53 protein-coding genes and 1 tRNA gene are annotated in these 57,671 nt (G+C 45.2%); 28 read left to right on the plus strand and 26 right to left on the minus strand.

The window, feature by feature from the left end; genetic code table 11:
* Positions 1-93 precede the first annotated feature (93 nt).
* The gene (locus tag L3V37_RS02860; RefSeq protein WP_237305797.1) at positions 94-1,338 is read left to right on the plus strand and encodes an NADH:ubiquinone reductase (Na(+)-transporting) subunit B; all 1,245 of its coding nucleotides are present in this window, start codon (positions 94-96) and stop codon (positions 1,336-1,338) included.
* A gap of 298 nt (positions 1,339-1,636) precedes the next feature.
* Entirely contained in the window at positions 1,637-3,037 is a 1,401-nt protein-coding gene (locus tag L3V37_RS02865) for a tryptophanase (protein ID WP_237305798.1), read from the plus strand.
* 78 nt (positions 3,038-3,115) lie between these two features.
* On the opposite strand, the gene L3V37_RS02870 is transcribed toward L3V37_RS02865, so the two are convergent.
* A complete protein-coding gene (locus L3V37_RS02870) occupies positions 3,116-3,727 on the minus strand; it encodes a DUF2913 family protein (RefSeq protein WP_237305799.1) in 612 nt (203 codons plus the stop codon).
* Positions 3,728-3,759: 32 nt separating this feature from the next.
* Positions 3,760-3,843 (minus strand) — tRNA-Leu (locus L3V37_RS02875).
* 559 nt (positions 3,844-4,402) lie between these two features.
* On the opposite strand from L3V37_RS02875, the gene L3V37_RS02880 reads away from it, so the two are divergent.
* Positions 4,403-5,611, plus strand: a complete 1,209-nt coding sequence (locus tag L3V37_RS02880; protein WP_017635515.1) for a NupC/NupG family nucleoside CNT transporter — start codon at positions 4,403-4,405, stop codon at positions 5,609-5,611.
* Positions 5,612-5,665: 54 nt separating this feature from the next.
* Here the strand turns inward: L3V37_RS02880 and L3V37_RS02885 are convergent, their stop codons facing one another.
* Together L3V37_RS02885 and L3V37_RS02890 are read right to left on the minus strand one after the other, a co-directional pair.
* Entirely contained in the window at positions 5,666-6,754 is a 1,089-nt protein-coding gene (locus tag L3V37_RS02885) for a DUF3541 domain-containing protein (protein ID WP_064369491.1), read from the minus strand.
* 69 nt (positions 6,755-6,823) lie between these two features.
* Positions 6,824-7,429: an alpha-ketoglutarate-dependent dioxygenase AlkB gene (locus L3V37_RS02890; protein WP_053349380.1), complete on the minus strand. Its 606-nt coding sequence runs from the start codon at positions 7,427-7,429 to the stop codon at positions 6,824-6,826.
* Positions 7,430-7,561: 132 nt separating this feature from the next.
* Here L3V37_RS02890 and L3V37_RS02895 point away from each other — a divergent pair, with 132 nt between their 5' ends.
* Positions 7,562-8,917 (plus strand): diguanylate cyclase, encoded by a 1,356-nt coding sequence (locus L3V37_RS02895; protein ID WP_237305800.1) that lies wholly within the window; start codon positions 7,562-7,564, stop codon positions 8,915-8,917.
* Between the two features lie 387 nt (positions 8,918-9,304).
* Here the strand turns inward: L3V37_RS02895 and L3V37_RS02900 are convergent, their stop codons facing one another.
* A complete protein-coding gene (locus L3V37_RS02900) occupies positions 9,305-10,861 on the minus strand; it encodes a DUF3612 domain-containing protein (protein WP_213889628.1) in 1,557 nt (518 codons plus the stop codon).
* A gap of 174 nt (positions 10,862-11,035) precedes the next feature.
* Here L3V37_RS02900 and L3V37_RS02905 point away from each other — a divergent pair, with 174 nt between their 5' ends.
* Positions 11,036-11,614 (plus strand): malate synthase, encoded by a 579-nt coding sequence (locus L3V37_RS02905; protein ID WP_005374156.1) that lies wholly within the window; start codon positions 11,036-11,038, stop codon positions 11,612-11,614.
* Between the two features lie 90 nt (positions 11,615-11,704).
* On the opposite strand, the gene L3V37_RS02910 is transcribed toward L3V37_RS02905, so the two are convergent.
* The gene (locus L3V37_RS02910; protein WP_047102820.1) at positions 11,705-12,718 is read right to left on the minus strand and encodes a GGDEF domain-containing protein; all 1,014 of its coding nucleotides are present in this window, start codon (positions 12,716-12,718) and stop codon (positions 11,705-11,707) included.
* Between the two features lie 349 nt (positions 12,719-13,067).
* Here L3V37_RS02910 and L3V37_RS02915 point away from each other — a divergent pair, with 349 nt between their 5' ends.
* Genes L3V37_RS02915 through L3V37_RS02925 form a run of 3 tightly spaced genes read left to right on the plus strand, consistent with a single transcriptional unit; the run spans position 13,068 to position 16,671 of the window.
* Positions 13,068-14,420 carry a DASH family cryptochrome gene (locus L3V37_RS02915; RefSeq protein ID WP_237305801.1) on the plus strand — a complete coding sequence of 451 codons (1,353 nt, stop codon included), beginning with the start codon at positions 13,068-13,070 and terminating at the stop codon, positions 14,418-14,420.
* Positions 14,420-15,964 carry a cryptochrome/photolyase family protein gene (locus L3V37_RS02920; RefSeq protein WP_237305802.1) on the plus strand — a complete coding sequence of 515 codons (1,545 nt, stop codon included), beginning with the start codon at positions 14,420-14,422 and terminating at the stop codon, positions 15,962-15,964. The genes L3V37_RS02915 and L3V37_RS02920 overlap by 1 nt, the downstream gene beginning before the upstream one ends.
* Positions 15,964-16,671: an SDR family oxidoreductase gene (locus L3V37_RS02925; RefSeq protein ID WP_237305803.1), complete on the plus strand. Its 708-nt coding sequence runs from the start codon at positions 15,964-15,966 to the stop codon at positions 16,669-16,671. The genes L3V37_RS02920 and L3V37_RS02925 overlap by 1 nt, the downstream gene beginning before the upstream one ends.
* Before the next feature lie 61 nt (positions 16,672-16,732).
* Here the strand turns inward: L3V37_RS02925 and L3V37_RS02930 are convergent, their stop codons facing one another.
* Together L3V37_RS02930 and msrB are read right to left on the minus strand one after the other, a co-directional pair.
* Positions 16,733-16,879, minus strand: a complete 147-nt coding sequence (locus tag L3V37_RS02930) for a DUF2256 domain-containing protein (protein WP_005374142.1) — start codon at positions 16,877-16,879, stop codon at positions 16,733-16,735.
* A 33-nt stretch (positions 16,880-16,912) separates the two neighbouring features.
* Positions 16,913-18,055 (minus strand): peptide-methionine (R)-S-oxide reductase MsrB, encoded by a 1,143-nt coding sequence (gene msrB, locus L3V37_RS02935; protein WP_005374134.1) that lies wholly within the window; start codon positions 18,053-18,055, stop codon positions 16,913-16,915.
* Between the two features lie 202 nt (positions 18,056-18,257).
* Between msrB and L3V37_RS02940 the strand changes: the two genes are divergently transcribed.
* Positions 18,258-18,656, plus strand: a complete 399-nt coding sequence (locus L3V37_RS02940) for an OsmC family protein (protein ID WP_005374132.1) — start codon at positions 18,258-18,260, stop codon at positions 18,654-18,656.
* Positions 18,657-18,785: 129 nt separating this feature from the next.
* Entirely contained in the window at positions 18,786-19,340 is a 555-nt protein-coding gene (locus L3V37_RS02945; protein ID WP_031780875.1) for a sugar O-acetyltransferase, read from the plus strand.
* Positions 19,341-19,427: 87 nt separating this feature from the next.
* Here L3V37_RS02945 and L3V37_RS02950 read toward each other — a convergent pair whose 3' ends face one another.
* The 6 genes from L3V37_RS02950 to L3V37_RS02975 form a co-directional block, all read right to left on the minus strand.
* On the minus strand, positions 19,428-19,808 hold the full coding sequence (locus tag L3V37_RS02950) for a hypothetical protein (RefSeq protein WP_237305804.1): 381 nt from the start codon (positions 19,806-19,808) through the stop codon (positions 19,428-19,430).
* Complete coding sequence (locus tag L3V37_RS02955) at positions 19,796-20,113, minus strand: hypothetical protein (protein ID WP_230237957.1); 318 nt, start codon at positions 20,111-20,113, stop codon at positions 19,796-19,798. Before L3V37_RS02955 ends, L3V37_RS02950 begins: the two co-directional genes overlap by 13 nt.
* 1,064 nt (positions 20,114-21,177) lie before the next feature.
* Entirely contained in the window at positions 21,178-21,360 is a 183-nt protein-coding gene (locus tag L3V37_RS02960; RefSeq protein ID WP_021035913.1) for a hypothetical protein, read from the minus strand.
* Between the two features lie 164 nt (positions 21,361-21,524).
* The gene (locus tag L3V37_RS02965; protein WP_005497912.1) at positions 21,525-22,211 is read right to left on the minus strand and encodes a YafY family protein; all 687 of its coding nucleotides are present in this window, start codon (positions 22,209-22,211) and stop codon (positions 21,525-21,527) included.
* Between the two features lie 47 nt (positions 22,212-22,258).
* Positions 22,259-22,573: a hypothetical protein gene (locus tag L3V37_RS02970; RefSeq protein ID WP_237305805.1), complete on the minus strand. Its 315-nt coding sequence runs from the start codon at positions 22,571-22,573 to the stop codon at positions 22,259-22,261.
* A gap of 115 nt (positions 22,574-22,688) precedes the next feature.
* Positions 22,689-23,612 carry a LysR family transcriptional regulator gene (locus tag L3V37_RS02975; protein WP_005384329.1) on the minus strand — a complete coding sequence of 308 codons (924 nt, stop codon included), beginning with the start codon at positions 23,610-23,612 and terminating at the stop codon, positions 22,689-22,691.
* 138 nt (positions 23,613-23,750) lie between these two features.
* On the opposite strand from L3V37_RS02975, the gene yjjG reads away from it, so the two are divergent.
* A complete protein-coding gene (yjjG, locus tag L3V37_RS02980) occupies positions 23,751-24,425 on the plus strand; it encodes a pyrimidine 5'-nucleotidase (RefSeq protein WP_237305806.1) in 675 nt (224 codons plus the stop codon).
* 51 nt (positions 24,426-24,476) lie between these two features.
* Positions 24,477-25,016: an NUDIX hydrolase gene (locus tag L3V37_RS02985; RefSeq protein WP_005374107.1), complete on the plus strand. Its 540-nt coding sequence runs from the start codon at positions 24,477-24,479 to the stop codon at positions 25,014-25,016.
* A 79-nt stretch (positions 25,017-25,095) separates the two neighbouring features.
* Here the strand turns inward: L3V37_RS02985 and L3V37_RS02990 are convergent, their stop codons facing one another.
* From L3V37_RS02990 to L3V37_RS03005, 4 genes are all read right to left on the minus strand, one after another.
* The gene (locus L3V37_RS02990) at positions 25,096-25,530 is read right to left on the minus strand and encodes a hypothetical protein (RefSeq protein ID WP_005480927.1); all 435 of its coding nucleotides are present in this window, start codon (positions 25,528-25,530) and stop codon (positions 25,096-25,098) included.
* Positions 25,531-25,550: 20 nt separating this feature from the next.
* Positions 25,551-26,102 (minus strand): YtfJ family protein, encoded by a 552-nt coding sequence (locus tag L3V37_RS02995; RefSeq protein ID WP_237305807.1) that lies wholly within the window; start codon positions 26,100-26,102, stop codon positions 25,551-25,553.
* Between the two features lie 79 nt (positions 26,103-26,181).
* Positions 26,182-26,901 carry a carbonic anhydrase gene (locus tag L3V37_RS03000; protein ID WP_237305808.1) on the minus strand — a complete coding sequence of 240 codons (720 nt, stop codon included), beginning with the start codon at positions 26,899-26,901 and terminating at the stop codon, positions 26,182-26,184.
* A 78-nt stretch (positions 26,902-26,979) separates the two neighbouring features.
* Complete coding sequence (locus L3V37_RS03005; RefSeq protein WP_237305809.1) at positions 26,980-28,323, minus strand: OmpP1/FadL family transporter; 1,344 nt, start codon at positions 28,321-28,323, stop codon at positions 26,980-26,982.
* 770 nt (positions 28,324-29,093) lie between these two features.
* On the opposite strand from L3V37_RS03005, the gene L3V37_RS03010 reads away from it, so the two are divergent.
* Genes L3V37_RS03010 through L3V37_RS03020 form a run of 3 tightly spaced genes read left to right on the plus strand, consistent with a single transcriptional unit; the run spans position 29,094 to position 33,626 of the window.
* Positions 29,094-30,269, plus strand: coding sequence for an efflux RND transporter periplasmic adaptor subunit (locus tag L3V37_RS03010; RefSeq protein ID WP_237305810.1), 1,176 nt, complete (start codon positions 29,094-29,096; stop codon positions 30,267-30,269).
* Position 30,270: 1 nt separating this feature from the next.
* Entirely contained in the window at positions 30,271-32,235 is a 1,965-nt protein-coding gene (locus L3V37_RS03015) for a MacB family efflux pump subunit (protein WP_237305811.1), read from the plus strand.
* A 14-nt stretch (positions 32,236-32,249) separates the two neighbouring features.
* Complete coding sequence (locus L3V37_RS03020) at positions 32,250-33,626, plus strand: efflux transporter outer membrane subunit (RefSeq protein WP_165401717.1); 1,377 nt, start codon at positions 32,250-32,252, stop codon at positions 33,624-33,626.
* 96 nt (positions 33,627-33,722) lie between these two features.
* On the opposite strand, the gene L3V37_RS03025 is transcribed toward L3V37_RS03020, so the two are convergent.
* Positions 33,723-34,265: a carboxymuconolactone decarboxylase family protein gene (locus L3V37_RS03025; RefSeq protein WP_005374097.1), complete on the minus strand. Its 543-nt coding sequence runs from the start codon at positions 34,263-34,265 to the stop codon at positions 33,723-33,725.
* A gap of 111 nt (positions 34,266-34,376) precedes the next feature.
* Here L3V37_RS03025 and L3V37_RS03030 point away from each other — a divergent pair, with 111 nt between their 5' ends.
* Positions 34,377-34,979, plus strand: a complete 603-nt coding sequence (locus L3V37_RS03030) for a TetR/AcrR family transcriptional regulator (protein ID WP_237305812.1) — start codon at positions 34,377-34,379, stop codon at positions 34,977-34,979.
* Positions 34,980-35,130: 151 nt separating this feature from the next.
* Here L3V37_RS03030 and L3V37_RS03035 read toward each other — a convergent pair whose 3' ends face one another.
* A complete protein-coding gene (locus L3V37_RS03035; RefSeq protein ID WP_017819748.1) occupies positions 35,131-36,387 on the minus strand; it encodes a type 2 secretion system lipase in 1,257 nt (418 codons plus the stop codon).
* Between the two features lie 466 nt (positions 36,388-36,853).
* Here L3V37_RS03035 and L3V37_RS03040 point away from each other — a divergent pair, with 466 nt between their 5' ends.
* Positions 36,854-38,884: a S8 family serine peptidase gene (locus tag L3V37_RS03040; RefSeq protein WP_237305813.1), complete on the plus strand. Its 2,031-nt coding sequence runs from the start codon at positions 36,854-36,856 to the stop codon at positions 38,882-38,884.
* A gap of 9 nt (positions 38,885-38,893) precedes the next feature.
* Positions 38,894-39,256: an ATPase gene (locus L3V37_RS03045; RefSeq protein WP_130546472.1), complete on the plus strand. Its 363-nt coding sequence runs from the start codon at positions 38,894-38,896 to the stop codon at positions 39,254-39,256.
* Between the two features lie 85 nt (positions 39,257-39,341).
* Here the strand turns inward: L3V37_RS03045 and phnX are convergent, their stop codons facing one another.
* The 3 genes from phnX to phnW form a co-directional block, all read right to left on the minus strand.
* Positions 39,342-40,157, minus strand: coding sequence for a phosphonoacetaldehyde hydrolase (phnX, locus tag L3V37_RS03050; RefSeq protein WP_029798315.1), 816 nt, complete (start codon positions 40,155-40,157; stop codon positions 39,342-39,344).
* Between the two features lie 79 nt (positions 40,158-40,236).
* Positions 40,237-41,616, minus strand: a complete 1,380-nt coding sequence (locus L3V37_RS03055; protein ID WP_237305814.1) for an aspartate aminotransferase family protein — start codon at positions 41,614-41,616, stop codon at positions 40,237-40,239.
* A 26-nt stretch (positions 41,617-41,642) separates the two neighbouring features.
* Positions 41,643-42,746 carry a 2-aminoethylphosphonate--pyruvate transaminase gene (phnW, locus tag L3V37_RS03060; protein WP_237305815.1) on the minus strand — a complete coding sequence of 368 codons (1,104 nt, stop codon included), beginning with the start codon at positions 42,744-42,746 and terminating at the stop codon, positions 41,643-41,645.
* 250 nt (positions 42,747-42,996) lie between these two features.
* Between phnW and L3V37_RS03065 the strand changes: the two genes are divergently transcribed.
* The 5 genes from L3V37_RS03065 (at position 42,997) to L3V37_RS03085 (ending at position 48,802) form a co-directional block, all read left to right on the plus strand.
* Positions 42,997-44,007 carry a putative 2-aminoethylphosphonate ABC transporter substrate-binding protein gene (locus tag L3V37_RS03065; RefSeq protein ID WP_005384363.1) on the plus strand — a complete coding sequence of 337 codons (1,011 nt, stop codon included), beginning with the start codon at positions 42,997-42,999 and terminating at the stop codon, positions 44,005-44,007.
* A 269-nt stretch (positions 44,008-44,276) separates the two neighbouring features.
* On the plus strand, positions 44,277-45,383 hold the full coding sequence (locus tag L3V37_RS03070; protein ID WP_237305816.1) for a putative 2-aminoethylphosphonate ABC transporter ATP-binding protein: 1,107 nt from the start codon (positions 44,277-44,279) through the stop codon (positions 45,381-45,383).
* Between the two features lie 8 nt (positions 45,384-45,391).
* On the plus strand, positions 45,392-47,116 hold the full coding sequence (locus L3V37_RS03075; protein ID WP_237305817.1) for a putative 2-aminoethylphosphonate ABC transporter permease subunit: 1,725 nt from the start codon (positions 45,392-45,394) through the stop codon (positions 47,114-47,116).
* A 9-nt stretch (positions 47,117-47,125) separates the two neighbouring features.
* Complete coding sequence (phnR, locus tag L3V37_RS03080) at positions 47,126-47,830, plus strand: phosphonate utilization transcriptional regulator PhnR (RefSeq protein WP_237305818.1); 705 nt, start codon at positions 47,126-47,128, stop codon at positions 47,828-47,830.
* Positions 47,831-47,896: 66 nt separating this feature from the next.
* Entirely contained in the window at positions 47,897-48,802 is a 906-nt protein-coding gene (locus L3V37_RS03085; protein ID WP_237305819.1) for an EamA family transporter, read from the plus strand.
* A gap of 68 nt (positions 48,803-48,870) precedes the next feature.
* On the opposite strand, the gene L3V37_RS03090 is transcribed toward L3V37_RS03085, so the two are convergent.
* Positions 48,871-49,422 (minus strand): outer membrane beta-barrel protein, encoded by a 552-nt coding sequence (locus L3V37_RS03090; RefSeq protein WP_182015801.1) that lies wholly within the window; start codon positions 49,420-49,422, stop codon positions 48,871-48,873.
* Between the two features lie 12 nt (positions 49,423-49,434).
* Positions 49,435-50,361 (minus strand): VirK/YbjX family protein, encoded by a 927-nt coding sequence (locus L3V37_RS03095; RefSeq protein ID WP_005374042.1) that lies wholly within the window; start codon positions 50,359-50,361, stop codon positions 49,435-49,437.
* Positions 50,362-50,773: 412 nt separating this feature from the next.
* Between L3V37_RS03095 and L3V37_RS03100 the strand changes: the two genes are divergently transcribed.
* The 5 genes from L3V37_RS03100 (at position 50,774) to L3V37_RS03120 (ending at position 56,496) form a co-directional block, all read left to right on the plus strand.
* Positions 50,774-51,133, plus strand: coding sequence for a DUF3316 domain-containing protein (locus L3V37_RS03100; protein WP_017819758.1), 360 nt, complete (start codon positions 50,774-50,776; stop codon positions 51,131-51,133).
* A gap of 219 nt (positions 51,134-51,352) precedes the next feature.
* The gene (locus tag L3V37_RS03105) at positions 51,353-52,753 is read left to right on the plus strand and encodes an FAD-dependent oxidoreductase (protein ID WP_042523350.1); all 1,401 of its coding nucleotides are present in this window, start codon (positions 51,353-51,355) and stop codon (positions 52,751-52,753) included.
* 113 nt (positions 52,754-52,866) lie between these two features.
* Positions 52,867-53,991 carry a M14-type cytosolic carboxypeptidase gene (locus tag L3V37_RS03110; RefSeq protein ID WP_237305820.1) on the plus strand — a complete coding sequence of 375 codons (1,125 nt, stop codon included), beginning with the start codon at positions 52,867-52,869 and terminating at the stop codon, positions 53,989-53,991.
* A gap of 454 nt (positions 53,992-54,445) precedes the next feature.
* Complete coding sequence (locus L3V37_RS03115) at positions 54,446-55,426, plus strand: OmpA family protein (protein WP_005374035.1); 981 nt, start codon at positions 54,446-54,448, stop codon at positions 55,424-55,426.
* Positions 55,427-55,626: 200 nt separating this feature from the next.
* Positions 55,627-56,496, plus strand: coding sequence for a LysR substrate-binding domain-containing protein (locus L3V37_RS03120; protein WP_237305821.1), 870 nt, complete (start codon positions 55,627-55,629; stop codon positions 56,494-56,496).
* A gap of 68 nt (positions 56,497-56,564) precedes the next feature.
* Here L3V37_RS03120 and L3V37_RS03125 read toward each other — a convergent pair whose 3' ends face one another.
* Positions 56,565-57,440, minus strand: coding sequence for a LysR family transcriptional regulator (locus L3V37_RS03125; protein ID WP_237305822.1), 876 nt, complete (start codon positions 57,438-57,440; stop codon positions 56,565-56,567).
* Between the last annotated feature and the right edge of the window lie 231 nt (positions 57,441-57,671).

Consider the following 57,671-nt stretch of genomic DNA (forward strand, 5'->3'; position numbering starts at 1 on the left):
CAAGGTGAAATACGAAGAAGGAAGACGAAGAGATTAAAAAACGATCGCTTTTTACACATGTGCGTACCATCTTTTAGATAAAGGAGGAGTGTTATGAGCCTTAAAGATTACTTTGAGAAAGCGACACCTAAGTTTGGTCCAGGTGGGAAGTATCACAAGTTCTACCCACTTTTCGAAGCTGTCGAAACCATTTTTTACACGCCTGGTAAGGTAAACCAGGGCATGACTCACGTTCGAGATAGCATCGATTTAAAACGTATTATGATCATGGTGTGGTTGGCGGTCTTCCCTGCCATGTTCTGGGGTATGTACAACATAGGCCAGCAAGCGAGTGATGCCTTGTTGTATGGAATGGATCAAGCCTCAGCTCAGCAAGCGCTTGTTTCTTCATGGCAACTGAGTTGGGTATGGGGCTCGTTAGATGCGGTTTCACAAGCGGGGTGGGGAAGTAAAATGTGGCTTGGTGCTACTTACTTTCTCCCGGTTTATGCGACGGTGTTTATCGTTGGTGGTTTCTGGGAAGTTCTGTTTGCTATTGTGCGAAAGCATGAGGTAAATGAAGGCTTTTTTGTCAGCTCTATACTCTTTGCGCAGATCCTTCCTCCGACAATTCCACTATGGCAAGCGGCTTTAGGTATCACTTTCGGTATTGTTGTGGCGAAGGAGATTTTCGGTGGTACTGGACGAAACTTCCTAAATCCAGCTTTAGCAGGGCGAGCGTTCTTATACTTTGCCTATCCTGCCAACATGTCCGGTGGTGCTGTGTGGGTCGCGGCTGATGGTTACTCTGGCGCTACTCCACTTAGTCAATGGTATGAAGGCGGGCAAAGTGCTTTGATAAATAATATGACAGGACAAACAATTTCATGGGGAGATGCTTTTGTTGGTAATTTACCAGGCTCGATGGGTGAAGTCTCCACGTTGTTGATCGCACTAACAGGCTTGGTTCTCATCTTTATGAAGATTGCATCGTGGAGAATTGTTGCGGGCGTGTTGGTCGGTTTAATCGGAGCTTCACTACTATTGAATGCGATCGGTTCAGACTCTAACCCCATGTTCTCCATGCCGTTCTACTGGCACTTCGTGATTGGTGGGGTTGCGTTTGGTACCTTCTTTATGGCGACAGACCCTGTCTCGGCAGCTTTTACCAATAACGGGAAATGGGCATACGGACTATTAATCGGTGTGATGACGATTTTTATCCGAGTGCTGAACCCGGCTTATCCAGAAGGCATCATGTTAGCGATTCTATTTGCTAACTTATTCGCGCCACTTTTCGATTACTTAGTCAAAGAAAGTAATATCAAACGCAGAATGAAAAGGGCGAGACCTTCTTAAAATGAGGGTGACCTCACTGAAAATTGATTGAAAACTACACTATATTGAAAAGGTCAGAGACATGGGGTTTCTGACCTTTTATTTTTATCAGGAGGACGAAGACGATGAGAATAAAGGATATTCTCGATAGCCGTTTGGTGCTGTCGTTCTGGTATAACCTAGACTACTGCTTGTCTCTTCTTAGTAAAATCTCTTCTCGTTGATTTCCTCAATGCAATCGCATTGAAAAGCATTCTATCTATTTGTTTTTTAGTCTTACGTGAAACTGCGTAGGGCAATGCGTATAAGGAAATTAACAATGAAACGTATTCCAGAACCTTTCCGTATCAAAATGGTTGAGCCAATCAAAATGACGACTTTGGCAGACCGTGAAGTCGCGTTAAAAGAAGCGGGCTATAATCCATTTCTTCTTCGTAGTGATGATGTTTATATCGATTTGCTGACTGACTCAGGCACTGGTGCCATGAGTGATAATCAGTGGGCTGGCATCATGATGGGGGATGAATCCTATGCGGGGAGTCGAAATTACTACAACCTGTGTGATGCAGTGGAGCACTTTTTCGGTTATAAGCTCACCGTGCCTGCACACCAAGGGCGTGGTGCCGAGCAAATTTTGTTCCCCGCTTTGATTGAGCGTATGCGTCAGGTGCGTGGTGGCGAAACGCCAGTATTTATCTCGAACTACCATTTTGATACCACAGCGGGTCACATTGAACTCAATGGCGGTAAAGCGATTAACGTGGTAACGGAAGAAGCATTCGACACCACTACGCCTTATGATTGGAAGGGCAATTTTGATATCGATAAGCTGGTGGCAACAATTGAAGCGCACGGTTCGCATAACATCTGTGCAATTATCACCACGATTACTTGTAATAGCTCCGGTGGTCAGCCTGTGTCGATGGAAAACATGCGCAGTGTGTACGAGATTGCAACCAAGTACGATATTCCAGTGGTGATTGACTCGGCTCGTTACTGTGAGAACGCCTACTTTATCAAGCAGCGTGAAGCGGGTTACGAGAATAAATCGATTCTGGAAATCATCCGTGAGATGTACCAGTACGGTGATATGCTCACCATGTCAGCTAAGAAAGACCCGATGGTAAACATTGGTGGCATGTGTTGTATTCGTGATCATAAGGAGTTGTTCCAGGCGGTGCAGACACGCTGCGTACCCATGGAAGGATTTGTAACATACGGCGGCATGGCTGGGCGTGATATGGAAGCGCTCGCTCGCGGTTTGCATGAAGCCGCGGACGAGGATTTTCTTCATTATAGAATTAGCCAAGTTCAATACTTAGGTGAGCGCTTACGTGAAGGCGGTATTCCGATTCAATACCCAACGGGTGGTCATGCGGTGTTTGTGGATGCCGCTAAGATTTTGCCACATATTCCAGCGGATCAGTTTCCTGCGCAGGTATTGTGTAATGCTTTGTACTTGGAAGCGGGTATTCGAGCAGTAGAGATAGGATCGTTGCTGCTTGGTCGAGATCCGGAAACGGGTAAACAAAAAGCGTCAGAGCTTGAGTTGATGCGTTTGACCATTCCACGTCGTGTCTACACAAACGATCATATGGATTACATTGCGGATGCGATTATCGAACTGAAAAATCGTGCACATGAGTTAAAAGGGCTCACTTTCGAGTACGAGCCACCAGTGCTGCGCCACTTTACTGCTCGATTTAAAGAGATCGATTAACTCAAGTTTAAATCTAGATAAGCAAAAGGCCGCGAGTTTCGCGGCCTTTTTCGATTCGTTTATTTCTTAGCGTTACAGTTAGGCTAACTCTAACGTGATGCGAACGAACTGGTCGTCTTGATACTGCACTTCATAATTGAAGGTACCACTGGCGTAAATGCTGCCAAGGAAAAGTGAGCGTTGACTCATTGGTCCGCGGAACAGCATCGAAATAGGAGCGATTAGGGCGTTATTGCCATCAAAGTGCTGATTTAAGTTCTCAGAAAGCACACACAGCAAACAGCCGTGTTGGTCGTGAGATAAGTCGACGTCTTCCGGTCGAGATAATAACACGGTAGTCCCCAGTTTCTTCTCAATCTCGTTGATCAGCAGCAAGTAGCTATCTAGATCGGGTTGAGGGTTGCTGGGTTTGTCTGCACCGACGCAGCGCTCGAGTAATACTTCCAGATTTCCGTTCTCACCTTTTGCCTGCTGAGTCAAAGACTTTAACGGCTTTTTAATCAGCTTATAGCGATTACTCTTCAGTTTTGGTTTCAGCCATTTCTGAAGTAAGTCATTACGTTCTTTAAGGGAGAGGCCATGCGAGGACGCGTGAATTTTAAAGTGCAGGTGTAATAAAGCGTGAACCGCAAGCTCACTCAGAAGTTGATTAGCATCTGTAGACTGTCTTGCCTGCTTAGAACTTTGCATTACACTCGAACAAAATTAGGGAAGAAGGATAATGGTGCCGAGAGAGGGACTCGAACCCTCACACCAAAGGCACTAGCACCTCATGCTAGCGTGTCTACCAATTTCACCATCTCGGCATCATGATGCTCTGAATACTCAGAGGCCTCGAAAGAAGCAACGCGAATTATAACCAAAATCCACCTGTTGGCGAGAGCAAAATGACGAATTTTGGCTCTTTCGAGTTTGATTGCATATTTATTGGTCACTTTTATGTTTTTTACCATCAACGCCTATCCTTATTTCCTTACTTTTATTAATGGTATGACGATAAAAGAGTGCTTTTGCCTAAATTTTGAACGCTTGAACGTTTGCGTAAATAAATGTGATGAATATCTCTTTTTGTTGGCTATACTTGCGTCCCGTTTAAGCGGGAATTAGGGTTTAGTTGTTCAGGACCCTTACCCATACAAGCCGTCACATGGAGCAGGCCAAGCAACATGCTCGCCAGCAGTGAATGACCCCACGGACCGGACCAGCTACGTTCAATTGCTTGTATAAGGTAAAAATAAGATGTCGAACTATTCGTTCTGTCTACATTCTGGATCTAAAAGTGAGTTATCACTCACTGCGTTGTCCCTTTCTTCTGCCAATTCCTTTGGCTCTTTTTTCTTTTTCAACGTTTAGTAGGTCCAGCTCATGAGTGTTCTATTTAGTCTATTTGGTATTGTTGCACTGCTAGGTTGTGCTTTCCTACTTTCTGAGGGTCGTTCTTCCATCAATTGGAAAACTGTATCTCGCGCCTTGATGCTACAAATGGGGTTTGCTGCGTTAGTGCTCTATTTCCCGTTGGGTCAAGCGGCGCTGGCGAGTTTAAGTAATGGTGTCGCGGGGCTACTCAGCTTTGCTGATGAAGGGATTAAATTCCTCTTTGGTGACCTCGCTTCTTCTGGCTTTATCTTCGCTATTCGTGTCCTTCCTATCATCATCTTCTTCAGCGCTCTTATCTCCGCCCTTTACTATTTGGGCATTATGCAAAAAGTGATTCAATTTATTGGCGGCGCTATCCAGAAGTTCTTGGGTACGAGTAAAGCAGAGTCTTTGGTTGCAACAGGGAACATCTTCTTATCTCAAGGCGAGTCACCACTTCTTATTCGTCCATTTCTTTCTAACATGACTCGCTCTGAACTGTTTGCTGTGATGGCTGGTGGTATGGCTTCAGTGGCGGGCAGTGTGCTTGGTGGTTATGCTGGTTTGGGTGTCGACCTCAAATACTTGATCGCGGCAAGCTTTATGGCAGCGCCAGGTAGTTTGATGATGGCAAAAATTATCGTTCCTGAGCGTCAAACGCCAAGCGATTACAACAATATTGAGCTAGATAAATCAGAAGAAAGTAACGTTATTGATGCGCTAGCAAGCGGTGCCATGGGCGGTATGAAAGTTGCCGTTGCTGTTGGTACCATGCTTATCGCTTTCGTGAGTGTTATCGCGATGGTGAACACAGGGCTAGAAAACTTGGGCGAGATACTTGGTTTCTCTGGCGTAACGCTACAAGCGATTTTTGGTTATTTGTTTGCACCTCTAGCGTGGTTGATTGGTGTGCCAAGCCACGAAATTCTAGCTGCGGGTTCATACATTGGTCAGAAAGTGGTGATGAATGAGTTTGTTGCGTTTATCGATTTTGTGCAGCACAAAGCGACACTGTCTGAGCATACTCAAATTATTATCACTTTTGCGTTGTGTGGTTTTGCGAACATTGGCTCAATTGCGATTCAGTTGGGCTCTATCGGCGTGATGGCACCTGAGCGCCGCAAAGATGTTGCAAGTCTAGGCCTAAAAGCGGTTGCTGCTGGTACACTCGCTAACCTGATGAGTGCGTGTTTAGCGGGCATTTTCATCTCGCTCTAATTTAGATTGAAGATCCACACTAAAAACCCGCCATTTAGGCGGGTTTTGTTATTTCTAAGGCTTGGGCATTAAGCCGTAAGGTATCGATTTAAAAGCCTCTGGGTGCTCTTGATAAGTTGGCGCTTTATGTACCCCTTTCCAATCGAGCAGCATGATGGCTAGCACGTTACGGTGTTCGCCGTACTTGAGATCAAAGTTACCGTCGACCGACGGAATCATCCCTTTTTCTGCGTTGATTGCATGACGAATGGCTTGGCGAGTTTTCTTTACGACCGGATCATGGTCCAAGCCTGCTAACAAAAACGAAATGCCGACTTCCGCAATCACGTCTTCTTTGGCGCGCAGTAGGATAGTGTCGATATTGTTGCGAAAGTAATCATAAATCCATTGGTGTTTCTTCTCGCTTACTCGCTCCTGATAATACTGTGAATCGGCAAAGATGATGTGCGTCATACCATAGAGTTTGTTCCAATACTGCTGAGCTGAAAGCATCTTATCTTTATCGTCGGGGTAGGTGTCACGGAAGGTTTGAGTGAATTCCTCGACCACATCTTGCTCTCCTAGCTGACGAAGCCAGTAGACTTGGTTTGCAAGCTGAGCTGCCCATGCCTCTATCATCTCTTTGTCCGTAACGTAACGCGAGAAATCGTAGCGCCTAATAATTTTTCTCAGCGTTTTGTCTTGTTTATGCTTTAGGCCATATTCGTTTGCTCTTGCCATTGCGCCAAGCAAATCCACACCAAGATAAAGGTACTCAGGATGGTGTTTAGTCACGGTATAGCGTCGCTGACCTCGTTCGGTTTCTTTCTCTTGATACGTGGTCAGCCTTTGAGATGAATAGAGAATGATGTCTTCTGGTTCAACGACTTCATTAGCAAATTGGTTTAACCGGCTGGCTACTTGTGCCATGTCGGTCCAAATGGCAGCGTGATATTTCTCATCTAATGTTTGGCGGTACATGCGTAAGCCAAAATGGCCCTCTTTAAACGCCGGGAAAGTGAACAGTTCTTGTTCGTAGGTACTACGAATCAACTGCGCTGATTGAGTATTATCGAGAAGCGGTACGTCTTCCTGTGATGCTTGAGCAGCAAAGGTAAGTGAGCAAGAGAGTAAGACCGCTAAGCTAAGAGGTTTAATACGCATAAATCCATTCCCTATGAAGTCCTGAACCTAAACCTACCATCAATATTAATTGAGAATGTAAAAGCTGAGTCAATAGTTAAAAATTTGCCTAAAAGTCAGGTTGATACGTTCATCTTTAGTTTTCGCGGTTTTTGGTACGCAGTGCTTCCAGTGATGCTGGAGCTCGCCAGCCATAATCAGTAAGGAGCCGTGAGAAAGCTCATATTCAATCTCAGTTTTACAATGTAAATTTCTAAGCAAAAATCGACGTGTTTCACCTAAGTTCAAAGATGCGATAACAGGGTTTCTACCTAACTCTGGTTCATTATCTTGGTGCCAGCCCATTGAGTCTTGGCCGTGTCGATATAAGTTAGCGAGAACAGAATTAAAAGTGACATCAGCAACTGATTCACAACGCACTTTGAGCTGAGTTAACTCAGGAGTCCAAGGGTGAGGCTGCATGGTTAAGCCTGAGTAAGTATATGCTGCATCACCGTGCCACGCTTGTAAGCGAGGTTGAAGTACTGACTTGCCGAACATAGTAATGTGTTCTTGGTGCCATGGCAGTGTCTTTCGAAGTTGGTCAAAGTAATTATCCGCCTCAAGATGGTTAAGAAATTGAGGATCATAATAAAGTTTTCCTCTTTCTACTTCTTGCCATAGATCGCCGCCAAATAAATCGCCTTGTTGATGCATCATCTCATACCTAAAACATAAAAGTTGTCAATCACTGTTACCTTTCTGATTATGATTGGTTATTCTTGTGATAATAAGAATTTTAACAATAAATAAAAAATCTCGTAGTTGTATACGAGTTGTGGGGAGAAAATGCGTTATTTACCCAGAAAACGATGCTATTTTGCATTGTTCTTCCTCACCTTTTTCGCTTTGTGTATTGGGGTTATCGAGCTGTTAAATCGAAACCAGCAAGAGCTTCACAAAGAGCGAGTTCAAGTTGAGGCCAAAGAACAACTTTCCATTCTCCGTTCCAATTTGGAAGCGGTACTTATGGCGGATATCTACAAAGCCAGTACTTTAGCGACACTCATTACGTTACTTCCTAAAAATCAAGAAGAAGAATTGAGTATCGCCGCTCACCGAATCCTAAATAAAAGTAAACATATTACAATCATCGGTATCGCGAAAAATGATGTAATTAGTCATGTATTTCCACGCCAAGGTAATGAGCGCCTAATCGGCCTTGATTACCGCGCAGTGCCACAGCAGTGGGTACAGGTGCAAAAAGCCAAGGATGTACAAGAAATTTTCATCGCAGGGCCAGTGACTTTGATTCAAGGTGGCCGAGGTTTGATCGTGCGTGTGCCTGTTTTTCTTGATCCTCCAATGAATCAGGACTACTGGGGAGTGATCAGTGCGGTGATTGATTTCGATGCTCTGATGAGAGAAACCGGCGTAATTGATTTCTCGTATCGCTACCCTTTAATGATCCGTGGTTACGATAGCGGTGGCTCATTTGGTGATGCTTTCTTTGGCGCGCAAAGTGTAAATGGCATGGCATACGCAAAAGAGATGGTTCATTTTCCTTATGGTGGGTGGAGTATGGTGGTTTTCTCTGGAGGTAAAGCTGATCGCCAAATCTCTTGGCATCAGTTGCATTTAGCTAGAGTAATCGGCTATCCCATTATATTCGCACTTAGCCTCGCGCTGTTCGCCATTTATCGACTGTATACCATTGCAGATGACAGAGCTTTACACGATGAACTCACGAATTTACCAAACCGTCGCTATTTTATGAAGTTTTACAAGCAGCAGTTTGAAATAGCGAAACGTTATAAAAAGCGTTATCGCTTCGCCTTAATTAATATTGACCTAGATAGGTTTAAACACATTAACGATACCTATGGTCACGACGCAGGTGACAAAGTTTTAATCGCTACGGCTGAAAGGGTAAAAAGCTCTCTGCGTAAATCAGACATCGTAGCCAGAATGGGCGGTGATGAGTTTTTAGTTGTAGTCCATCACCCTGGAACGGAAGAAAATGTTCAGTCCCTCCTACAAAAACTTCGATTAGCGCTATGCTCTACGCCCGTCATTTACGATGAAACGCTTATCTATTTGAAAGCCAGTATTGGGTACGCGATATTTGACCCGCAAATGTCATCTCCTGAGCAAATGATGAAAATAGCCGATGAGAGAATGTATCAACAAAAGCATGGCGGATGAGCCTGAACCCAGTTTCAATAAGGGGTTAGAGGAATGGTAAAGTTGGGAGCCCGAAATCTCATCATCATTGAGGTGCAAGAATATGTGACTTCATATGTTCACAGACACTTTGCTGAGAGAGTCGTTATTAGCAGTGCATTTAGTGGCATATTTGCATAATGTTGCATTTTGCAAATGCAGTTTGCGAAATTAATGGTTAATAAAGCAACGATATGCATCTGGATCTACTAAAAAACGGCTTTTTTAAAGTTGGCACGCATCGTGCTTTACTTAGAGTGACCCTTATTAAGCCGAGGGTCACCTAGCCAACTGACGTTGTTAGTGAATACAAATTGTTCACAAGTATATACCGCCAATCACGTTTATTGTGATTGGCGTTTTTTCTTTCTAAAGCCTGATGATATTCACATCGTTGCCCGTCTCATCAGCTTCTCCGCACTTGCTGTAACAACTAGGTTGTCTTGGACAAACCGCCCCTCTGGAGCAGATCAACCTTGCTTGGGTTTGAATCCCGCGCTCTATCCAGTTGATGTTTAATATCTTAGCGATAGTCGTTAAGTCTTTTTTGATGTGGGGAGGAATAACACTACTTCCGCCGGAAGCGACACAAAGGGACTTAAGTTCTTCCGCTATGGAAACGGCATCGCCACCTTGTGCAGAAATGGCAGGGTTAAGATCAATACCGGCACATAGCACCCGATTATTCCCCGCAGGATCAAATACGTTGACCGATTCGCAGCAGTAGATACGTGGCTCGTCGCCAACATTTAAAATCGAAATTTGCGCTGAACTGGTATCCAAAGGCTGGGAAAGGCGTCGGAATACCGCCCAGTGCTGACAAGGGTCGTTCACTTTGCGCATGTTGCCCCAAGGCAATGGAATACCATTTCCGCGATACACGGCTTTTAACTTGCCGGGGCCATAGGCATCAAAATAGTGCCAATGAGGGTAAGGCGAGACCACCGTCATGCGACGCATTGCAACAGAAGGAGAAACTCCCGCCTTTTTGTGAACATCAATCTCGTAACCAGAACGGTCAAGCAGCTGACGAAAGGGTACTTTGGGGCAGAGTAGGGCACCGGCAAAGAAGCTGGACTCAAAATCACGCCAAGCTTGCAGGATATCTTGCGAATTGAGTTCAGAGTTCGACACAGGGCTGTCCATTTGCTCCCAATTGTTTTGATGCCCGATAGATAAAACGTTATTCATTGCATCGCTGCTATGGAGCACTCGATGACCAATATATACCGCCAAGTCATACTTCAATCGGGTTGGATAGTCACGCATTCGTTTATTGAGATAAATAGTCCCAGGTGGCTCCATGAAAGACGTAATCAACTGTTTGGCGCTGACGCCCAGTTCATCAATCACATCTTGTGGCGCTCGATCTACCCAGCGGATATCCAATCCCATACTCTTTGCAATGTCTACGAGATCTTCTACAGATAGATTCAGCCGCTTCAAGCCGACCTCTTCGGCGGCGCGCTCTAAATCAGGAAAATGGTTTTGATGGTTTTCTTGGTGTGCGCGGATCAGTAAGTGGGCGAATTGACGCCCCGTGATACCTGTTTGGGAGAGCATTTCTGGTATCGCGATTTGAAGAATATCATTGGAGAACAGAAAGCTCGGCTCCAACGCCATGCCACTAATCCCGCCACGATTTCCTTTGTTGGGTGTGATGGCTTCTAATTCGGGTTCATCATCTAAAAACCAAGCAGGATCTTTTTGAAAAACTTCCGCGATCACTTCGAGCATATCGATACTCGGTACGCGTTTTCCGCGCTCAATCATTGAAAGGTAAGAAACCGAAGGAGCGTACTCTGGATTAATTCTTACACAACGGGCAGACAAATCTTCCATCGTTAAATGGTTGTTTTTTCTTAGGTTACGAATTTTCGTACCAAGAAAATGAGACTGACGAATAAGGCTTTTTGACACAGACATTTTGTAAAATACACATTGTAAAATTTTTGTTGTGAAATTGTAGTCAATATTTCGCTAGTCTACATAATGAGCAGGCAAGGAAATTAACCATCCACTTCACAGAATTGCCTGAAACTTAAATAAAGGATTTAAGTTTTTACTCTAGGACGAGTTTTTAAGTGCGAGGATATGACGATGAATATGCTGAACTTCGATAAAAAAGAGATGCAACAACAACAACGCCCATTTATCGCTGAAGCCGTATTTGCCGTCGAAGCGGTAAGTGCTGAGCAGCAGAGTGAGAAACAAGTAAAAGCGAAGCAACTGCTTGACCGCATGTTCCCATTGGAGAACGGGTCGCACCAAGACGTATCAAGTTACGTAATTGATTATCGCCATGTATTGGCTTACTTCAAAGACGGTACGCATAGCGGCCTGAAAAGCCCGAAACATTTTGTGGCGTACACTGGTGAAAAGGAAGATCCAAAGTCGATTTTGTTTAAAGATGATTCGGGCAATCATGTAGAAGTGCTGTTTGGCTGTCACAAAGGCACTGGTTGCGTGGAATTAGTGGACATTGACGATATTCAATTAGAAACTCGCACGACGTTTCATCCTGAACTAACTGGCAATGCACCAACCGCGATGCGCCATTGGATAAGTCTAATCAAAGGCGACAAAAAAGGTAAGCCGATGGCATGCAGTGAAGATAAAGAATATACCGCAAAAAATGGTGACGACTACATTCTAAGTTACTGTTACAGCGTCGATTAAGATACTCATGATTGGATACAAAAACCCCGCACTTTACAGCGCGGGGTTTTCTTTTTCATCATAAAAGTCGTTTTCGCTTAGCCAGTTTATTTAAATTGGCATCACGCGGTTACGACCGAGTTGTTTTGCCTCATAAAGCTGTTTATCGGCTTTATTGATTAAGGCTTCAGGCGTATCACCCGGCTCAAATTCTGCTACCCCAAAAGAAGCGGTAATGCTGTGAACTTGTGTGCCTGAGCGCTTATCTCTGATACGCAGTTTTTCTATCATCCGGCGTAGTGTGTCTGCATATTGGCGAGCAATTCGCAGAGATTTGTTAGGTACAATTAACGCGAATTCTTCACCACCAAAACGGTACGCACATATCCCATCTCGACAACTTTGTTGTAGCCGGCGGGCAATGGCTTTTAATACTGTATCGCCAAAAAGGTGCCCGTAATTGTCGTTAAATGATTTGAAATGATCGATATCAAGCATGATCAAGGTCATTGCCTGATTTGATGCAATAAGTGAAGAGAGATCTTTGTCAAATGCTCGGCGGTTGTATAGGTTTGACAAACCATCGAACAACGCATCTTGCTGTACTTCAGCCAGTTGGTTTTTGAGGCGAGAAATTTCTTCACTCGCGTTAGTCAATTGGCTATTCAAAAACTTTGTTGAGTGACGAATTTCGTGTGACTCTGCGACCAGTTGACGAATCACTACCATCACTTCTTCAATGCTTAGGCTATTGTCCTCAACTTTTTCCAGTTTATTAAAGCTTTTGTCTACCATCTCAGAAAAGGAGGAAGTATCTGAAATCGTATCGCTCATTGAACTGGATACTTCGTGTAGCAGAACTTCTACATTGGTTCTAAGATCTTCAAGGCTGGTTTCTGCTTTGCTGGCCACATAGTTGTTGTAAAGCTGTTTATTGGTTGCTGGCGGGCAAATACCGTAGTTTTCTAACACCATGTCTAACTCAAAGTTGAGTTCTGGAATGGTCTTGTCAACGTAGGTATACCAAAGCGCGTAGTTGGCTGGCGTGGCAGCAACATGGTTTTTGATCATCAGTGGGACCGCTTTTTTTAAATTAGCGGTTGATTTCTTAAACTCGTCGGTCATTTCTGCGATGGTACTAGCAAAATGGGATTGGGCTTAGATTAACGGATATTAACTAATGTCGCTTTAATTTTTATCACTTTTGCATGGTTTATATAGAAAATGAGTGATTAAGATCGTGATCAATACCGTTGGATTTAAATTTTATAAAATATCAGTATGAAACATGTACAGGCGTTTGGTGGTATTGCGTGTTTTGAGATATCCAGCAAATGGATTCCGTGTGAACGTTAGTAACCTAATGATCGTCAAATTCTCGTTTTCGTATAAAAGCAAGTAAATCAAAAGGCTTAACGTCAGGGTCTCCGTGAAAAGAACTCGTAGACGAAGAATTAACATCTGAGGGTGCGAATTGAAAAAGAAAATAGGACTCTATTGGTTCACGAACGACTTGCGATTGCACGACAACCCACTGTTGAAAAGCGCCAGTGTAGAAATGGACGAGTTGATTTGCTTGTATTGCTACCCTTCAATGACGCCTTACTTGCATCTCTTTGCGCAGGAAGTCTCTTTCGGGCGCGCGAAATTGCAGTTTCTCGACTCATCGCTTAGTGAACTCAATCAATCTTTGAATCACCTTGGTCAGCGATTATGGGCGGTTGAACTAACGCCCGATCAAGCAATCAAGTATGCTGTTAATCGCTTCGGCGTCACACATATATATGCTGACGCCTTTCCCGGTTCGGATGAGCAACAAGCGTTAGATCGCGCAGTTGAAGGCGCGTCTCATGTAAAAATAAAACAGCAAGCAATCCGGACCCTGTTAAGGGAAGAACAACTGCCATTTGACTTGAGCAATCTGCCTACGACTTTCACGCAGTTTAGAAAGCAGGTTGAAGGTTTAGACATCTCTCGGCCCCACGAGAGTGTCCGTTCGTTACCTCCAATTCCTTTAGGTGTGAATCTTCCTTCCGTTACTGCATATTACTTTGACACAAAAGCTGCGTTTCATGGTGGAGAAAGCCGCGGGCTTGAACATTGTCGCCAGTATTTTGCTTCCACACTAGCCAGTGAATACAAACAAACACGCAATGGTTTAGATGGCATGAATTACTCCACCAAGTTCTCTCCTTGGCTAGCTCATGGGTGCGTTTCTCCGAAAACTATTTATGCCATGTTGAAACGTTATGAAGCGGAGAATGGCGCAAATGATTCAACCTACTGGATTTACTTCGAGCTGCTTTGGCGTGAATACTTTTATTGGTATGCCCGTCGACACAAGCGACAGCTCTTCCGATTCGGTGGCATCCAAAATCAAGCACCACGCACCAGCTTTTACGCGCACCGTTTTCAACAATGGAAGAAAGGTGAAACGCCATTTCCTATCGTCAATGCGTGTATGCACCAACTTAATGAAACCGGTTATATGTCGAATCGTGGCAGACAGTTAGTTGCCAGTTGTTTGGTGCATGAGCTTGGCCTCGATTGGCGTTATGGCGCGGCGTACTTTGAGTCACAACTGGTCGATTACGATGTGGCATCAAACTGGGGAAATTGGCAATACTTAGCAGGCGTTGGTGCTGATCCGCGTGGTTCACGACAATTCAACCTCGAAAAGCAAACCGAAATGTACGACCCGCACATGGAGTTCATTGATAGGTGGCAAGGTCGTTGTCCTGGCGCGCATTTGGATAGTGTAGACATGGTCGATTGGCCGATTGTGATGGGCAGCAGTGACAAAGCTTCGTCATCGGAGAAACCGTAATGCAATTTGAAACCGTACGATTGATCTTGGGCGATCAACTTAACAGTGAGCACTCTTGGTTTCAGCAACCTGATGAGCAAGTGCTTTACCTGATTGCGGAGCTCAAGCAAGAGAATACTTACGTCACGCATCATATTCAGAAAGTGTGTGCGTTCTTTTCTGCAATGGAACAGTTTGCGAAAGAGCGTCAGAGTGAAGGTCACCAAGTTCTGCACCTCACATTGGATGACACACAATCCTTCGACGATCTTGAGCAAGTCTTGCAAAACTACGTGAGCGAAGTTGGTGCAAGTAAGTTTGAATATCAACGCCCGGATGAATACCGTCTGCTGGAGCAGTTAGCCAAACTAAAGCTTGATGGGGTCGTGACGCGTTGTGTCGATTCGGAGCACTTTTTGTTGCCGTTTGAGGAAATAGAATCGCAGTTTCCTCAAGGCAAACACATCATGATGGAGCACTTTTACCGCCGGATGCGCAAGCGCTTCGGCATCTTGATGCAAGACGGAAAACCTGTTGGCGGAAAATGGAATTACGATGCCAATAATCGTAACAAGCTCAAAGCCAAAGACATTGAACAACTGCCACAACCTTTGATGTTCAGTACCGACGTCCACGGCATTATTGAGCGGTTGGCAAAACATGACATCGAAACCATCGGAAATCTTGAAGGAGACTTGTTGTGGCCGATCAATCGCGCGCAGAGCTTGTCTTTACTCGCGCATTTCTGCCAAGTCTGCTTGCCGTTGTTCGGCCGTTTTCAAGACGCCATGACAGGCCAGCACGATGCTAAGTGGAGCTTGTATCACAGCCGAATTTCATTCTCGCTCAACAGCAAATTGCTGCACCCGAGAGAAGTCATTGATGCTTCACTCAAGGCATTTCATTCCAACGCGGACATCGACATTTCTCAAGTCGAAGGGTTTATTCGCCAAATCTTAGGATGGCGAGAGTACATTCGAGGCGTCTATTGGGCGAACATGCCTCATTACCCGAAAAAGAACGAGCTGGGCGCAGAAAGAAAGCTGCCAAACTTCTTTTGGAGTGGCGAAACCAAAATGGCCTGTATGCGCAATGCGATTGGTCAGTCCCTCGATTATGCCTACGCACACCACATTCAACGTTTGATGGTCACAGGTAACTTTTGTTTGCTAACCGAGATAGATCCAGATCAAGTGGATGAGTGGTATCTCGGTATCTATGTGGATGCAATTGAGTGGGTAGAAATGCCGAACACTCGTGGCATGGCATTGTTTGCGGATGGCGGCATTGTTGGCACCAAACCTTACGCGGCGAGTGGCTCTTACATCAACAAAATGAGCGACTACTGTAAGGGTTGCCATTACGACAATAAATCGCGCAGTGGAGAAGGCTCGTGTCCGTTTAACAGTTTGTATTGGCGTTTTATGAACAAGCACGACAAACGTCTCGCAACCAACCCACGAATCGGGATGATTTTCCGCTCTTGGGACAACATGGAAGAACAGCAGCGCCAAGCGATACTTGATACCGCAGAGCACTACATAGAAAACGTGGAGAACTTGTGATGGAAATACTCATCGTCGGTGGCAATGGTGGAATTGGTTTGGCGATGGTGCAAGAAGCCGCAGCTCGGTTCCCTCAAGCTCGCGTGCATGCCACTTATCGTAAGCAGAAACCAGATTGGCAACCCCCAAATGTCGTTTGGCATCAAGTGGATGTATCGCAAGACGAGCGGGTAAAAGCATTCAGTGAGCAGATTGAACATGTCGATTGGTTGGTGAACTGCGTTGGTATGTTGCACACCCAAGACAAAGGCCCTGAGAAGAACCTTAGCTCGCTCGACGCAGACTTCTTTCAGCAAACCATTACGGTTAATACTTTGCCAAGTTTACTGTTGGCGAAATACTTCACGCCCAAGCTAAAACGCAGTACTGCACCTAAGTTTGCGACCATTTCGGCCAAAGTTGGCAGCATTAGCGATAATCAGTTAGGTGGTTGGTACAGCTATCGAGCATCGAAAGCCGCATTAAACATGTTCCTTAAAACCATGTCGATCGAATGGCAAAGAATGGTCAAACATGGCACGGTGCTGTCACTTCACCCAGGTACTACGGACACCGCTTTGTCGGCACCTTTTCAAACCAATGTGCCAGAGGGAAAGTTGTTCACGCCAGAGCGAGTTGCTAAGGATTTATTAGGCTTGATAGAAAAAGCAACCCCGCAAGATAGCGGGGCGTTTTGGGCTTATGATGGGACGTTATTGCCTTGGTAAGAGAACGCGTACAAACGTTAATACAAATGAAATAACATACTCCAGATAGGGTCGGAGTGACCTACGTTTTCGTTGATTTATTTCTTCGGCAACGCTCAGAACAATAAACGATTTCCTCCCAATTTCGCGCCCACTTCTTTCTCCAAGAAAACGGGCGCTGACAGACCGGACAGACTTTCATGGGAAGGTTGGATTTAAAACCTTTCATCGCGCTGAATGTTCACTCCTAATTTGGTTAAAATTACTTATCAAATAGGTACAGGTAATCGCCGTAGCCTAAACTCGCCATCTTGTTCACAGGTACAAATTTCATCGCAGCAGAGTTCATGCAATAGCGTAATCCCGTCGGCTTAGGACCATCTTTAAACACGTGACCTAGGTGTGAATCACCAAACTTACTGCGGATCTCCGTTCTAGGGTAGAGCAGTTTATAATCGGTTTTCTCCACGATGTAACCCGGGTTAATTGGTCGAGTAAAGCTTGGCCAACCTGTGCCAGATTTGTATTTATCAGTAGAAGAAAATAGCGGTTCACCGGTCACAATATCAACATAAATTCCCGCTTCTTTGTTGTCCCAGTATTCATTATCAAACGGACGCTCCGTGCCTTCTTCTTGCGTCACGTAATACTGTAGCTCTGTTAAGTTTGATTTGATTTCAGACTGAGCAGGTTTACTGTACGCTTTCACTTTCGAAAGCAGCTTTTTTTCTTCAATCAACTGTCGAAGTGTTTTAGGGCTTTCTTTTCGATCTTCACCAAACACTTCGTCGAGGTATTTATCGCGACCTGATGCGTAGCGGTAGTATTTGTACTTTAGGCTACTCTTCTTGTAGTAATCCTGATGGTACGACTCCGCAGGGTAAAACTTTTCAAACTCGATCAGCTCTGTTTTCAACGGCTTTGGATAGATCATCGCCTTGTCGATTTCCATCATAAACTGCTTAGCAATCTGTTTTTGCTCCGCATTATGGTAGAAGATCGCTGGACGGTATTGAGGGCCACGGTCAACAAATGAACCTTTATCGTCGGTAGGGTCGATATGACGGAAGAAGTAGTCCAGCACTTGTTCGTAGTTCACGACAGCAGGATCGTACTTCACCTCAATCACTTCAATATGACCAGATTTACCAGAAGAGACTTGGCGGTAAGTCGGGTTTTCAATATGGCCACCTGAATAACCTGATACAACATCGATTACGCCGGGCAGTTGCTCTAAATCCGATTCTGTACACCAGAAACAACCGCCAGCTAGCGTTGCGATTCTTGTATTCTCTGAAGCCTTCAGCTTATCCATCGTATCGGCGGTACCTGTTTTACTCAATAGTAGAAACAAGACTGGAAGTGCGAAGGAGAAACCGGCCAATAACTTAGACATATTCTTCATAGCTACCTCATCGTTATTTTTGTAGAAAGTGTTACTTAAATAAAAAGTGTTACGTATAGAGAAAGGTAACCGAGCGAAAAAATTACAGTAATGTTGAAAATTCCATTGCCCTTTTATGCGATAGAGCTAAAGTATCGACAAGAAACACACTGCTAGTAAGGGCAACGATGCCTTGAATAAGCGATGCTAAATGAGGTAAATCATGCAAGCTGAAGTTAAATGGATAGAAGATTTTAAATTCCTTGGGCAATCTCAGTCGGGCCACTCCGTAGTGATGGATGGCAATGGTGGTGCAACCGCACCAAGCCCAATGGAAATGGTACTAATGGCTGCTGGTGGCTGTAGCTCTGTCGATGTTGTTGATGGTTTGAAAACAGCAGGCCAAAAGGTTTCGTCAGTTAATGCCAAGCTAACCACAGAGCGTCGTGAAACCGCACCGCGTATCTTTACGCAAGTGAATATCCACTTTGAAGTGTCAGGTGACGAGCTTGACCCAGAAGTCGTAGCAAAAGTGGCGGCTGACTCGCTAGAAAAATACTGCTCGGTTTGCTTAATGCTAGGCGAAGGTGTTGAGATGACCCACAGTTGGGAAATTGTGTAAGTTGACAGACTCCACAAAATATAAAAACAGGAAAGAGAAAAGTCCGGGCTTTTCTCTTTTTTTATTTCGCAGTTCACGTACCTTGTGAAGAATCTGAAAGCAGTAATTGCAGGTTGTAGGAGTCTTCCAGTGACAGAACTAGAAAAAATGATGTCTGGCCAGGTCTTTGATGGCATGGACAAAGAAATTGACGCCATTAGAAGCCATGCTCTTCAAGCACTTAGAGCACTTAATAATAACACCGACGAAAGTCAGCGCGACGAATTGCAAAAGCAGCTATTTGGCAAGGTAGGCCGTTGTATTGTCCAGTCCCCTTTTCATTGTGAATTTGGTAAGACCATCGAAATAGGTGAAGAAACCTTTATCAACATGAACGTGGTCATGCTCGATGGTGCCAAAATTACCATCGGGAACCACGTGCTCATTGGACCGAGCGTGCAATTCTATACCGCTTCTCATTCTGTTGATTACCGAAGTCGTCGACGTTGGGAAACGTTTTGTAAACCTATCACGATTGAAGATGATGTGTGGATTGGCGGAAATTCCGTCATCAACCAAGGTGTAACAGTTGGCGCTCGCTCGGTGATTGCGGCGAACTCGGTAGTCAACCATGATGTGCCGCCAGATTGTCTATACGGAGGCACGCCAGCTAAGTTGATTCGTCGTCTCAACGAAGAAGAGTAGAGATCAGTATGCAATAACACTGGCGATTAGAGAGTTCTGACTGAGCTCTCTTCGTCGAGTGCATCGTTATATTTTAATGTTAATTTCTCATTCAATTGCTAAAAGAACGGCCCCAATTGATAAAGTCAGGGCAACGACAACAGAGTTCACAATAATAATACCCAGTAATAGAATCGACAAATAACGATACCATTCTGGTACTTCTCTAGAAATATTAGGTAATTTTCGCTTTTCACCTGAGCTAGGTTGAACGATTAAACGAACAAACATCAATGTTCGGAAAAATGCGTAAGGCCACCCTGTGAATAAAGAAAGCTCAAATTCATTAAAATATGGTTTTTTAAAATAGTTCCCAACAATCTCCTTCGGCATCAGAAAGTGCATGACACCGATAAAAATGGTTTGTAAGAAAATAATAATCACACCAGTCATTAAAGTGTAAAAAAGAAATGTGATTACTTGCTGCATATAGACTCTATTCCAGTACTAGCGACTAAGTTTGGCTTGCTTTCAATTGAATTATAAAAGCTTTTTGCCACTTTACCGGATGCATAACCTACAGCCGTTGAACCGGCAGCGAGTACAATGGCAGTCCCCCAGCCAATAGGGTTTGATACTAAAAATAGACCGACTAACGCGCTGGTACCCATTCCTACAGCTGTGCTAGTTATTGACTCAACAAAAATTTCATTCTTCTCATGTTGGTCTTGTGTATTCGCAATCTGAATGCAGGAAGCCGTCAGACCAACACCGACTAAAACATGTCCGCCCACTTTAGATGCTTGAGCTATTTTATTCAGTTTTTCGGCTTGTTTAACTATATGAGCATTCGCAGGTAACCCTCAACTTCGAGCGATGCGGATAGACTCGTAAGCTTTTTATTATCAAGTGATAAATTTAGCCTTTCATATGGAGTACCATACATGTTTAATATAATTGATGATAAGTTATCATGAGTTTTTATTTTATACTCAAATAATCCCGACACAGAGCACCTCTAGCTAATAATTTGTTTGTGCAGATACTAACAAAAAACTATATTTAAAAAGGTTTATTTTTTGCATTCTAGACTTTCATTTTAAAAAGTTACAAATTAGCTGATGTATTTATTATTTGCATGAAATTGTTAATGTGATTTTTTACATTTAAAGTGTGATATTAAACTTGGTTGGATAAGTAAAGGTCATACATGATTTGCTAGTGATAAAAAACCTGCGATAAAAAATACAAGTGCTAACATTGTAGAGTTTATGATAATTACCCATATTATTATGAAGGATAATAGGCGGTACCACCTAGGCACCTCTTGGGATACATCGGGTAACTTTCGTTTTTTACCTGAGTTAGGTTGAACGATTAAACGAACAAACATCAATGTTCGGAAAAATGCGTAAGGCCAACCTGTAAATAGAGCTAGTTCGAAAGTGTTAAAATAAGGTTCTTTAAAGTAGCTATTGACAATGTCTTTTGGCATTAAAAGGTGCATGATACCTATAAAGAATGTTTGAAAAAAAATAACTAATACACCAGAGAACATTAAGTATCCAATAATGTTCCAGATCAATTGCATATTGCACCTATCCTTATAATAAACCGATGCTTTTTCAAAGGTTTTATCCTAATTTTTATCATGAAGAAATAAAGAGACTAACAGATAACCTATATCTTAGCTATGAATGTAAGGCCGTTTTGAAGGAGTGTCGAGAACGAAAATAAGAACTATTTTATTGATTTTTATGTAAATATAGTTGGTCGTGTATAAAATGGATAACGTGTAATGGCGAGATGTAAGCCTTGCACAACTAACAAAGGTTGGTTAAACAAGGCTAATAGTCGGTTATGGATGAATAACGATTTGTTGCTCCTCAGTCATCACAAGTGTCGCTTTGCTTTGTTCGATAAGTTGGGCAGCATAAGAAGGGGTAACGGCCTGCATATCACCTTTAGATCGAAGAGTTAAAGACTCCCACGCTTGATCTCTATATTTCCCTGCTTGGGTGTATTGAATCAGTACTTTCATAGCTTCACGCTCCGGTGTGGTTGACGTGCTACTTAAGTTAACGATCTTAGGTTGGTTGCGCATCTGTTAAAAATGAAACATTAGTTTAACCAAATGTGCCTTTCCAAATATCGCGCATTGAGCAGAGCAATTTAGAATCCTTGTGATGGAAGGATGAAGAACACTCAATCTTTCGATTCATACTGCGCAATATAATGTTTGAGAGATTTGGTTTCCGCACTCTGAAACTCTTCATCGTGCATACGCAGTGCTTGGATACGGTCGAGGCGGAACTGGCGGTAGTCATCACGCAATTCGCACCAGGCGACCAGCGTCCAGACTTTGCCCCAAAAGAACTGGCCTAACGGTTGGATTTTTCTCTCGGTCACCTGTCCGCTTTCATCTTGGTAATCCAAACTGACCTTAAACTGATGATCAATCGCGTGGCGCAGAAGCTGCCCTCGTTTGGCAGTCTCGGATTGGGTGTGATAATCGGGCACAATCAGCGGACAATCTTCCACTTGTTGTTTGAGCTTATCTGGCAATACCGAAAGTATTTTGGTGGACGCAGAGTGAGACGCTTCGGCAAGTTCGGCATCCGACCAGGCTCGAACCATCCGCATACCCAGTTCAAGCGCCATCATCTCTTTTTCTGAGAACATCAAAGGCGGCAGATGAGAGCCAGCTTGCAACAGGTAGCCAACACCTGCTTCACCTTGAATCGGAACACCAGAACTAAGCAACGACTGAATATCGCGATAAATCGTACGTTCGCTAACTTCCATTCTTTCTGCGAGCTCTTTCGCTGTCACGGCGTAACGCTTTGCGCGCAGAAGCGTCAGTAGCTCAAACAGTCGTTCTGATTTGCTCATGATGTTCCTTATCTAGACCTACTGGTTGTTAGTGGTAGTGTGGCTGATTACTTCTCTAGCTCACTGCACATTTTTAAGTTGTGATGTTTAAGCTCGAAGCTTTCGCAGTCAATCATTGATAACAGAGGCTGAAATTCAGCGGCTTGCTTAAGCTGTTTTCCCGCCTGTTTTGCATCGTCCATTGAACGCCAGTAAATGATGTCTGTCCACACATCGTCCGTCGCTTCGTGACTGAGTGAGCGATACAAAAAGCCTAGCAGATTCTTCACAAACGTTTGTGACTGTTTGGCAGCGGCGATCACGTCTTGCTCTGTTGTGCCTGTGGTTAGACGAAATTGCACAGTTTCGATAACGGTTTCCATATTGTGATTCCTTATTGGTTTTGGCGGATTGCCTGTTGAGTTCCAAATAAGGTTACGCGGATGGAATGTCAGAACATGTCAGTAGTGAAATCTCACTCACTTATCATCAAGTTGGTTATTTTTCTGGGCTGTTGTAACGATCCCAGTAAGGTAAATCTGTGCCGAGTTTTTCGCTGATAAAATCGATAAAGGCTCTTACTTTCAACGGCATGTGCTTGCGCTCAGGGAACACCGCATAAATGGCGTGTTCTGGTAGAGAATACTCTTCCATCACCGGTTTTAGATTTCCTGCGGCAAAGTCTCTTCCTGCAATAAACGTCGGCAGTTGCGCAATGCCCGAACCTCTCAACAGCAACTGGCGAATGGCTTCGCTGTTATTGACGATAAAGTTTCCTTTTGGAAGCACCTTGTATTCGCTGCCATTGTTGATGAACATCCATTCGACGCCGCCACGGAAATAGGAATAGCGCAGGCAGTTGTGACTGACTAAATCACTTGGTTTTTGTGGTGTTCCAAACTCCGCTAAGTAATCTGGCGAGGCACAAAGCACACTTTTACAAGGGGCGAGACGTTTTGCGATTAGATTGGAAGAGGTGAGTTCACCAATACGGATCCCCAAATCAAAACCGTCTTTAACCAAATCGACCATTTTGTCTTCGAGGTTTAAATCCACTTCAATTTTCGGGTAACGAGCGAGAAACTCGCTGATCAAAGGCGCGATATGCAGTACACCGAAAGACATTGGCACGGTAATTTTGAGCCGACCTTGTGGAGAGCCTTGCAGTTCCGATACCGCGTCTACGCCTTGCTGGGCCAGATTGAGCGCTTGAGAAGCGTACTCAAAATAGCGTTCTCCCGCTTCGGTCAGGCTCAGCTTACGCGTGGTTCGGTTAAGGAGACGAATGCCCAAATCGTCTTCTAGTTGGTTGATGCGTTTGCTGATCGCCGATTTCGTCAGATTCAGCTGTTTGGCCGCAAGGGAAAAGCTGCCGCATTCGACAACAGCAACAAAAACGGGCAGGGAGGCAATCGCGTTCACATCAATCTCCTATTATCGTGAAGCATTTATTGTTGAGCACAAGGATACAATTAATTTCCAATTATAGAGATTATCTTCAAGAAGAAAACAATCTAGACTATGCACCAGTATTACGACCTTGATTTTGGGAAGAAGAAAATGAAGTACGATTGGATCCTGTTTGACGCTGACGAAACCTTATTCCACTTTGATGCTTTCAAAGGTTTGCAGCTTATGTTTTCTCGCAAAGGCGTAGATTTTACTGAACAAAATTTTGCTCATTACCAAACCGTAAACAAACCGCTTTGGGTGGATTACCAAGACGGCAAAGTAACGGCAGATGAGCTAAAACATAAGCGTTTTACCGAGTGGGCTGAGAAGTTGAATACTACAACAGCAGATCTCAACAGCGCATTTTTAGAAGCGATGGCCGATATTTGCAGCTTGTTGCCAGGTGCAAAAGAGCTGATGGAAGCGCTGCAAGGCAAAGCTAAAATGGGCATCATCACCAACGGTTTTGCAGAGTTGCAAGCAATTCGCCTTGAGCGCACAGGGATGACTGAGTACTTCGATAAAGTGGTGATCTCTGAACAAGTGGGCGTAGCAAAACCGGACTTAGGTATTTTTGAATACGCGATGCAGCAAATGGGCAACCCATGCAAAACGCGCGTACTGATGGTGGGTGACAACCTGCATTCCGATATTCTGGGTGGTAATAATTTTGGTATTGAAACTTGCTGGTTAAATACCACAGGCGCAAGCGTCGATGAGCGTATCGCACCAAATTACACCGTTGAGTCTTTGAGTGAACTAAAGAACATTTTGGTGGCGTAACCGAATCGGGTATTATTCCGCAGTAACCCTCAGAAAAATCAAGGAATAACCATGTCAGACATCAAACAGCTAGACAGCAAAGTCGTTTACCAGAATAAGTGGATGACGGTGCGTGAGGACAAAATTTTACGTCCGAGCGGCGCAGAGGGCATCTATGGTGTGGTCGACAAACCTGATTGTGCTGCGATTCTGGCTATCGATAACGGGATGATTCACTTGGTTCAGCAGTACCGTTACACCGTAGGTCAACGTTGTTGGGAGATCCCACAAGGGGCGTGGGAATCAAACCCAGATGCGGATCATCTTGAGCTTGCCAAAGGCGAACTGCGTGAAGAAACGGGCATGCAGGCGAGCACTATGGCGTATGTCGGCGCGCAGTTTATCGCATACGGCTTTTTGAATCAGACATGTCACGTCTACTTCGCCAGTGATTTAACGGACGTGGGCAATCAACTCGACAGTGAAGAAGAGGATTTGATCACTCGCGCTTTTTCTGTTGAGGAGTTCGAACAGATGATGATCGACGGTACGATCAAAGATTGTGTCACCATCGCCGCTTATGGTTTGGCGAAGCTGAAGAAATTCATTTAGTTATCCATGACGATTTTTTAATGAAAACAGCGGCCTAGTGCCGCTGTTTTTAGTTTGGGTGAGTTCGTTGAGCCATCGCTTACTCGTCGATTTTCTTACCTAAGATTTCCACTTGCGCTTTTTTGGTCACCCCCGCGACTTGCAGCGCAGTGCTGCCAACCGATTCATAGTTCAACTCGATTTTGTCTAACTTCGCGTTATCTTTTGTTGGTAGGCTTAAGCTTCTTGATGACATGCCTTTAGTCAGAACCCCTAAACTGTCGAACGTCTTTTCCTGACCATCTTTCATGATTACTTTAACGCTTTTCAGATCGACCGTACCTTGCGTACATTTGATTTTTATGTGGCTGAAACGAGCGTTAGCAAATGGTGACAGTGGATTGACTGTGTCGGTTTCCGATTTAAAACTGACGGTCTTATCTGCAATCTTATCCCAATCGTTGTCTCCTGCAACCGATTGGAAAGAGGCTACAGCCGCTAAAAGACAGAGTGCGATGGTGTTGAACAGTTTCATAGCTTTTCCTTACCTTAGGTTTAGATATTCTGTTTAATCAGTTCGATGACGTGTGTGACTTCGTCTTGAGTTAAAGCCCCTTCTTTCACGAATAAAATTTCGCCTTGTTTATTTTGTACGATAATCGCAGAACTTTCTTGCTGCAGATCCCAAGTTGTTGCTAATACGCCATTTTTGTCTAACACCATGGAAGACCAAGAGAATGTCTTTTTGCTGTCCTCTGCCGACGATTTTACAAATGTACCGGTTCCCCAGATGGCGTCTTCTTGGTTGATCACGGTTGTGGTCTGATACTGATCTTCAGGAAAGTGAGCGGCAGTGATTGCTGACATCAGCGGCGCGTTCATCTCTTTGGCTTTACTACGACCTGCAATGGCTTGTATCACACGGACTTTGCCTAACATCTGCTGAGTTGCCCAAGGTTGATAAGCCACATCGTCTCCTTGCAGCGTCATTTCGCCATAGGTATCAATGCTGACGGAAGGGGTGGTTTGACCGACAGAAAGGTTATGAGAGAAGGCGAATGTCGGGGCGAGTGCGAGTAAGAGTGACAGAACAGATGGATTTTTCATTGGGGGTTCCTGTAACGAAGTGAGGTTAGAGCGAATCAAAATAAGGGGCAAATACGATGCCCCTTATCGGATTTGGCGATTAGTTAGAAAGTACAACGCGCGCATTTAACGGTTGTAGCGGACGATTGTTTTGTCCCATGACTTCCATCAGTTTCGCGGCTTGATCTTTGGATAAGGTTTGAGTGTCTTTAAGCACAAACCAGCGCACACCTTCTGAACATGGTGGTGTGGTTAAAGAGCCGTTAAATCGATAGTAGTTTGCAGTTTTTGGCAGTAAGTCGTTAATCTCAAACGTATCTTTAAAGAAGGTGGTTTGATTCTCTTGTGGGATTGCGCTGATCAGTTTAGACAGTGCTGCGTTTTGATCGCCAGCATCAAACATCACCGAAATTACCGCCAACTCGCCGTCTGCGTTGGCGTGCACAAAGTGCGCTTCAAGTGGATACTGGCGGCCTTTGATTTGGTTTTCTGAAGGTGTGTGGAAATGGAACTGTTGCAGCTCGAACGTCTCGCCATCGATGGTGAAGCTGTTATGTCCGTTCACTTGCGCTTGCAGCGTATGACCATTGTTGGTTAAACCAATGACCTGACCAGTGTACGAAAGGTTCAGTGCTTCCAGTTTTGCATCGGCTGGGTTGTCGATGTTGATTGGGCTTTGGTTTTTCGTGGTTGCGCAGTCTTTGGCGATTTCTCCCCAGTGCTCTGGCCCGTGTTTGTCATTGCCATAGCCCCATTCTGAAGCCTGAGCCGCGCCTAGAGTGAGAAGTGAGAGTGAAAAAGCAAGTAGTGTTTTGTTCATAATAATGTCTCTGTTCGGTCGCTTTGATAAGCGTTGTTACAAGGCAATGACCTAGAGGTTTGATCACTGCCTGACAAATTAGAAACGGTGGCTGAGTTGGGCACCAATTAGGAACGCATTTGAATGGGTCACGCCCGTTACCATCGGTGCAGGAACACCTTCATACGCGTACTCTTCTACGTTGACATCTTCACCAATCAAGTACGTCATGCCGATGTCAACCGTGGTATCTGATGACCATTGGTAAGAGGCCCCCGCAGATAACCAGTGACGGTTCGAATCTGGAATAGAAAGCGAAGTCAGCTCATCGACAGGTGTTTTGTCGAACATGTAACCCGTGCGTAGTGTCCAACGTTCATTGGCGTACCAAGTCGCACCGATGGAGTAGTGCGCGGAGTCTTGCCACTGAAAATCTTTTAGCAACTGATCATCAGCTTTCAAGTTGTCAAATGCTGACCAACCAATCCACTGCACAGAATAGTGCAGTGCAAATTTAGGTAAGACGCGGTGATAACCGGAAAACTCCGCAATATCCGGTAGCGGCATAGCAAGTGAGTCGTACGATTCGCCAGCAAAGTGGATGTCACCCTTGGCATCGATGTTAGGGCTGTGCTTGTAGCTTAAACCTAAGCGATGACGTTCGTTAAACTCGTACATCATGCCAATGTTCGCGCCAAGTCCAATGCCGCCAGCTTCCACATCAAGTGCGTTGCCTTTTACGGATCCACAGCGTTGTTCTAGTTCGTTTCCAAGTATGTTCCCACCAACGCAAGCACCCACGTCCATATCGCGGTACAGCTCACCAGAGCCGTAAATCACATCAATACCACCACCGATACTAAAACGATCGTTCACCTTGTATGCCAAGCTTGCGCCAAGGTTGACACTCGCTACGCTGGTGACACCGCCAAAAACAGGTGCGCCATAGTTTGGTTTAAACTCCATGTCGGTTCCGAAGTTGGAGTATGCCGATAAGCCTAGATACCAGTCGTCGTTGATAGGGTGAATAAAGTAAAAATTGGGTACAACGGCTGGTTGACCAACGCCATCGACGTCATCAATGTCGGTCACGGTTTGAGAGAAGGACGGGGTAATGTCAACTTGAGGGGACGGAGGAAAACCGCCCATACCAACATTGACATCCGCATTAATATTAGCTCGATGATATTGCGTATTTTTAACGGTAACGTCAGGTTTGACGTAAGTGACACCGAACGATAAGGCATTTTGTTTAAACAGCGTCATCGCTGCGGCGTTGCGGCTGACTACAGATGCATTATCACCAATGACGGCATCACCAGCAAAAGCACGACCAAGACCCGTCGCAGAATGTTCGTTAATTTGAAAACCACCGGCATACGCCGTCGAGGAGGCTAACCCGATTAATAAATAAATCGGTGAAAGAGTGAATTGTCGCTGCATGTTTTTCTCATGAATTAATTAGAAGTTGTATTGCAACTAAAATTAGTAAAATAAACAAATCTGACCAGTGTATTTAGGAGTAAAACTAACAGTGTGCTGACAATAAGTAAATTTAACTTAATAAATATTTATTGTTGAATTTATTAATGCTTCATGGCGTGAATATAGTATTTATTTTACGTGTAAATTAAACCCTGAACCTCTATTTTTATTTTTGCGGTATTACTTCTCTATTTTTATTGTGCTGACTGTTCCCTAACAAATAGAGGGAAATCCAGCGATAAAGTGTCCGTGATGGAAACTCTGAGTCATTTGTATTTCCATTGCATCCCAACGTTGGTAGTTCGAATCAGCAAGAGAACTATCGTTTTAAACCCACATGACACACCCCTCTCGGTCTTACCTGTGTTATGTGGGTATTTTTTATTTAACTTGTCACTTAACTCCTCTTTAAATTCAATCATCAAAATGGCCATCATGAAATTCAAATTAATGGAATGTTGAATAATTTTGGATTTTACTGGTTTGTTAGTATTTAAAAGTTTTGTTTATAATACTTATAACTTGAATTTTTATATTAAAAATGGTCTTTGTTATATGTATTGAATGATAAAGTTTTGAAGTGACTATAATATCTCTGATTTTTCACGTTAGTGAAGTTATTCCTTCAGTTTCTTGACGTTAATTTACCTATCTTTACGTCTCGTACCCTGTACGGCTAAGACAAATAGCAGTATAAAATCAAAACGATTATTTACTTCACTCCTGCTATGAAACTCAATAAAAAATGGCTCGTTTTGTGTGGCCTACTTGCTATTGGTGCTGGTGGTTATCATTATCTGCAACGTCCAGAACCCATTTCTCCTTACGCGACAGAAGTCGTTCGCAAAGGCAATATCGAAAAGGCGGTATTAGCCAACGGCATGTTGCAAGCGTCCAAATTGGTGAATGTAGGTGCGCAAGTATCTGGGCAAATTCAACGCCTCGCTGTGAACTTAGGGGATGAGATCAAACAGGGAGATTTGATTGCACAGATTGACAGCCTGACTCAGCAAAACAGCCTCAAAGAAGCCCAAGCGTCTCTTAACAGTCTCAACGCTCAGTACCAGGCTAAGCAAGCGCAGATTAAACAAGCAAACTATGAATACGTGCGCCAAAAAGGCATGCTGGCAGCGAAAGCGAGCTCACGAGCTGATTACGAGAATGCCGAAGCGACGCTCGCCATCTACAAAGCCGAGTTAGCGCAACGGGATGCCGAAATCGAGAAAGCCAAAATCAACGTCGACAATGCGCAGTTAGATCTCGGTTACACCACCATCAACGCACCGATGGATGGCACGGTGGTTTACACCGCGGTGGAAGAAGGACAAACCGTAAACGCCAATCAAACCACGCCAACTATTATCGAGTTAGCCAAGTTAGATACGATGACGGTGAAAGCCGAAATTTCGGAAGCCGATGTGATTTTTGTTCACCCAGGCCAAACGGCGCTGTTCACCATTTTAGGCAAACCGAATCAGCAGTTTAAAGGTACATTGCGCGCCATTGAGCCGGGGCCAACCATCATGGATGGCGATGATAGCGATCTGAGCATTTCAGATAGCGATGCCATTTACTACAACGCTGTATTTGACGTGAAGAACCCGCAAGGTATTTTGCGCATCGGCATGACTGCGCAAGTTTCGATTGTCCTTGAGCAATCGGAAAATACCTTGATTGTCCCTTCACAAGTGCTGCAAAAATCTGGCGGCAAAGGCAACTATACCGTGCCAGTGCTTGAACAGGGCCAAGTGGTGAAAAAGCCCGTGACAGTGGGTATTAACAACAAAGTGAACGCAGAAATTCTCTCAGGTTTGAAGGAGGGTGACCAAGTTGTTCTTGGCAATGCTATGGATGGAGAATCATCAAGCCGAGGTGATCGTCGTCGACCTCCGATGAGGTTCTAGGATGAGTGACGTGCTTTTAAAAGTTGAGGATTTAACTCGACGTTTCGTCTCTGGAGACGAGTCGCTTACCGTGTTGAACCACATTAATTTAGAGATAAAACGCGGTGAAATGGTCGCGATCGTGGGTGCATCAGGCTCAGGTAAATCGACGCTGATGAATGTGCTCGGCTGCTTGGATAAACCGTCCAGCGGTCGATACTTCATTAATGGGCAAGATGTATCGACGTTGGAATCCGACCAACTGGCGGAACTGCGCCGCGAGTATTTTGGCTTTATATTCCAGCGTTACCATTTGCTGGGGGACTTAACCGCGGTGGCAAACGTGGAAGTACCAGCGGTTTACGCGGGAGTTCCTCATCGTCAAAGAACGGAGCGAGCGCAGTCGTTATTGGCTCGCTTAGGGCTGGAAGATCGTTTGACTCACAAGCCCAGCCAGCTGAGTGGTGGCCAGCAACAGCGCGTGAGTGTTGCTCGTGCACTGATGAACGGTGGTGAGGTGATTCTCGCTGATGAGCCCACTGGTGCATTAGACAGTCACAGCGGGCAAGAGATGATGGCACTTCTTAAAGAGTTACATCAACTTGGGCATACGATCATCATAGTGACTCATGATATGAACGTGGCGAACTTTGCGGATCGCATCATTGAAATCAAAGATGGTGAAATCATTGCAGATACGCTAAATGCACAAGTTGTAATCAATGAGCAAGCAGCAAATACACCGAGCGCGTCTTTTCATCGCCCAGCGCAAGCCGCCAGTAAGTGGTGGAATTGGGACAGTTTTATTGACGCGCTCAAAATGGCGCTGCTGGCGATGTCTAGCCACAGAATGCGCACGTTTTTGACCATGCTCGGCATCATTATTGGTATAGCCTCGGTGGTTTCCGTGGTGGCACTAGGTAATGGTTCACAACAGCAAATTTTGTCGAATATCTCATCCATGGGAACAAACACCATTGATGTCAGGCCGGGCAAAGGGTTTGGTGACCGCCGCTCCGGACGAGTGAAAACGCTAACCGCCGACGATGCTAAATCGTTGGAGAGTCTACCTTTTGTCGACAGTGTCACGCCGTCTTTATCCAACAGCTTAACCGTGCGTTACGCCAATCAGGATGCAACCGCGTCTGTGGAAGGGGTTGGGGAAGATTATTTCCGTGTGCGCGGTTATGGGATCGCCAAAGGTCAGTTTTGGGATGAAGAGAGCGTGAACTCACTCGCCCAAGAAGCAGTGATTGATGACAACACCAGAAAGGAAATGTTTGCGGATAGAAATCCGATTGGTGAAGTGATTTTTCTAGGTTCATTGCCAGTGCGTATTGTAGGTGTCACGCAGAAAAAAGAAGACGCGTTTGGTAACAGCGACGCACTGAAAATTTGGGTGCCATACACCACCATGTCGGGACGAATGATGGGACAACGCTACCTCAACGGTATTACTGTACGGATTGATGAGAATGCCCCAAGCGCAGCGGTAGAACAGAGCATCATCAACTTGTTAAAAATGCGCCACGGTACAGAAGATTTCTTCACGATTAACACTGACACTATTCGTCAGAGCATCGAGAAAACCACCGCCACCATGACGTTACTGATCTCAGCGATTGCGGTAATCTCCCTAATTGTCGGGGGAATTGGCGTAATGAACATCATGTTGGTGTCGGTGACAGAGCGCACGAAAGAGATCGGTGTGCGAATGGCTGTGGGTGCGAGGCAAGCGGATATTTTGCGTCAGTTTTTGATTGAAGCGGTACTAGTGTGTTTGTGTGGTGGCATTGCTGGTATTGGTTTGGCGTTTTTGATTGGTTTTGCATTCAGTACATCTGGCAGCAGCTTCCAAATGATTTACTCAATGAACTCGATCATCTGGGCGTTTATTTGCTCAACGTTGATTGGCATCGCTTTCGGCTTTTTACCCGCTCGCAATGCCGCCAAACTCGATCCTATAGAAGCGCTAGCGAGAGACTAAAAATGAGTAACACAATGAAATTCAAAACTCGATTGGTCGCGGCGGCCTTAAGCGCAGTGTGGTTGTCAGGTTGTGGTTCGCTTATGCGTAGCGACTATCAAGCTCCTGAGGTGCAAGTGCCTGCAAATTGGCAACAGATGCATGTTGCGGGTGATGTCAGTATGGATCCTTGGTGGTTGGCGTTTAACGACCCAACGCTTAATCAATACATTACTCAGGTGTTGGCTCAAAACAACGATTTGACGCTGGCAACGCTAACGCTAAAGAAAGCGCGTTTACAGCTGGGTTTAGCGCAAGATGACCTTTTCCCTACGTTGAGTTCTTCCACATCAGGACAAGTTCAAAAATCTCTTGATAGCGGGGAATCGGCAGATAGCTACAGCACTAACTTGTCCGTCAATTACGAGTTGGATTTGTGGGGAAAAATCTCGGCAGACGTTGACCAAGCCAAGTGGACGGCGATGGCAACTCAACAAGATCGCGAGGCGACCGCACAAAGTTTGGTGGCAACGACGGCATCGTTATATTGGCAAATCGGCTATCTAAAACAGCGCTTAAACCTCAGTCAGCGTAATGTGGAAGACGCAGCTCAAACGCTACAATTGATTGAAAAACAGTACCAACTTGGCGCTGTGGATCAGTTAGATGTGCTTGAAGCCAAACGTACGTTGGCAAGCTTACAAGCGCAGCAAAGTGAGTTTGAACAGAGTTTACTTGAGGCAAACAACGCCTTTGCGATTTTGTTCAATCAACCGCCGAAGAGCATCAGTGCAAACATCCAAATGCTGCCTGAAGGCGATATGCCATCGTTGAGTGTTGGTGCTCCGTCTGATTTATTGATCCGCAGACCCGACATTAAAGCAGCGATTTATGAAGTCAAAGCCGCGCTAGCAAATAAAGACGCAGCAGATTTGGACTACTTGCCCAAGCTGACGCTCACTGGGGCTTTGGGTGGATCGTCACAAGCGCTCAAAGACCTGCTTTCCAACCCGATCGGCAGTTTAGGTGCAGATATGACGTTGCCGTTTTTGCAGTGGAATGAGATGAAAAATAGCCAAGCCATTGCCGATTTAGACTATCAATCGGCTATTGTGAGTTATCGCCAAGTGTTGTACGCCGCATTCCAAGATGTCGAAAATGCCTTGTCGGCACGCGAGAAATTGAAGTATCAGGCGGCGCGTTTACAAGAACAATATGATGCCGCAAGTGCCGCTGAGTCCATTTATGCTGCGCGGTATCAGTATGGTTCGACGTCGATCATGGACTATTTGAATGCACAAGAAGACACCAGAAACGCGCAAGCTTCTTTGTTGGAGAACCGTTACAACCAGTTTCTCACTCAGGTTACGCTTTACCAGTCTTTAGGAGGAACCGACGTTGCGCCGTTGTAATTAGGGGTCAGCTCACACTAGCGAAGCGCCATGCAACAAAGCCTTTTTTGAAGGTATTACTGGTCCCATGAATGGGACCAGTAATAAAAGCTTAAGTTACTTGGCGAACTTCTTGAAAGGTGCATCAACCGGGGTGTCAGCTAGGTGATTGGTGTAGTTACTCATCACTTTTTGCGCTAGACCAAGTACAATTTCAAGCAGTTGCTGCTGTCCGTAACCCGCCGCAAAGAATTTCTCTATCTGAGACTCTTCAACTACACCACGTTGGCGCACCATTTGAAGCGTTGTCTCTCGTAGTGTTTCAAGTTTTTCGTCTGCCAATGGTGTTTGGTTGACGAGAGCATCGACAATCTCCTGATCCACTTTCATTGACGCCGCGATCGCACTATGAGCAGGAACGCAGTAGTGACAACCATGTTCAACGTTGATGGTTTGCCATACGACGGTCAATTCTTCTGCGTTAAATGATGTTTGTTGAAAGAGCTCATGCACAACTTGATAACCCTCAAGCAAGGTTGGCGCTTCAGCCATAACAGCATGAAGATTTGGTAGCATGCCAAACGCTTTGACTGAATTTTCAATCAGGTGCTTTGATCCTTCGGGTGCGTTTTCTGCGGTATACAGTTTAAATTCTGCCATGTTTAAATCTCCTGTAATTGGATATGAGCGGATTAGGCAAGAACAGGATAGTTGATTTTGAGCGGTCGCTCAATATAAAATTGAGCATATGTTCAAAATTGATAATTGCTCATGGCGAATACAAAGAAATTCCAACGTGATGAAGTGGTGAAAGCCGCCTCGGATCTATTCTGGAAGAAAGGTTTTCATGCAACATCTACACGTGATTTACAAGATAGCGTGAATCTGCGTCCTGGAAGTATTTATGCGACGTTTGGGTCAAAAGAGGGGCTATATTGTGAAGCGCTAAAAATGTACGTTGCGAACTTGCAAGCCCTGTTTGAGTTGCATTTAGCTCAGAACACAACGGTTCTAGATGCAATAGAAGCTTTCGCGATTGATGTGGTTATCAATCAGCGAGACTCCAATCCCAGTGAAGTGTGCATGTTAGTCAAATCAGCAAGTGAATTTGCTGAGGATTTTAATGCGCTGCGCAATCAAACAATCAGCTTAGCAAACCAATTTGAATCTTTTCTTGCAAAGCTGTTTGAGCGAGCAATCGAGAATGGCGAAATTGAAGCTCAGGATACATTGCTTCTTGCTCAGTTGTTCCAGGTTCAGTTTACGGGTATACGAGCCTACTCATACCGCAGTGATGATGTAACCTTAAAGACGTTGATCTCTATTATGGTGAACAGCTTCCGCGGTAACGTACCAAAACAGAACGCTGAATGAGACTGCTCAAAGTCAACGTCTCTAAATCAACGGCTTGAAGTAAGCGAGCTCAAATAAACCCGTTATCGGGGGTCGATATCGATAAAAAATGACCACGAAGCATCGTGGTCATTTTTATGCAGATTAACTTGCAATGAACAACAACGGCTTATTAAAAGCGAAACTCTTCTAAGTTATTGCTGCTTTCTAACATTTTTTCAGCCACATAACGATGCGTTGCTGTGGTTGGGTGAGTCACATCCCAGAACACGAACTTATCTGCGCCAGATGCTGCACATTCAGAACGTAATGAGTGAGTGTACATGTAGTCAACAGAGGATGAACGGTTGATGTCTAAGCAAGGGTCGCTTGCATTTACGAAACCGTGTTCTTCTGGTGCCGAGGTTAACTTCTCAAACAGTGCGTGTGTATCAAACAATGCGATGTTGTAGCCTTGGGCTTTGTAGTACATCGCTTGTGCTTTGATGAACTCGTTCATTTTCAATACTTTCGCACGAATCGTTTCAATTTCTTCCTGTGTTGAGTATTTGAACTGTGGTGCTTTGGTTGCATCAGGCAGTGTCATCAACATGAAGTTCTTCGCGCCAGCGTCTGTTAAACGAATCAGAGCTTCAGCGTAATCCGCTTTTACTTCCGGCACGCTACGGTTGTAGTTCATGAAATCATTTAAACCAAACTCTAACGTAAACAATGTGTTAGCAGGGTTGTAGTTCTTCGCCAGCTTTGTGTAGGTTAAGTAAGAAGAAACTTGTTCGCCGACACCAGTTAGCGCGATGTATTGGTTTTCACCTGCTGCGCCACCAACTGCCCAGTTGTATAGCGGTAAGTTTTTCGCTTTAGCAACGTATTCCGTCCAAACAAAACCGTTTGAGAAGTGACCCAAGAACCAGCTATTCGGGTTAGGAAAGCGCCATTGGGACGCGTTAAAGATGTTGCCTGTATCAGACAAGCTATCGCCTAAAGCCACTACTTTGTTGATTTGATCTGGTTGCATTGCAGCATCATTGCTCCAGATCGTGTGGTTATAAGAATAACGATTGTCGGCAGCAAAAAAGGTAATGTCTGCGTTCTCGTTCGCTAGATCTAGTGTTTCCTCACAACGCTGGCGAATTACGTTTTGTGAGGTATTGGTGTAGAACATGTTTTTAAATGAAACAGAGCTCCACCAATAACCATCGATAGTGAAGTCACTACCATCTTGGTTTTTTGCCCATTTCCAATCGGTAGCCGCATCGTCCTTAGAGTGGCTCGTACGATACCAGCATCGAACGTACGTATAAGTTTGATTTTCTTGCGCGCTAACCACTTCAGCCGCAGAAACCATTGCTGGTGATAAAGTTGGCTCCTCTGCAATGGCGGAGGCAAGCGGAAGTAATGCAGTTAATAGTGTGATTGTTTTTTTCATCATTCACTCTTCTTGTAATGGTTATTGTTCCGAATGCGTGAATACGCTCGGCTATAACAGTATTTAGATGAGAATTTTTCTCACTAAACCTTCTAATTCTGAGTAAATGCTCAAGACAGTCAACAACTAAATATTCAATATTTCAGTTTTGGCACCACGGTCAAAAAATCCATTCAGCATAGCAATCGATTAAATGGGTGATATTTAGAATAATTACTCACTAACATTAATTTAACATTCACTTTTTGTTAATTAAGTAATTGCTTTATAAGGTTTTGTTGATGATTTTTAATGTTAACTTAAAGTGTTTATTGAATGATCTTTTGTACAAATTTGTATATTCATGAAACAAATTGTTTGGCATTTTTGCTCTGTAAACTATAGCTGAAGCTCTCATGCAAACATCATGATGATGACTTTTCATGAGAATATAGTGAATAAAAATTAGCTCAAATAAGGAATAGGGCAAATGCACTACACAACAAGTAAAAAACAAGGCTTATTTTCGTTGTCTGCCGTAGCAATAGCACTGACCACTTCGATGTCAGCGTTTGCGGCTCCACCAATGGGATTTGATGAATCTAAGTTACCGACGAAGTACATCGTCAAATTCAAAGAAGATGCAGTCAGCCGTTCTTCAATGGGTGGTAACTCATTCTGGGGGCCACGAATCGCGCAGGAGTCTGTTCTAGAACAGGTGAAGGCACGTAAGGTGGAAAAACTGGGTAATCGCGCCATTTACAGCGTTGAATTGGATGGCGATGACTTAGAGCCGCTTCGCAACCGTAGTGATGTGGAATACGTGGAAGTCGATCCACCTCGCTATTTGCTCAGCGAAACGACCCCATGGGGATATGAAGCGGTTAATGCTCAACTGCTAGCTGACTTCAATGCGGGTAATCGCACTGTATGTATTATCGATTCAGGGTACGACATTTCGCACAACGACCTAAGCGGTAACCGCGTTGCTGGTACTAACGATAGTGGTACGGGATCATGGAGTGATCCGGGTAACAACAATGCCCACGGTACTCACGTCGCGGGTACGATTGCTGCGATTGCCAACACCGAAGGTGTAAAGGGTGTGATGCCAAACCAGAATGTTAATTTGCACATCGTGAAAGTATTTAACGAATCGGGTTGGGGTTACTCATCTGGGCTTGTTAAAGCAATCCAGACCTGTGCCGATAATGGTGCTAACGTTGTGAACATGAGCCTTGGTGGTAGTCAATCAAGCCGAACTGAGCAAAATGCACTGCAAAATATTTACGATCAAGGCGTTCTATTGATTGCCGCTGCAGGTAATGATGGCAATACAGCGCACAGCTATCCAGCTTCTTATGACTCAGTGATGTCTGTTGCGGCTGTTGATAATCAAAATGATCATGCAGCGTTCTCACAATCTACTAATCAAGTTGAGATCTCAGGCCCGGGTGTGGCGATCTTATCAACAGTTACGGTAGGTGAAGGTAAACTTTCTGATATTACCTTGAATGGTGTAAGCCAGTTTGATCGTGGGATTGTTCCTCACAATCGTTTGATCAATAACGGTTCTTCGTATGTTCCGGATCCAATCGCGGGTTCAGTAACGGCAACGCTAGATAGCTGTGATGTATCTGGCGGTAACTTTAACTGTGGTGATATGTCGGGCAAAATTTGTTTGACTGAGCGTATCGGCAACCAGTCTTCAGGAAACTACCCTGAAGTAGATGCGGTTCAGGCTTGTTACAATGCGGGTGCGCGAGCTGCAATCGTATACAGCAACTCTGAACTACCTGGTTTACAAAACCCATTCTTGGTAGACACAAACAACGCTTATCGTATGGTTTCGGTAACGGTTGATCGTGCATTTGGTCAAGAGCTGTTGGGGTATGTTGGTCAGGAAATTACTGTTGCAACAACCTCTGGTGAAGATTACGAGTACTACAATGGTACATCAATGGCGACACCGCACGTAACGGGCGTAGCTGGCTTGGTGTGGAGTTACCACCCAACCTGTACAGCAGCGCAAGTGCGTAATGCCCTAGTGAAAACTGCAACAGATATTGATGTTGCTGGTCGAGACAACCGTACTGGCCACGGCCTAGTTAATGCTGAAGCGGCGAAGCTGTTCTTGGACGCTGGCTGTAATGGACCTGATGGTGGTAGCTCTTCGGATTCTAGCTTCTCAAATACCAGCCCTGTCGCGATTCCAGATAATAAATCTTCTGGCGCAATCAGTGCAGTAGAAGTCGATCGCTCTGGTGATTCAGGCACAGTAAGTATTGACGTTGATATTAGCCACACTTACATCGGTGATCTACGAGTGACTTTAACGTCACCGACTGGTGGAGAAGTTGTACTTCACAATAATACCGGCGGCAGCGCTAACGATATAAAAAATACGTTCCAAGCGGATTTTTCTGGTTTTGAATCGCAAGGTTCTTGGGAACTAAAAGCGGTAGACAGTGCCAGAAGAGACACAGGCACCATCAACAGTTGGACTCTGACCTTTCAATAAGGAGTGACTATGAAGAAGTTGACCTTACTTTCTTTGTCTGCGGTAGGCGCTACCGCACTATTGGCAATCGGACTGAGCTCAAGCAGCTTGGCAAACAATCAAGGATTTCCTCTCGTGGATGAACGCCAAGATCAAGCCGAGCAGCAACCTGCACGTTACTTTGTTAAGTATCATGAAGGAAAAGAGAGCGAAGTGAGAGCGCTTCTTCGTCAGCACAACATTGAAGTGGTCGACGCTCTGGTGAAACAACATGTGTTGATTGTGGTGGGTGAACAGGCGGAAGTCGATAAGCTCGCCGCTCACGATGCGGTCGAATACACTGAGCAAGAGCCGACAAGAAAGCTGCTATCTAACGGAAGTACGCTTCAATAAGCCAAAGCTCATTAAGATAGTGCCAAAAAGAAAAACGCCCCTCACGAGAGGGGCGTTTGTTTCATTTGTTAGTGGAAGATGAAGATTACGGACGTTCACCTGCTGCTAGGCGACGTTCGATATCTGCAACCACTTCTGGGAAGTCAGCAATGGTGTCGATGAGGTAGTGCGGCGAGCTCTTGAGCAATTTTGCACGCGCTTTTTCACGAGCGGCATTAAGTGTTGCTTCGTCCGCGGCTTGGTATTCTTCAAACGTTAGACCCGCTTCGTTACCAGAAAGCAGCAAGCCAACGGTCCACATACCGGCGTTGTGACCTTCATCAATGCCCGGTGCGGCGTCATCCACTTTGATGCACGCATTAACGTCGGTAACATTCAGCTCAATCACGTTCTTCAGTGCCATAAATGGTGCAGGGCGACCACCTTGTGGCAGGTCATCCGTTGCTACTACGTAATCTGGTTTGTAGCCGTAATCCGCTGCAACAGGAATCAGTACGTCCATCACTTCGCGAGGGTAACCAGAACAAGAACCGATCTTGATGCCTTTGTCTTTCAGACCGTTCACAACTTCAATCGCATTAAGGATTGGCTCTGCGTGGTCAGCCACTTTTGCTTTTTGCAGCGGCATAAATGCTGCGTAGATAGCATCGATGTCTTCGCTGGTCATTGAGCGACCAAACTTCTCATTCCAGCGCTTATCAACTGCAGGAATACGACCCACTGCTTGGATGTGATCCCACTTACCAAGCCCCATTGGTTCGCGCGCTTCCTCAAGGTCGATTTCAAAATCAAAGCCTTGTTTGAATGCTTCCACAAAGATGCTGGTTGGCGCAAAAGAGCCGAAATCGACGATAGTGCCAGCCCAGTCAAAGATCACTGCTTGAATTGGTGAGTTGCTCATGTTCAATCCTTTTTCTTGCTTGCCAGAGCGCTTGCCTACACGTTGGAACCGCGCTCTGGATAAATTGGTTTTGTTGAGGTCAGAAGTAGTTAAAGTCTTTGCACACTTTGGCGATCGCTTCTTCAAAGAGCGCCAACGCTTCTGTCAGTTGTTCGCGAGTAATGATCAGCGGTGGACTGAGTTGAATCACGTTACCTTGCGATACCTTGAAACTCACTCCGTTGTTGAGGCATTGGTACAACACAGCTTCCGCTTCGTCATACGCGCGTGCTTTGCTTTCGTGGTCAGTAACCAGCTCAATGCCCCATAACATGCCGATGCCACGAACATCACCAATCACTGGGTATTTGGCTTTCATCTCTAGCAGCTTTTCACGCATAAACTGGCTGTCGGCTTTGACTTTATCTAGCAAGCCGTCTTGCTCAATGGCTTCCATGGTTGCCAGTGCCGCAGCACAACCGATAGGGCTTTTCTCATGAGTGTAATGACCCATGGAGATTTGCTCGGCGGTGTTGTATTTGTCTTTGGTTACCATGGCTGCGATAGGCACTAAGCCTCCGCCCAAACCTTTACCGATGCAGAGCATATCTGGCTCGATGTCGTAGGCTTGGTAGGTAAACCATTCACCGCTGCGACCCATGCCGTTAGGGATGTCGTCGATGATCAACATGACATTGTGTTTGTCACAGATTTCTCGAATGCGTTTCCAGTAGGCTTTGCTCGGCACTTGTACGTCGGTATTACGAACCGCTTCTGCGATAAACGCGCCCACGCCGCCTTCTTTCTCAATCACGTATTCAAGGTAATCGGCGTAATGCACATCGCTGTCGTCTGCGACTGGGAAAGCACCTCGGTAAGACACTGCTGGTGGAATGCGCTCAACACCTGCCATTAATGGTCCCATGCCTTGGCGGAAACACGCTTCGCCACCTACTGAGATGGCATCCAATGATGCGCCGTGGAAGGAATCCCACAGCGACACCACCTTGTAATTGCCCGTGATGTGGCGTGCTAATTTAAGAGCCATGCCAACCGCAGATGTGCCACCCGGAGCAAACAACACGCGATTCAACTCGCCGCCACAGATTTGGGTGAGTTTTTCGGCACATTGAATCGCGGTCTCGTTGGTAAAACGACGTGGTGAAAACGGCAGTTTGGCAATTTGCTCTTGCACACGGTTAATCACATGCGGATGACCATAGCCTAGCTGGTGGACGTTATTGCCATGAAAGTCCATGTACTTTTTGCCGGTAGCATCTTGGATATAGATGCCTTCTGCTGCTTCCAAGGTATCTAAGCAAGGTGTCGACATAGCTTGATGAAGAAAGACCTCCGAATCACGCTTCAATAATGTTTGCGTGCGTTCGTCATCCATCGATGCATTCCAAGCTTGGCGCGCAGGTGTCGTGTTGACATCGCCTTCGCTGCGGAAATGGGGCGGTTTGATATTCTGAGTCATAACGCTCTCTCAATCAGAAGGCTGCTTTACGCAACTTGCCAGCACATTGCTTTTTCAATTGCACCGATTAAGCGCTCGATATCTGCTGGGTAAACTTCGCCAATGTTGCCGATGCGGAAGCAATCTGCGTTCGATACTTTACCCGGATAAATCACGAAGCCTTGCTCTTTCAAACGCGTGTAGAACGCTTTGAACTGGTAATCACTGTGCGTCGGAGAATAGAAAGAAGTGATGATTGGCGAATGAAGGTCATCACTCAGTAGTGGTTCGAAACCCAGAGAACGCATACCTGCAACCAGTGTTTTCTGGTTAGTTTGGTAACGGTTATGACGAGCCTCAATGCCGCCTTCTTGTTCCAGCTCTAACAATGCTTGATAGAAAGCGCGAACCGTGTGCGTTGGAGACGTGAAACGCCATTTGCCGTGGTTCACTTCCATGCAGTGCCACTGGTCGTAAAGATCAAGGCTCAAAGAACGTGCCTGACCTTGGCACTTTTCGAGCTCAGTTTGCTTCGCAATCACAAAGCCAAAACCCGGCACGCCTTGAATACATTTGTTCGCTGAGCTGATCATAAAATCGATGCCTAGCTCTGCGATATCGATAGGAATGCCACCAAAGCTCGACATGGCATCGAGAATCACGACTTTACCGTGTGCTTTTGCCGCAGAAGCAAATGCCTCAATTGGATTCAGCATGCCAGTGGTTGTCTCACAGTGAACAATCGCCACGTGTGTGATCGCAGGATCCGATGCCAATGCAGTTTCCACCTCGTTCAAGTGTGGCTGTGATGTTTCGCCTGGGGAAACTACATGGCATGGAATATTTAGGTAATCAGCGATCTGAGCGATACGCGCACCGTAAGCACCGTTGTCGACAACCAACAATTTTCCATCTTTGCCAATGGCACTGCCAATCGTTGCTTCTACTGATGCGGTGCCGCTACCTTGCATTAGTACGCTGGTATAGCCGTCTTGCTCCGTCGCCAGTTTTACAAGCTTAGTGCGGATCACCTCTACAATGTCTTTGTTGTATTCATCATCCCAAGTACACCAGTCTTTTAGCATGGCTTCACGTACCGTTTCAGAAGTAGATAGAGGACCTGGAGTCAGTAATAGGTATTCGTTTTTCATCTCGATTTCCATCAGAATAAGCTAATTGGTCTACACCAAATTTCGAGTTCACTCTAGCGAGGAAGAAAAGGGCAGTAAATAGGCGAATCTCCAATTTCATAAAACTTTAATATCCAGAAAATAGCGGATCAATTGAACGATTATTCATCGCAAATTTTCGTAAAACTGCCATTTAATGGTCATGATTTCGTCACAAAGGCTCAGTAGGGTGGTTATCGTCAACTGGTACAGACCAAATTAACTGGAGAAAATGATGAAAAACCGTTTGATGAAAGGATCGCTGGCTGCACTTGTCTCTCTGCTAGCTACGAATGCAATGGCAGCACAGGAAGTCACGGTTTACACCGCTTTCGAAACTGACATTCTTGCTAAATACAAGTCTGCGTTTGAGAAAGATAACCCAGATATCAAGATTAAGTGGGTTCGCGATTCCACCGGTATCATGACGGCGAAATTGCTGGCAGAAAAGAACAACCCTCAAGCGGAAGTGGTTTGGGGCCTTGCAGGTTCGTCAATGGCACTGCTTAAAGATGAAGGTCTTCTTAAGCCTTACACACCAAAAGGTTTGGAAGAGCTGCACGCGAATCTAAACGACCCTCAATCAAACCAAGCTTGGTTCGGTAACGATGCGTTCTTTAACGCAGTTTGTTTCAACGAAGCGGTAGCGAAACAACTTAACCTACCGAAACCAACGTCTTGGGAAGACCTAACGAAGCCGGTTTACAAAGGTCACATTGCAATGCCGAACCCTGCGTCTTCGGGCACTGGCTACATGCAGGTTTCTGCTTGGCTACAAAACATGGGTGAAGATCAGGCATGGAACTACATGCGTGACTTAGACAAGAACATTGCACACTACACGCACTCTGGCTCTAAGCCATGTGTTCAAGCGGGTATGGGCGAAGTGGCTATCGGTATCTCGATGGCGAGCCGCGGCGCGAAGCTGAAAACACAAGGTGCGCCACTAGCGGTTATCACACCAAAAGGCATCGGCTGGGAATCAGAAGCCGTTGGTCTTGTAAAAGAGTCGGATGCAGCGAAACGCGTTGTCGACTGGTCAATCTCTAAAGCAGCAAACGAGCTTTACGTAGAAATGTACCCGGTGGTTGCACATAAAGAAGTGAAAGCGACTGTGTCTAACTTCCCTAATGTTCAAGAGAACATGGCGAAGATGGACTTCGCGCAAATGGGCAGCAAGCGTGCAGAGATCCTAGCTGCATGGTCTGAGAAGTTCGACGCGAAATCAGAACCAAAGTCTTAATTGAATTTGCTCTAATTTGAATGCTGAAATCCACCTCGGTTGAGGTGGATTTTTTGTTTTCTCTTTTATTTCAGAGTTTGCTGAAAGTAGATTCCTAGTCTCACCTAGGTTCGCTGGAATGACGAACTTAAGAAAGTCGGGAATCTCTAATTACCACTTAAACAAACCTTATCTCCCTTCATCTATTTGTCATCTTCTGGCTATAAATTTGTCATTGGAACGTAACACTCCAAAATTAAAGTTGGTATATACCATTTGGAGCGTGTGTTATGTCAACTAACCAACATTACCTAAATATTGAAAATGTAGTGAAGAAATTCGGACAGTTCACTGCATTAAAGAAAATCTCGCTAGCGATTGAAAAGGGCGAGTTCGTTTGTTTTCTTGGTCCTTCTGGCTGCGGTAAAACCACTCTGCTACGTGCCATTGCCGGTTTAGACTTGCCAACGTCTGGTGCGATTTTTCAAAACGGTCAAGAGACCACATTCCTACCACCAGAGAAGCGCGATTTCGGCATCGTCTTCCAATCTTACGCGCTGTTTCCGAACCTTACCGTGCAAGAGAACATTGCGGTGGGTTTGAAGAACCAAGGTATGTCGACCAAAGAAGCGTTAGAGAAGGTGGATTATTGGTTAGAAACCATTGGTCTTCCAACCTCTGGCGAGAAATTCCCTAACCAACTTTCTGGTGGCCAACAGCAGCGTGTGGCACTCGCTCGCGCATTAGCGTTGTCTCCGGGTCTACTGCTACTTGATGAGCCATTATCGGCGCTGGATGCAAAAGTACGTGTTCACTTACGTGACGAGATTTGTAAGCTGCAACGCAAGCTTGGCATCACCACCATCATGGTTACGCACGATCAGGACGAAGCGCTGTCGATGGCGGATCGCATTGTGGTGATGAACCATGGTGTGATTGAGCAAGTTGGCACACCTCAAGAAATCTACCAACAACCAGCAACGCGCTTTGTCGCTGAGTTTGTCGGTAGCATGAACTTTATAGAAACTTCAGTCGCAACCGACTCCCAAGTGCGCATTGCGGAAACCCTAATGCCAGCGCCAAGCTTGACCAATCGTAAGATCCAACGTGGTGACCGCTTCGACCTTGCGGTGCGTCCTGAAAGTATCAAGTTCGTTGAAAACTACACCAACTCTTTACCAGTGCGAGTGACGGCTACCGAGTTTTTGGGAGCGTTTTTCCGCATTGATTGCGTATTGCAAAACGACAGCTCAACGAAAACCATCGTCGTGGATGTGCCTGTGGAAACGGTTCAAAAACTCAATATCAAGGCGGGCGATGTACGTTACATCCAGTTTGCTGAAGAAGGGCTGCATGGTTACGCCGTGCCCTCGGTTGATAAAGCGCTAGCAGCGTAGGTGTAAACATGGATGCGAAGACAATGACGATGAATAGCCTGACCACACAAGACAAAGCAAAATCCTTACTCGGACGTGTTAGCCGCGACAACCTTGTGTTGTTCGGTTTGCTCGCTGGTTTGTCGACCATGATGGTGCTGTTCATCTTAATGCCGCTTTGGGCAATGTTGACCAAGAGTGTGCAAAATGCCAATGGCGAATTTGTCGGATTGGCAAACTTTGCGACATACTTTTCCTCTTCAAGCTTATGGGTATCGGTAGGCAACACCTTCACTTTGGGCGTGATTGTGACCTCGGTCGTGGGTGTGCTTGCGTTTGGTTATGCCTACGCGCTGACTCGTTCCTGTATGCCGTTTAAAGGTTTGTTTCAAATCCTAGGTACTGCGCCGATTCTCGCGCCTTCGTTGTTACCAGCGATCAGTTTGATTTTCCTTTTCGGTAATCAAGGCATTGCCAAAGAGATGCTGTTAGGAAACTCGATTTACGGCGTGATTGGTATCTCGATGGGTTTGATTTTCTGGACCTTCCCTCATGCATTGATGATCTTAACCACTTCGCTGCGCACTTCAGATGCCCGTTTGTATGAAGCAGCCCGCGCACTTAAAACCTCACCAATCAAAACCTTCTTTATGGTGACGTTACCTGCGGCGAAATACGGTTTGATCAGTACGCTTATCGTCGTCTTTACACTGGTTATCACGGACTTTGGTGTGCCGAAAGTGATTGGTGGCAGCTATAACGTTCTGGCGACTGACATCTTCAAGCAAGTTGTGGGACAGCAAAACTTTGCCATGGGTGCGGTAACCAGCATTATGTTGTTATTCCCTGCGGTAATGGCGTTCGGTGCAGACCGCTGGGTACAGAAAAAACAAAAGAGCTTATTCGACACACGTTCGGTGCCCTATCAGCCAGAACCCAACAAAGCGCGCGACAGCATTTGTTTGGTTTACTGCAGTATCATTTCTATCGCAGTGTTGGCTGTGCTTGGCATGGCGGTGTATGGCTCGTTAGTTACGTTCTGGCCTTGGAACAAAGCGCTGACGCTAAACAACTACAACTTTGCTGAAATGAGCACCTACGGTTGGAGCCCATTCTTCAACTCGCTAACGCTGGCAGGTTGGACAGCGGTTATCGGTACAGCAATCATCTTTGTCGGTGCGAACTGCATTGAGAAAGGGCGTGCGTTTGGTCCAATTCGTCAGGTGATGCAAATGCTCAGCGTGGTGCCAATGGCGGTTCCTGGTATGGTGCTTGGCTTGGGTTACATCTTTTACTTCAATGACGCGAACAATCCTCTGAATGTGCTTTATGGCACCATGGCATTCTTGGTGATTAACACGGTAGTGCATTACTACACCGTGGGTCACATGACAGCCCTGACAGCGCTAAAGCAGTTGCCATCGGAGATTGAAGCCACGGCGGCATCGGTGAAGCTTCCTCAATACAAGTTGTTCTTTAAAGTGACATTACCTGTGTGTTTACCAGCGATTTTGGACATTGCGACTTATTTGTTTGTTAATGCATTGACCACCACTTCTGCGGTAGTATTCCTTTACTCAACCGATACGATTCCGGCTTCGGTCTCGATTCTGAACATGGACGATGCAGGTCAAACTGGCGCTGCAGCAGCGATGGCTGTGATGATCATGATTGCTGCCGCAATTGCGAAGATTGTTCAGATGACTTTGGGTAAATTGTTAGAGAATCGCACACAAGCTTGGCGCAAAAGATAAGGACACTTCGTGCAATACGTAAAAATTAAAGATTCGATTGTTGAACAGATTGAAGCGGGCATGCTATCGCCGCGTCAAAAACTGCCAGCAGAGCGTAAGTTGGCGGAGTCGTTCGATACTACACGCGTTACTTTGCGTGAAGCTTTATCACTGCTAGAAGCAGAAGGTCGAATCTATCGCGAAGATCGCCGAGGTTGGTTTATCTCACCCGAGCCATTGCGTTACGACCCAACCCAAACGCTAAACTTCCCGAACATGGCGAAAGCGCAAAATCGTGTGCCAAAAACGGAGTTGGTTGCAGCAAAAGGGACGTTGGCAAACAAACAAGCGGCGCGCTTGCTGGACTTGCAGCCTTTCTCGGATGTGTATCGAGTTGACCGTGTGCGATACCTTGAAGATAGACCTGTGGTGTTCGTAACAAACTACATTCGCCCAGAGTTGTTTCCGAACCTACTAGACTACGATTTATCAAATTCACTGACGGACATTTACCGCGATCATTATGGCGTGACGTATCAAAAGATTCGCTACCGCATTTCAACCAGCACTTTGTTGGGGCAAATGGCTCAGGCACTGCGTGCGACAGCCGGTACGCCAGCGATGGTAGTGGAGCGCATCAACTACAACCAGCACGGTGAGTTGATTGATTGTGATATCGAGTATTGGCGACACGATGCCATCAGCATTGAATCTCTGGCGGAACTCAATCGTTAAGTGGATTTTCTCATTATCTAAGGCTCCATCTCGGGGCCTTTATTTTATTCAGACAGGAACATTGAAATGGATTTGTTGGCGATTGGTCTCGTCGTTTTTTCTGCTGTTCTCCATGCGGGGTGGAATATCCTTGGCAAAAGCAACTCAGGCTCTGGGCTCGCGTTTACTATGGCCGCCAGCTTTTCTGCATGTTTCATTCTTACCCCTTATTTGATTTGGTATTTGGTGACCATTGGCTGGACATCATTACCGAGCGAGTTTTGGGGATTGCTGTTCATTAGCGGCATTTCACAAATGGTCTATCTGGTCGGTTTGATTGTCGCTTATAAGCATGCAGACGTGGGGGTGGTTTATCCAATTGCTCGGGCGTTGCCTGTGATGATGGTCGGCGCAATCAGTGTGGCATTGGGGCATGAATTATCCAGTCAGCAGTGGCTTGGATTCTTGCTGATTACCCTTGGTTGTATGCTGGTACCACTGACGAATTTTCGTCAGATGACATTGGGCTCTTATTTGAACGTTGGTGTGTTCTGGGCATTGATTGCCGCAATAGGCACAACGGGTTACTCGGTGGTCGACAAAGAAGCGCTGAGTTTACTCACAGGACAAGCATCAGAGATCTTGAATGATCAGTACAGTGCAATCTTCTACTTGGGCGTGCAGTTTTGGGCAATTGGTATTCCTGCTCTTGTGTGGTGCTTAGTTACGAGCAAACCAGATGAGATTAAGACAGCGTGGCAGATCCGCAAAACAGCCAGCATGGCAGGGGTAATGATGGCATCCACCTACGGCTTGGTGCTGTTTGCGATGACCATGACCGACAACGTGAGTTTGGTGGTGGCACTAAGGCAAATCAGCATTGTGTTTGGATTGTTTATGGGGATTTGGTTTTTGTCTGAGAAATGGTATCTCACCCGAGGGCTTGGCGTTACTTCGATCGTGGCGGGGATCATTCTCGCGCTTGCGTATTGACCTATATTCACGAAAAAAGGCAGCGAATGAGCCTCTCGCTGCCTTTTGTATTAACTTGTAAGCCTTGTTTAAAAACGCAGTTGCGCACCAAACATCACGCCGCTAGAGTCAAAATCGCTGTTTTTTGAGTACACATATTCTGCATTCAAACCAAAGTGTTTATAGCTCCAGCCGATACCGCCAGCCGCTTCACCTCCGACACTTGAGTGTTCGATGTTCTTGCTCTGACCGTTCACTTTATAAGTGTATTCGAGAGTGTAGAGAGTGACACCTGCCTTGCCGTACAGTTCGAAACCTGAACCCAGAGGATAGCTAGCATAGCCACTCAAGCGAGGTCCGGAGAAGCTCGTATCGGTGACTTCTGAAATCGGACTCACGAGTATCGAGCCGATACCGTCAAACGCGCCTTTATAACCTGCTTCGATACCAAAGTTATGTGTTGGCATGTAGCGGTAATATATTTCACCTAAGAACATGTCGCCTGATTCTTTGCTTGTCGGAGCGTCGTAGTTCACATCGCCATAGCCAATGTTTGTACCTATGATGTGCACACTGGTTTCTGCATTGGTTGACAAAGAAAAAGCCGACAACACTAAAGCAGTAATGAATGAATAACGCATGAACGCTTCTCCTTAGCTTTTAGCTTGCTCGCCTTTTAATATTTGTTCGAAAGTGACCTTGGTGTTGTCTAGCCATTCATAACGGCGACGATACATCGAACGCTTAGAGCGCGACATGCCTTCGATATCTCGACGGGGTGCATTTACATCAATTGAGTAAAAATGACGATTGTATTCGGTGCCGCCCAATTCTTGCCAGAGTGCATCGTAATCCGTTTTGATTCGCCCTTTGCTGTAGCGCTTAGCTGCGTAAGTATGGGACTGAGTTTTCACTGCTAAAATCGTATTTACTTCCCAAATTTGTGCGAGCAAAGTGAGCAAGCTCACCATCAAGCTTTTTGGTCTCTGTCCGTAAAGCTTACGAGTTAGCTTTTTAATTTTCGCGTTGTTTTCTTCACTGCTTCGCGGTCCTTGTAAGCCGCCAATCATAATGCTGCGCCCAGATTCGATGTGACCGAGCGTAAAAGAGAGCGTGTAGAAGTTGCCATCTTCAGCGCTGTGCAGCACTAGGCTCATGTCGCCTTCTTTTTGATAACGTGCTTCGTATACTAATCTCACCGAGTACAGTATTTCGTCAATTTCAAAAGAGGCTAATGTTAGGCCTTTCGAGTCTGTGTAGATTTCTTCGATTGTTTGTTTAGAAAACAGTTCTGAAATCGTTTTATAGTGATCAACCACCAAGTTAGAACGATCGAACGCTGAGTTGTTTTTGATGATATACGGACGAAACGGCTTCTCTAAAAATCGATGCGTACGTGTACAAAGCAACTCTAACAATGACGATTCAATATTGTCTGAAAGGTGCTTAAACGCACGTTTGTAATAAAGCGCACGTAAGATGAACTTAGCTCTGTAGGTCCAAATTGGCTTGTAGACATCAGCATAATCATCTGAGTAAATCGATTTGCTATGGTAAAAAATGGATTTGTTCGCGGTCATTTTCACTCCAGATTAACTTGTGCTCAATAGCGACAATTAAGAACCGACGGACGAGCAGCGAAGAACCCGAAAAGGAGGAATGCAAAGCACGACTGAAAAGAGGTGGTTTTTGCTGTGTCCGACGTTTTTGTAAGGTTTTGAACACTGTTCTTTTGCTGGAATTCTAAGAGAAAATTGACCTTAGGTATTGTATGGTTTGGTAAGGAAGTGTCAGGTTGAAACCCATTGTTCAAAATGAAAAAAATGCGAATGTCGGCTGAATATGACGTTGAGTTGCTAAGTTAATGTGAAATAAGTTGAACGAAAATTGAACATTATTTGAAATTGTTTTGACGTGTTTTAGGTCTTTATACGTACCTTATAAGTATCGAGCCAATTTTGGCCCGATGTAAAGGTAAGTAAGGAGAGGTTTATGAAACGCTTAACAACTTTAGCAAGTACGATTGCTCTGATTGCTGCACCTTCTATGGCTCTTGCTGGTGGTTATCAGTGGACAAACGATACCGAAACTATCCATGGAGACGTAATGGATAGCAAACAAGCGGCTTATGAAATGGGCCGAGACATGATCCAAAGCTACCAAAATAAATCATCTGGACAACTCCGTGATGAGTTTACGAGCCTTACAACGTATGTTGATCGCCAATCGTTTTCTATCACTGACTCAAAAGTCATGGTAAATGAGTTCTTGCAAAGTGACGGGCAAGTTGTTTACCAGCCTATTCTCAATGTTCAATACGAGTACCGCATGCGTGATACCGGTAAATACTAACCAGTAAGACGGACTTGAATTGTTTACCACTAATATTTTTTGCTGTTTGTTTTGGGGAGCCACGAGCTCCCCATTTTGTTTTTGTCGAAAGCGAAAATTTTCACACTCTCAGTGCAACATTTTCTATCGCTCAGCGTTAGATTTTCTTGCTCGTTGATTGTCATCATCGTTTGTAAAGTGTTTGCGGAAATGGATGTAACGCACTAACGAGGATACCCGATGACACATCATTCATATTGGTTCAAGCAGGCAATTGAAGCAGAGCAACCAGAAACGCCACAACCGTTACAGCAGAACATTAATACTGACGTTGCGATTGTTGGTGGCGGATACACCGGACTTTGGACCGCGATTATGATTAAGCAGCAATCTCCGGAAAAAAAGGTAGTCGTGATTGAAAAAGGCCTTTGTGGCAGTGGTGCATCGGGCGCAAACGGCGGTTGTATGCTGACTTGGTCTACCAAGTTTCCGACATTGAAACGGTTATTCGGTGAAGAACATGCTGCTTGGTTAGTAAAAGAGTCGGAACAAGCAGTGCTAGAGATTGACGACTTTTGTCAGCAGCACAACATCGATGCGCACTTATCGTTGAAAGGGGTTTATTACACTGCAACCAATCAGGCTCAAACTGGGGGAATGCAGCCAGTTGTGGACGAGTTAAAGCGATTAGAAGTGAACAGTTGGCGTCGTTGCTCGGTGGAGGAACTGCGTGCCAATGCGGGTTCACCTCGACATATAGAAGGCTTTCACTCTCCAGTTGCAGCCAGCGTTCAACCTGCATTATTAGTGAGGGGGTTACGCCGTGTTGCTATTGATCTGGGTGTAGAAGTTTATGAGAACACGCCGATGACGCGTCTAGATTATGGAAAACCTGCCACTGTCTGTACACCTAAAGGAAATGTTCAAGCGCAGCAGGTGGTATTGGCATTAAATGCATGGATGGTGGAGCAGTTTAAACAGTTCAAAAACAGTATCGTGGTGGTCTCTTCCGACATGGTGATCACCAAGCCGCTTGGTGACGCACTACCTCTATCTGGTTGGCAGGCAGGTTCTAGCGTGTTGGATTCACGTATCTTCGTCCACTATTACCGAGATACGCCAGATGGCCGTTTGATGTTGGGGAAAGGCGGCAATCAGTTTTCTTTCAATAACCAAGTTGACGCAATGTTTAACAAGCCAACACGCTACCAAGGTCTACTGCGCAAGTCGTTCGATAAGTTGTTTCCTCATTTGAGAGGAGAGGAGTTTGCTTATTCATGGACGGGGGGCTCTGATCGTTCTGCTACTGGTTTCCCTTTTTTCGGCGAGCTAGATAAACAGAGCAATATCTTTTACGGATTTGGTTATTCAGGCAATGGTGTAGCGCAGACTCGAATGGGCGGAAAGATCTTATCTTCATTGATATTGGGAATCGATAACGAGTGGACGAACAGTGGTTTAGCCAAAGGACCGTTGGGGTATTTCCCACCAGAACCGCTTCGCTGGACCGGGGCTATGATAGTGCGCAACGCGGTACGTCGAAAAGAGGAAGCAGAAGATAACGAGAAAACGCCGTTTATCTGGGATAAGTGGCTAGCAAAACTCGCGGGACCAGCAGGCAAAGCGGATAAGCTTGACTAAACTGAAGACTTTAGCCACAAACGAGACAGTTTGCAGTGAAAGTCATTGGGGCGCGATGAAGCCTTGTGTTAGCCTCTGTCTTTCAAGCTCAGATTTAAAAGGTGAGTCATAAAATGAAAGTATTCAGCAACTTCGATAGCGGCAGCATTCACGTAGTGAAAGCGGACGACAAAAACGACATCCAACTCAAAATTCCTAACGACAATATGTCGGAATTCTACCAGTGGTTCCACTTCCGTCTTGAGACAGAAGCTGAGCAATCGCACACCATCAAATTGCTTGATTTGGCTAAATCGGCTTATCCAGAAGGATGGCAAGGTTACGATGTGGTTGCGTCTTACGATCGTGAAGAATGGTTCCGAGTACCGGCAGAGTTCGATGGCGACACGCTGACTTTCACTGTAATCCCTGAGCGCAGTTCAGTTTACTTCGCGTACTTTGCGCCATACACGTACGATCGTCATTTAGACTTGTTACACATGGCACAAAGCGCGCACCATTGCCAACTTGAAACACTAGGCCACACATTAGACGGCAATGATATGAGCCTGCTTACTTTCGGTGAGCCAGAAGAAGGTAAAAAGAAAATCTGGATGATTGCACGTCAGCACCCAGGTGAGACAATGGCGGAATGGTTCATGGAGGGGATGATCCAACGTCTGTTAGATGAAAACGACACGGTTGCGCGTGCATTGCTTGAAAAAGCGGTGCTTTACGTCGTACCAAACATGAACCCAGACGGTGGTATTCGCGGTCACTTGCGTACCAACGCAGTAGGCGTAAACCTAAATCGTGAATGGCAAACGCCATCAATGGAAAAGAGCCCAGAAGTCTACCTTGTGCGTCAGCGCATGCTGGAAACGGGTGTTGACATGTTTTTAGATATTCATGGCGATGAAGCGATTCCGTATAACTTCGTCGCTGGCTCAGAAGGTATTCCTTCTTACGATGAAAATCTTGCCGCTTTAGAGACATCATTTAAGCAAGCGTTACTGACTATTACGCCAGAGTTCCAAGATGAGATTGGTTACGATAAAGATGAGCCTGGTAAAGCGAATTTGACGGTCGGTTCAAATTGGGTTGCAGAGCAGTTCAAATGCTTATCTTACACAATCGAAATGCCATTTAAAGATAACAACAATCACCCAGATCCACTTTATGGTTGGTCTCCTGAGCGTAGTGTCTTGTTTGGGCAAGATGTATTAGCTGCAACGTTAACCGTAGCGGATAAAATTTAGCTCGACGAGTTAACGCTTTTTCATTATTTCGAAAACAGCTCATTTAAATGAGCTGTTTTTTTGTGCTCTCCAGCTCCACGCTCCCCTGTAAAAATTTGTTGCCATTCACAAGCTTAAATGATGATTCTTAAATTTGAGAAAGTGGCTTTTTATGGTGATTTGCATCACAGAAAGTGGGCTTCTTTGTGATATTCTCCGCAACGAATTGACTATGGCTAAACCAACGCAACGAACTTTATTTTTCGGTTGGGTATGCGGATGAAGCTCATGAATAGATGGTCTTGAGGTTACCTTTTTCCGTTTTACGTCATTGGCGTTTGAATATCATTTTTGATTCTTTCCTACGCTATTTAGCTATTTCTATTCGAAGAAAAGAGAAAGTTACGGCTTCATATTTTACGGCAGTATGCTGCCGCGGTGTGTTGCTTTGTGTACAAGAAAAAGGAAAAGAATAATGAAAAAAATCGCTATAGCAGTGGCTACTGTACTTGCTGGTGGTGTGATCTCAAACGTTGCACTTGCTGACACTTACATGGGCGGTAAAGTAGGTTACAACTCTCTAAACGATGCGTGTTACCTAAACGAACCTTGTGACGACGACAGTTTTGCAGCATCTATGCACTTAGGCTACAGCTTCAACAAGTACGTTGCAGCAGAGTATGGTGTTGATTACCTTGGTGACTTCACTGCAAACTTCAAAAAGCCTGGCCTAAACACCGTTGATGGTGATCTTTGGGCGTTGACGCTTGCTCCTAAATTTAACCTACCGCTAACGGATTCTTGGAATCTATTCGCGAAAGTTGGTGCTGCATACATGATGGCTGGTGACGAGAAAGATTTCGTACCAACTGGCTCTCTGGGTGCTGAATACCAAATCAACTACAACTGGAGCCTACGTGCTGAATACCAACGCTACCAAGATATGTCTGATGATGTAATTGAAGACATGGATTCAGATTTCTTCGGTATCGGTTTCAACTACAAGTTTGGTTCTGAGCCAGTCGTTCAAGAAAAAGCCGTTGAAGAGGTGGTAGAAGCACGTCCTGCAACACGCATTGTAGATCACGTTTACCCTGCTCAAACTACAGCGACAGTACAATTCGACTTAGAAAGTGCAGAAGTGAAAGACGCGTCGAACCTTTCTGGTACCGTTGATTTGATGAATACTTACCCACAAGCTCAAGTTGAGATCACGGGTTACAGCGATACGACAGGTTCTGCTGCTTACAACAAGCAACTCACAGAAAAACGTGCGAAAGCCGTTGCTGACGAGTTCCAAGCAAAAGGTATTGCGGCTGAGCGTATGACAGTGAAAGGCATGGGTGAAGCTAACCCAGTGGCAAGCAACGAGACACGTCAAGGTCGTCAAATGAACCGTCGTGTTGAAGTGGTTGTTCCTGCGTTTGAATACCAAACAACTGAAAAAGCAGAATAATTCCTGCTTAAGATAAAGTTCCAAAAGCCAGCGTGTATCACGCTGGCTTTTTTGATCCCGCTTAACAAACTCAGTAGTTGTGTAGAAACATAGTTATATCGAGACGCTTTGACATGTGCTCAACATACGTAAACTCAGCACCTTCATCAATTTGTCATCACCAGTTCATAGCATGACAGCCAAGTGTTTGGGAGAATGATATGCAAAGTTTACCGCCGCTCAATTTGCTCCGAGCTTTTGAAGCCACGGCGCGACTACAGAGTTTTACAAAAGCCGCAGAGGAGCTAAATGTGACTCGTGCGGCCGTCAGCCAACAGGTGAAATCGCTAGAGTCACAGCTCAATGCGACGTTATTCGAGCGCAAGGGCACTCACCTTACGCTGACCTGCTCCGCACAAGAATACTGGCCTGTGGTTAATCATGTGCTTCAAACATTATCGACCACGACGCAGCATTTATTTACTCGTCCCAAGAATACGCAAGTTAACTTACATGTCGCTCACAGCTTTTGCTCTCAGTGGTTAATGCCAAGATTGGCTGATTTTCAGCGACAATTCCCAGACATTTCCTTTAAAATCTCGACCACTGCTAATACAGTTCCAAACGCCAGTGCAATTGCGGATATCGAAATTATTAACGGAGATGGAGATTGGCAAGAGCAAGAAGCCATACGATTAACCCAAGAAAACTGGATTGTTGTCGCAAGCCCCGGCTTTATGCATTTAAACCCGATAAATGACCTCTCGCAGTTAGCTAAAGCGCCTAAAATCTGTACTAGTGGTTATCATGAATCTTGGCAAGAGTGGCTTGCGCACCAAGGTTATCAAGGGAAGGTGAGCAAAGTCGTCGCCGAGTTTGAGCATTCATTGCTTGCTATTCATGCTGCGATTAATCAACTTGGCGTATTGCTGGTAAGAGACTTTCTTGTTGAGGATGAGCTGCAACAGGGCGTATTAGTCCAGGCTGGAAATTGGCATATGCCAAGTTCTGGTGCACATTATATGATGGTTCGAGCATCCGAAAAATCACACGTAAACACCTTTGCTCAATGGTTAATACAGAGTCTTTAATGTTCGTTCAGCGAGTGAGTAGAGCGCATGTGTGGTTTGGCTCTTATTAGCAATGGCAAGTCATCAGTCTAGGACTGAGCGACATGCTTAATGACATCTAATAACCACTGATTTACCGGAGCTTGCTGTTGAGAGCGACGACAGCTCATCACGTAGCGAACATCAAGCTCTAGCCCAGCAGGAAGCGCGATACTTCGGCAACCCTTAGGAACATGTCCACTCATCGTTATGCCAAAATGATTCGTTTTCAGAAGCACTTTTTGAATCATCGCTGGATGCTCAATTTCCACTTTAGGTGTGGTTCTAAAACCCATATGTTTGAGCCTTTCCAACACAGGGTATCGGTAGTCGTTCCATCCCGGCGTTTTAAAAAGTATAAAAGGGTATTCTTCTAGTTCTTGGGAGTTTTGAGCGGGATGATCTTCTCGAACAAAAAATACCGCTTTTCCTCGCCCTAGTTCGGTCTGAACAATTGACTGTGGCAGATCTTCATCAAAGTAATGAATCGCAATGGCGTTTTCACCGTCAATTAATCGTTTTTTTGCTTCGCTACCCCAGCGCAAACATGAGAATTTTGCGTTTGGGGCGTGCTTTAGTAACTCCAAGTAAAACTTGTCACCGAAGTACTCCCAAAACAATGTGTTGGCATAAATAGTGATTGAACCGTCAAAATGAGCTGGTGAAAAATGCTGTGGTTTGATGGAATCAATACTGTTGATTATTTGCTCAAAATGCGCAATGTTCGCTTCCACAAAAGCTGTTGGTTCAAAGCCATTTTTGGTCTGAACGAATAGCGGATCATTGAGCTGAGTTTTCATCTTAGTCAGATTTTTGCTGATTGCTCCTGACGTTTTACCGAGTGATTCTGCGACTAACCGGACGTTACGTAGCTCATACATCCGTTTTAATACCAAAATGTTTTGAATATCCAGATTAACGCTCATACATTCTCTCGCTTGGCTTTTGTCGACAAATCATATCGCTGAATTTCTTAAGAAAAGACAACGCTCGGTCAATTTAAGTTGCGGCCTTATCCCTGATTTATTGAAGGTAACGATAAGTTATTCTTGGTTACACCAGTTTATTAGCATGGATTTCCATTTGGTAAATAATGGCTTTCCTCGTATGAGCGCGTTTCTGTTGTTACAGTTTTTCCACCGAAAGAAAGTTAGAAC

The sequence above is a fragment of the Vibrio sp. D54 genome (assembly GCF_021728075.1).
Classification (GTDB): Bacteria; Pseudomonadota; Gammaproteobacteria; order Enterobacterales; family Vibrionaceae; genus Vibrio; species Vibrio alginolyticus.

Bases quoted from the DNA above. Each gene is read 5' to 3' on its own strand.
- L3V37_RS03105 (WP_042523350.1), top strand. From the start codon at position 51,353: ATGACACATCATTCATATTGGTTCAAGCAGGCAATTGAAGCAGAGCAA.
- phnW (WP_237305815.1), bottom strand. From the start codon at position 42,746: ATGAAAAACGAATACCTATTACTGACTCCAGGTCCTCTATCTACTTCT.
- L3V37_RS03075 (WP_237305817.1), top strand. From the start codon at position 45,392: ATGGATGCGAAGACAATGACGATGAATAGCCTGACCACACAAGACAAA.
- L3V37_RS02985 (WP_005374107.1), top strand. From the start codon at position 24,477: ATGTCAGACATCAAACAGCTAGACAGCAAAGTCGTTTACCAGAATAAG.
- L3V37_RS02995 (WP_237305807.1), bottom strand. From the start codon at position 26,102: ATGAAAAATCCATCTGTTCTGTCACTCTTACTCGCACTCGCCCCGACA.
- L3V37_RS02890 (WP_053349380.1), bottom strand. From the start codon at position 7,429: ATGCATCAACAAGGCGATTTATTTGGCGGCGATCTATGGCAAGAAGTA.
- L3V37_RS02885 (WP_064369491.1), bottom strand. From the start codon at position 6,754: ATGCGTATTAAACCTCTTAGCTTAGCGGTCTTACTCTCTTGCTCACTT.
- L3V37_RS03070 (WP_237305816.1), top strand. From the start codon at position 44,277: ATGTCAACTAACCAACATTACCTAAATATTGAAAATGTAGTGAAGAAA.
- L3V37_RS03000 (WP_237305808.1), bottom strand. From the start codon at position 26,901: ATGAACAAAACACTACTTGCTTTTTCACTCTCACTTCTCACTCTAGGC.
- L3V37_RS03025 (WP_005374097.1), bottom strand. From the start codon at position 34,265: ATGGCAGAATTTAAACTGTATACCGCAGAAAACGCACCCGAAGGATCA.
- L3V37_RS03120 (WP_237305821.1), top strand. From the start codon at position 55,627: ATGCAAAGTTTACCGCCGCTCAATTTGCTCCGAGCTTTTGAAGCCACG.
- L3V37_RS03090 (WP_182015801.1), bottom strand. From the start codon at position 49,422: ATGCGTTATTCATTCATTACTGCTTTAGTGTTGTCGGCTTTTTCTTTG.
- L3V37_RS02990 (WP_005480927.1), bottom strand. From the start codon at position 25,530: ATGAAACTGTTCAACACCATCGCACTCTGTCTTTTAGCGGCTGTAGCC.
- L3V37_RS03100 (WP_017819758.1), top strand. From the start codon at position 50,774: ATGAAACGCTTAACAACTTTAGCAAGTACGATTGCTCTGATTGCTGCA.
- phnX (WP_029798315.1), bottom strand. From the start codon at position 40,157: ATGAGCAACTCACCAATTCAAGCAGTGATCTTTGACTGGGCTGGCACT.
- L3V37_RS03015 (WP_237305811.1), top strand. From the start codon at position 30,271: ATGAGTGACGTGCTTTTAAAAGTTGAGGATTTAACTCGACGTTTCGTC.
- L3V37_RS02880 (WP_017635515.1), top strand. From the start codon at position 4,403: ATGAGTGTTCTATTTAGTCTATTTGGTATTGTTGCACTGCTAGGTTGT.
- L3V37_RS03095 (WP_005374042.1), bottom strand. From the start codon at position 50,361: ATGACCGCGAACAAATCCATTTTTTACCATAGCAAATCGATTTACTCA.
- L3V37_RS03020 (WP_165401717.1), top strand. From the start codon at position 32,250: ATGAAATTCAAAACTCGATTGGTCGCGGCGGCCTTAAGCGCAGTGTGG.
- L3V37_RS03085 (WP_237305819.1), top strand. From the start codon at position 47,897: ATGGATTTGTTGGCGATTGGTCTCGTCGTTTTTTCTGCTGTTCTCCAT.
- L3V37_RS03125 (WP_237305822.1), bottom strand. From the start codon at position 57,440: ATGAGCGTTAATCTGGATATTCAAAACATTTTGGTATTAAAACGGATG.
- msrB (WP_005374134.1), bottom strand. From the start codon at position 18,055: ATGAAGAATATGTCTAAGTTATTGGCCGGTTTCTCCTTCGCACTTCCA.
- L3V37_RS03110 (WP_237305820.1), top strand. From the start codon at position 52,867: ATGAAAGTATTCAGCAACTTCGATAGCGGCAGCATTCACGTAGTGAAA.
- L3V37_RS03115 (WP_005374035.1), top strand. From the start codon at position 54,446: ATGAAAAAAATCGCTATAGCAGTGGCTACTGTACTTGCTGGTGGTGTG.
- L3V37_RS03065 (WP_005384363.1), top strand. From the start codon at position 42,997: ATGATGAAAAACCGTTTGATGAAAGGATCGCTGGCTGCACTTGTCTCT.
- L3V37_RS02960 (WP_021035913.1), bottom strand. From the start codon at position 21,360: ATGAAAGTACTGATTCAATACACCCAAGCAGGGAAATATAGAGATCAA.
- L3V37_RS03045 (WP_130546472.1), top strand. From the start codon at position 38,894: ATGAAGAAGTTGACCTTACTTTCTTTGTCTGCGGTAGGCGCTACCGCA.
- L3V37_RS02905 (WP_005374156.1), top strand. From the start codon at position 11,036: ATGAATATGCTGAACTTCGATAAAAAAGAGATGCAACAACAACAACGC.
- L3V37_RS02925 (WP_237305803.1), top strand. From the start codon at position 15,964: ATGGAAATACTCATCGTCGGTGGCAATGGTGGAATTGGTTTGGCGATG.
- L3V37_RS03055 (WP_237305814.1), bottom strand. From the start codon at position 41,616: ATGACTCAGAATATCAAACCGCCCCATTTCCGCAGCGAAGGCGATGTC.
- L3V37_RS03030 (WP_237305812.1), top strand. From the start codon at position 34,377: ATGGCGAATACAAAGAAATTCCAACGTGATGAAGTGGTGAAAGCCGCC.
- L3V37_RS02910 (WP_047102820.1), bottom strand. From the start codon at position 12,718: ATGACCGACGAGTTTAAGAAATCAACCGCTAATTTAAAAAAAGCGGTC.
- L3V37_RS02900 (WP_213889628.1), bottom strand. From the start codon at position 10,861: ATGTCTGTGTCAAAAAGCCTTATTCGTCAGTCTCATTTTCTTGGTACG.
- L3V37_RS02965 (WP_005497912.1), bottom strand. From the start codon at position 22,211: ATGAGCAAATCAGAACGACTGTTTGAGCTACTGACGCTTCTGCGCGCA.
- L3V37_RS02950 (WP_237305804.1), bottom strand. From the start codon at position 19,808: ATGCAGCAAGTAATCACATTTCTTTTTTACACTTTAATGACTGGTGTG.
- yjjG (WP_237305806.1), top strand. From the start codon at position 23,751: ATGAAGTACGATTGGATCCTGTTTGACGCTGACGAAACCTTATTCCAC.
- L3V37_RS03035 (WP_017819748.1), bottom strand. From the start codon at position 36,387: ATGATGAAAAAAACAATCACACTATTAACTGCATTACTTCCGCTTGCC.
- L3V37_RS03005 (WP_237305809.1), bottom strand. From the start codon at position 28,323: ATGCAGCGACAATTCACTCTTTCACCGATTTATTTATTAATCGGGTTA.
- L3V37_RS02860 (WP_237305797.1), top strand. From the start codon at position 94: ATGAGCCTTAAAGATTACTTTGAGAAAGCGACACCTAAGTTTGGTCCA.
- L3V37_RS02895 (WP_237305800.1), top strand. From the start codon at position 7,562: ATGCGTTATTTACCCAGAAAACGATGCTATTTTGCATTGTTCTTCCTC.
- L3V37_RS02970 (WP_237305805.1), bottom strand. From the start codon at position 22,573: ATGGAAACCGTTATCGAAACTGTGCAATTTCGTCTAACCACAGGCACA.
- L3V37_RS02940 (WP_005374132.1), top strand. From the start codon at position 18,258: ATGCAAGCTGAAGTTAAATGGATAGAAGATTTTAAATTCCTTGGGCAA.
- L3V37_RS03040 (WP_237305813.1), top strand. From the start codon at position 36,854: ATGCACTACACAACAAGTAAAAAACAAGGCTTATTTTCGTTGTCTGCC.
- L3V37_RS03010 (WP_237305810.1), top strand. From the start codon at position 29,094: ATGAAACTCAATAAAAAATGGCTCGTTTTGTGTGGCCTACTTGCTATT.
- L3V37_RS02865 (WP_237305798.1), top strand. From the start codon at position 1,637: ATGAAACGTATTCCAGAACCTTTCCGTATCAAAATGGTTGAGCCAATC.
- L3V37_RS02930 (WP_005374142.1), bottom strand. From the start codon at position 16,879: ATGAAAGGTTTTAAATCCAACCTTCCCATGAAAGTCTGTCCGGTCTGT.
- L3V37_RS02920 (WP_237305802.1), top strand. From the start codon at position 14,420: ATGCAATTTGAAACCGTACGATTGATCTTGGGCGATCAACTTAACAGT.
- L3V37_RS02870 (WP_237305799.1), bottom strand. From the start codon at position 3,727: ATGCAAAGTTCTAAGCAGGCAAGACAGTCTACAGATGCTAATCAACTT.